General features: G+C 45.5%; 48 protein-coding genes, 1 tRNA gene, 1 rRNA gene and 1 riboswitch. Of the genes, 31 read left to right on the top strand and 19 right to left on the bottom strand.

All coding sequences use genetic code 11. The features are described 5' to 3' along the window. The first annotated feature begins 2 nt into the window (after positions 1 to 2). Together rrf and AACV12_RS02055 are read left to right on the top strand one after the other, a co-directional pair. Positions 3 to 118: ribosomal RNA gene (gene rrf / locus AACV12_RS02060) — 5S ribosomal RNA — on the top strand. Positions 119 to 210: 92 nt separating this feature from the next. Next, positions 211 to 301, top strand: a tRNA-Ser gene (locus tag AACV12_RS02055). Between the two features lie 650 nt (positions 302 to 951). On the opposite strand, the gene AACV12_RS02050 is transcribed toward AACV12_RS02055, so the two are convergent. From AACV12_RS02050 to hemC, 4 genes are read right to left on the bottom strand one after another with little or no spacing between them, the layout of a single operon-like run. Further along, complete coding sequence (locus AACV12_RS02050) at positions 952 to 2,133, bottom strand: heme biosynthesis protein HemY (protein ID WP_017044530.1); 1,182 nt, start codon at positions 2,131 to 2,133, stop codon at positions 952 to 954. After that, complete coding sequence (locus AACV12_RS02045; protein WP_170901387.1) at positions 2,133 to 3,314, bottom strand: uroporphyrinogen-III C-methyltransferase; 1,182 nt, start codon at positions 3,312 to 3,314, stop codon at positions 2,133 to 2,135. The genes AACV12_RS02050 and AACV12_RS02045 overlap by 1 nt, the downstream gene beginning before the upstream one ends. Then, a complete protein-coding gene (locus tag AACV12_RS02040; RefSeq protein ID WP_170901385.1) occupies positions 3,298 to 4,059 on the bottom strand; it encodes a uroporphyrinogen-III synthase in 762 nt (253 codons plus the stop codon). Before AACV12_RS02040 ends, AACV12_RS02045 begins: the two co-directional genes overlap by 17 nt. A gap of 3 nt (positions 4,060 to 4,062) precedes the next feature. Continuing rightward, the gene (hemC, locus tag AACV12_RS02035) at positions 4,063 to 5,001 is read right to left on the bottom strand and encodes a hydroxymethylbilane synthase (protein WP_026028588.1); all 939 of its coding nucleotides are present in this window, start codon (positions 4,999 to 5,001) and stop codon (positions 4,063 to 4,065) included. Between the two features lie 350 nt (positions 5,002 to 5,351). Between hemC and AACV12_RS02030 the strand changes: the two genes are divergently transcribed. Beyond that, entirely contained in the window at positions 5,352 to 7,880 is a 2,529-nt protein-coding gene (locus AACV12_RS02030) for a class I adenylate cyclase (RefSeq protein WP_170901383.1), read from the top strand. Between the two features lie 44 nt (positions 7,881 to 7,924). Here the strand turns inward: AACV12_RS02030 and cyaY are convergent, their stop codons facing one another. Next, positions 7,925 to 8,239, bottom strand: coding sequence for an iron donor protein CyaY (gene cyaY / locus AACV12_RS02025; protein ID WP_017044535.1), 315 nt, complete (start codon positions 8,237 to 8,239; stop codon positions 7,925 to 7,927). 75 nt (positions 8,240 to 8,314) lie between these two features. Here cyaY and lptM point away from each other — a divergent pair, with 75 nt between their 5' ends. From lptM to yigB, 6 genes are read left to right on the top strand one after another with little or no spacing between them, the layout of a single operon-like run. Next, a complete protein-coding gene (gene lptM / locus AACV12_RS18085) occupies positions 8,315 to 8,434 on the top strand; it encodes an LPS translocon maturation chaperone LptM (protein WP_033197445.1) in 120 nt (39 codons plus the stop codon). 35 nt (positions 8,435 to 8,469) lie between these two features. Next, a complete protein-coding gene (lysA, locus tag AACV12_RS02015; protein ID WP_013855516.1) occupies positions 8,470 to 9,723 on the top strand; it encodes a diaminopimelate decarboxylase in 1,254 nt (417 codons plus the stop codon). Positions 9,724 to 9,734: 11 nt separating this feature from the next. Continuing rightward, positions 9,735 to 10,565 (top strand): diaminopimelate epimerase, encoded by an 831-nt coding sequence (dapF, locus tag AACV12_RS02010; RefSeq protein WP_010319875.1) that lies wholly within the window; start codon positions 9,735 to 9,737, stop codon positions 10,563 to 10,565. A gap of 24 nt (positions 10,566 to 10,589) precedes the next feature. Further along, positions 10,590 to 11,294 carry a DUF484 family protein gene (locus AACV12_RS02005; protein ID WP_088728527.1) on the top strand — a complete coding sequence of 235 codons (705 nt, stop codon included), beginning with the start codon at positions 10,590 to 10,592 and terminating at the stop codon, positions 11,292 to 11,294. Further along, positions 11,266 to 12,198 carry a tyrosine recombinase XerC gene (gene xerC / locus AACV12_RS02000; protein ID WP_010319873.1) on the top strand — a complete coding sequence of 311 codons (933 nt, stop codon included), beginning with the start codon at positions 11,266 to 11,268 and terminating at the stop codon, positions 12,196 to 12,198. Before AACV12_RS02005 ends, xerC begins: the two co-directional genes overlap by 29 nt. Positions 12,199 to 12,201: 3 nt before the next feature. Beyond that, positions 12,202 to 12,915 (top strand): 5-amino-6-(5-phospho-D-ribitylamino)uracil phosphatase YigB, encoded by a 714-nt coding sequence (gene yigB / locus AACV12_RS01995; protein ID WP_094147230.1) that lies wholly within the window; start codon positions 12,202 to 12,204, stop codon positions 12,913 to 12,915. Here the strand turns inward: yigB and AACV12_RS01990 are convergent. From AACV12_RS01990 to AACV12_RS01975, 4 genes are all read right to left on the bottom strand, one after another. Further along, positions 12,901 to 13,506, bottom strand: coding sequence for a tRNA-uridine aminocarboxypropyltransferase (locus tag AACV12_RS01990; protein WP_017042049.1), 606 nt, complete (start codon positions 13,504 to 13,506; stop codon positions 12,901 to 12,903). The two genes, yigB and AACV12_RS01990, sit on opposite strands and share 15 nt — an antisense overlap. Beyond that, entirely contained in the window at positions 13,507 to 14,535 is a 1,029-nt protein-coding gene (locus AACV12_RS01985; RefSeq protein WP_170901381.1) for a COG3650 family protein, read from the bottom strand. 190 nt (positions 14,536 to 14,725) lie between these two features. Next, positions 14,726 to 15,553, bottom strand: a complete 828-nt coding sequence (locus tag AACV12_RS01980) for a Cof-type HAD-IIB family hydrolase (RefSeq protein ID WP_013855511.1) — start codon at positions 15,551 to 15,553, stop codon at positions 14,726 to 14,728. A gap of 150 nt (positions 15,554 to 15,703) precedes the next feature. Beyond that, on the bottom strand, positions 15,704 to 16,702 hold the full coding sequence (locus AACV12_RS01975) for an alpha/beta fold hydrolase (RefSeq protein WP_026028809.1): 999 nt from the start codon (positions 16,700 to 16,702) through the stop codon (positions 15,704 to 15,706). A gap of 74 nt (positions 16,703 to 16,776) precedes the next feature. Here AACV12_RS01975 and rhtB point away from each other — a divergent pair, with 74 nt between their 5' ends. Further along, on the top strand, positions 16,777 to 17,394 hold the full coding sequence (rhtB, locus tag AACV12_RS01970; protein WP_029388131.1) for a homoserine/homoserine lactone efflux protein: 618 nt from the start codon (positions 16,777 to 16,779) through the stop codon (positions 17,392 to 17,394). A 35-nt stretch (positions 17,395 to 17,429) separates the two neighbouring features. Then, the gene (locus AACV12_RS01965; RefSeq protein ID WP_013855508.1) at positions 17,430 to 18,656 is read left to right on the top strand and encodes an EAL and HDOD domain-containing protein; all 1,227 of its coding nucleotides are present in this window, start codon (positions 17,430 to 17,432) and stop codon (positions 18,654 to 18,656) included. Between the two features lie 63 nt (positions 18,657 to 18,719). Here AACV12_RS01965 and AACV12_RS01960 read toward each other — a convergent pair whose 3' ends face one another. After that, positions 18,720 to 19,190: a Dps family protein gene (locus AACV12_RS01960; protein ID WP_170901379.1), complete on the bottom strand. Its 471-nt coding sequence runs from the start codon at positions 19,188 to 19,190 to the stop codon at positions 18,720 to 18,722. Between the two features lie 220 nt (positions 19,191 to 19,410). Between AACV12_RS01960 and AACV12_RS01955 the strand changes: the two genes are divergently transcribed. Then, the gene (locus tag AACV12_RS01955) at positions 19,411 to 20,424 is read left to right on the top strand and encodes an acyltransferase (protein ID WP_017044542.1); all 1,014 of its coding nucleotides are present in this window, start codon (positions 19,411 to 19,413) and stop codon (positions 20,422 to 20,424) included. Here the strand turns inward: AACV12_RS01955 and AACV12_RS01950 are convergent. Further along, positions 20,421 to 20,750 (bottom strand): DUF2500 domain-containing protein, encoded by a 330-nt coding sequence (locus AACV12_RS01950; RefSeq protein WP_017044543.1) that lies wholly within the window; start codon positions 20,748 to 20,750, stop codon positions 20,421 to 20,423. The genes AACV12_RS01955 and AACV12_RS01950 overlap by 4 nt on opposite strands. A 220-nt stretch (positions 20,751 to 20,970) precedes the next feature. Between AACV12_RS01950 and AACV12_RS01945 the strand changes: the two genes are divergently transcribed. The 3 genes from AACV12_RS01945 to AACV12_RS01935 all read left to right on the top strand — a co-directional run bounded on the left by AACV12_RS01945 (position 20,971) and on the right by AACV12_RS01935 (position 23,573). Further along, positions 20,971 to 21,345, top strand: a complete 375-nt coding sequence (locus AACV12_RS01945) for a hypothetical protein (RefSeq protein ID WP_026028288.1) — start codon at positions 20,971 to 20,973, stop codon at positions 21,343 to 21,345. Positions 21,346 to 22,261: 916 nt separating this feature from the next. Continuing rightward, the gene (locus AACV12_RS01940) at positions 22,262 to 22,885 is read left to right on the top strand and encodes a lysoplasmalogenase (protein WP_013855503.1); all 624 of its coding nucleotides are present in this window, start codon (positions 22,262 to 22,264) and stop codon (positions 22,883 to 22,885) included. Between the two features lie 100 nt (positions 22,886 to 22,985). Next, positions 22,986 to 23,573, top strand: coding sequence for a YhgN family NAAT transporter (locus tag AACV12_RS01935; protein ID WP_017048588.1), 588 nt, complete (start codon positions 22,986 to 22,988; stop codon positions 23,571 to 23,573). A gap of 75 nt (positions 23,574 to 23,648) precedes the next feature. On the opposite strand, the gene AACV12_RS01930 is transcribed toward AACV12_RS01935, so the two are convergent. Both AACV12_RS01930 and rsmD read right to left on the bottom strand, forming a co-directional pair. After that, positions 23,649 to 23,915: a DUF1145 domain-containing protein gene (locus AACV12_RS01930; RefSeq protein ID WP_013855495.1), complete on the bottom strand. Its 267-nt coding sequence runs from the start codon at positions 23,913 to 23,915 to the stop codon at positions 23,649 to 23,651. Continuing rightward, positions 23,912 to 24,511: a 16S rRNA (guanine(966)-N(2))-methyltransferase RsmD gene (gene rsmD, locus AACV12_RS01925; protein WP_026028810.1), complete on the bottom strand. Its 600-nt coding sequence runs from the start codon at positions 24,509 to 24,511 to the stop codon at positions 23,912 to 23,914. The genes AACV12_RS01930 and rsmD overlap by 4 nt, the downstream gene beginning before the upstream one ends. A gap of 206 nt (positions 24,512 to 24,717) precedes the next feature. Here rsmD and ftsY point away from each other — a divergent pair, with 206 nt between their 5' ends. The 6 genes from ftsY to glpG all read left to right on the top strand — a co-directional run bounded on the left by ftsY (position 24,718) and on the right by glpG (position 30,206). Continuing rightward, positions 24,718 to 25,920, top strand: coding sequence for a signal recognition particle-docking protein FtsY (ftsY, locus tag AACV12_RS01920; RefSeq protein WP_170901376.1), 1,203 nt, complete (start codon positions 24,718 to 24,720; stop codon positions 25,918 to 25,920). A 62-nt stretch (positions 25,921 to 25,982) separates the two neighbouring features. After that, a complete protein-coding gene (gene ftsE, locus AACV12_RS01915) occupies positions 25,983 to 26,657 on the top strand; it encodes a cell division ATP-binding protein FtsE (protein ID WP_010316903.1) in 675 nt (224 codons plus the stop codon). Beyond that, entirely contained in the window at positions 26,647 to 27,615 is a 969-nt protein-coding gene (gene ftsX / locus AACV12_RS01910; protein ID WP_170901374.1) for a permease-like cell division protein FtsX, read from the top strand. Before ftsE ends, ftsX begins: the two co-directional genes overlap by 11 nt. A 175-nt stretch (positions 27,616 to 27,790) precedes the next feature. Next, entirely contained in the window at positions 27,791 to 28,648 is an 858-nt protein-coding gene (gene rpoH / locus AACV12_RS01905) for an RNA polymerase sigma factor RpoH (RefSeq protein WP_013855491.1), read from the top strand. A gap of 395 nt (positions 28,649 to 29,043) precedes the next feature. Further along, complete coding sequence (gene glpE, locus AACV12_RS01900; RefSeq protein ID WP_010316900.1) at positions 29,044 to 29,364, top strand: thiosulfate sulfurtransferase GlpE; 321 nt, start codon at positions 29,044 to 29,046, stop codon at positions 29,362 to 29,364. An 8-nt stretch (positions 29,365 to 29,372) separates the two neighbouring features. Beyond that, the gene (glpG, locus tag AACV12_RS01895; RefSeq protein ID WP_047690446.1) at positions 29,373 to 30,206 is read left to right on the top strand and encodes a rhomboid family intramembrane serine protease GlpG; all 834 of its coding nucleotides are present in this window, start codon (positions 29,373 to 29,375) and stop codon (positions 30,204 to 30,206) included. Positions 30,207 to 30,238: 32 nt separating this feature from the next. Here the strand turns inward: glpG and AACV12_RS01890 are convergent, their stop codons facing one another. Then, complete coding sequence (locus tag AACV12_RS01890) at positions 30,239 to 30,646, bottom strand: flagellar basal body-associated protein FliL (RefSeq protein WP_013855488.1); 408 nt, start codon at positions 30,644 to 30,646, stop codon at positions 30,239 to 30,241. A gap of 236 nt (positions 30,647 to 30,882) precedes the next feature. On the opposite strand from AACV12_RS01890, the gene AACV12_RS01885 reads away from it, so the two are divergent. Then, on the top strand, positions 30,883 to 31,437 hold the full coding sequence (locus tag AACV12_RS01885) for a chorismate lyase (RefSeq protein WP_013855487.1): 555 nt from the start codon (positions 30,883 to 30,885) through the stop codon (positions 31,435 to 31,437). Then, the gene (ubiA, locus tag AACV12_RS01880; protein WP_088720706.1) at positions 31,434 to 32,288 is read left to right on the top strand and encodes a 4-hydroxybenzoate octaprenyltransferase; all 855 of its coding nucleotides are present in this window, start codon (positions 31,434 to 31,436) and stop codon (positions 32,286 to 32,288) included. Before AACV12_RS01885 ends, ubiA begins: the two co-directional genes overlap by 4 nt. 81 nt (positions 32,289 to 32,369) lie before the next feature. Here ubiA and plsB read toward each other — a convergent pair whose 3' ends face one another. Continuing rightward, a complete protein-coding gene (gene plsB / locus AACV12_RS01875) occupies positions 32,370 to 34,793 on the bottom strand; it encodes a glycerol-3-phosphate 1-O-acyltransferase PlsB (RefSeq protein ID WP_013855485.1) in 2,424 nt (807 codons plus the stop codon). A 319-nt stretch (positions 34,794 to 35,112) separates the two neighbouring features. On the opposite strand from plsB, the gene lexA reads away from it, so the two are divergent. The 3 genes from lexA (at position 35,113) to dinF (ending at position 38,055) form a co-directional block, all read left to right on the top strand. Continuing rightward, positions 35,113 to 35,736, top strand: coding sequence for a transcriptional repressor LexA (gene lexA, locus AACV12_RS01870; RefSeq protein WP_026028591.1), 624 nt, complete (start codon positions 35,113 to 35,115; stop codon positions 35,734 to 35,736). Between the two features lie 94 nt (positions 35,737 to 35,830). After that, positions 35,831 to 36,649: a class I SAM-dependent methyltransferase gene (locus tag AACV12_RS01865; protein ID WP_017044869.1), complete on the top strand. Its 819-nt coding sequence runs from the start codon at positions 35,831 to 35,833 to the stop codon at positions 36,647 to 36,649. A 62-nt stretch (positions 36,650 to 36,711) separates the two neighbouring features. After that, positions 36,712 to 38,055 carry an MATE family efflux transporter DinF gene (gene dinF, locus AACV12_RS01860; RefSeq protein WP_013855482.1) on the top strand — a complete coding sequence of 448 codons (1,344 nt, stop codon included), beginning with the start codon at positions 36,712 to 36,714 and terminating at the stop codon, positions 38,053 to 38,055. A gap of 103 nt (positions 38,056 to 38,158) precedes the next feature. Here the strand turns inward: dinF and sthA are convergent, their stop codons facing one another. Continuing rightward, positions 38,159 to 39,559 (bottom strand): Si-specific NAD(P)(+) transhydrogenase, encoded by a 1,401-nt coding sequence (sthA, locus tag AACV12_RS01855; RefSeq protein ID WP_017048582.1) that lies wholly within the window; start codon positions 39,557 to 39,559, stop codon positions 38,159 to 38,161. Positions 39,560 to 39,845: 286 nt separating this feature from the next. Between sthA and fabR the strand changes: the two genes are divergently transcribed. Together fabR and AACV12_RS01845 are read left to right on the top strand one after the other, a co-directional pair. Then, positions 39,846 to 40,487 carry an HTH-type transcriptional repressor FabR gene (gene fabR / locus AACV12_RS01850; RefSeq protein ID WP_017048583.1) on the top strand — a complete coding sequence of 214 codons (642 nt, stop codon included), beginning with the start codon at positions 39,846 to 39,848 and terminating at the stop codon, positions 40,485 to 40,487. Further along, positions 40,487 to 40,864 (top strand): YijD family membrane protein, encoded by a 378-nt coding sequence (locus tag AACV12_RS01845; RefSeq protein WP_017042075.1) that lies wholly within the window; start codon positions 40,487 to 40,489, stop codon positions 40,862 to 40,864. The genes fabR and AACV12_RS01845 overlap by 1 nt, the downstream gene beginning before the upstream one ends. A gap of 159 nt (positions 40,865 to 41,023) precedes the next feature. Here the strand turns inward: AACV12_RS01845 and AACV12_RS01835 are convergent, their stop codons facing one another. Further along, positions 41,024 to 44,125 carry a beta-galactosidase gene (locus tag AACV12_RS01835; protein ID WP_170901372.1) on the bottom strand — a complete coding sequence of 1,034 codons (3,102 nt, stop codon included), beginning with the start codon at positions 44,123 to 44,125 and terminating at the stop codon, positions 41,024 to 41,026. A 453-nt stretch (positions 44,126 to 44,578) separates the two neighbouring features. Between AACV12_RS01835 and AACV12_RS01830 the strand changes: the two genes are divergently transcribed. Then, complete coding sequence (locus AACV12_RS01830) at positions 44,579 to 44,770, top strand: hypothetical protein (protein ID WP_017042077.1); 192 nt, start codon at positions 44,579 to 44,581, stop codon at positions 44,768 to 44,770. A gap of 39 nt (positions 44,771 to 44,809) precedes the next feature. On the opposite strand, the gene trmA is transcribed toward AACV12_RS01830, so the two are convergent. Further along, the gene (trmA, locus tag AACV12_RS01825) at positions 44,810 to 45,919 is read right to left on the bottom strand and encodes a tRNA (uridine(54)-C5)-methyltransferase TrmA (RefSeq protein ID WP_026028859.1); all 1,110 of its coding nucleotides are present in this window, start codon (positions 45,917 to 45,919) and stop codon (positions 44,810 to 44,812) included. A gap of 160 nt (positions 45,920 to 46,079) precedes the next feature. Beyond that, a riboswitch (cobalamin riboswitch) is annotated at positions 46,080 to 46,275 on the top strand. 47 nt (positions 46,276 to 46,322) lie between these two features. Between trmA and AACV12_RS01820 the strand changes: the two genes are divergently transcribed. After that, complete coding sequence (locus tag AACV12_RS01820) at positions 46,323 to 48,263, top strand: TonB-dependent receptor (RefSeq protein ID WP_170901370.1); 1,941 nt, start codon at positions 46,323 to 46,325, stop codon at positions 48,261 to 48,263. Positions 48,264 to 48,451: 188 nt separating this feature from the next. Continuing rightward, positions 48,452 to 49,255: a glutamate racemase gene (murI, locus tag AACV12_RS01815; RefSeq protein WP_026028593.1), complete on the top strand. Its 804-nt coding sequence runs from the start codon at positions 48,452 to 48,454 to the stop codon at positions 49,253 to 49,255. Here murI and AACV12_RS01810 read toward each other — a convergent pair. Then, entirely contained in the window at positions 49,218 to 49,673 is a 456-nt protein-coding gene (locus tag AACV12_RS01810) for an RNA recognition motif domain-containing protein (RefSeq protein ID WP_017044858.1), read from the bottom strand. The two genes, murI and AACV12_RS01810, sit on opposite strands and share 38 nt — an antisense overlap. Positions 49,674 to 50,169: the final 496 nt, after the last annotated feature.

Genomic DNA, 50,169 nt, shown 5'->3' with positions numbered 1-50,169 from the left:
TGCTTGGCGACCATAGCGTTGTGGACCCACCTGATTCCATGCCGAACTCAGAAGTGAAACACAACAGCGCCGATGGTAGTGTGGGGTCTCCCCATGTGAGAGTAGGACATCGCCAGGCTTTGAATATCGCTTACATATCATTAAAAATATGAAAGCAAAACTAAAAATATAGCATTATCAAAGTAAGACTAATTTTTAGTGACAATTTGTGGAGAGATGGCTGAGTGGTTTAAAGCACCGGTCTTGAAAACCGGCGATGGTTAATAGCTATCCTAGGGTTCAAATCCCTATCTCTCCGCCACTTTTAAAGAAAAAACCGCTGTTTTTACAGCGGTTTTTTTTCGTTTTATATCAACATGCCAATCTGGAAAATTAATAGCTTAATTCAATCTCTCGAACATATCTTGATCACCCTATCTGTACTTTCCAAAAATCGATTTACACATTGAACACCTCAGACATAATGTCGTCGTGATCCGCAAAACTTTGTTGGTTAGCATGAGCTAACTGCACACTTGCTCTATTGGATTTAGCACGGTGAGTAGGAGGAAACGTGATGACACTAACATGACTAAACTGCACTTATATACCTACCAGCACCATTCATTATAACGACGGCCTCACCTATTCATTTTTAGGGGCATGCTGACCCAAGCCGACCCAAATAAATACGCATATTCAAATAGCTGTGGCTTCACAGTTCGAGGTTTTGTGCCGTGCTCGGCCTTAAGTCAAATGGCATTTTGATCAAGAAATTATCCAGGAAATCCCAGGTGTTCAAGCGGGTAATAGTAGAATTAGGATGGTTTTTGTTGGCTCGCCAGCGTTTTAAAATCGGTGCTATTAAGGCTATCCATCGTGATATTTAACAATAGCTAGATAGCCTTAATGAGATCGTACTTTTCTTTAATTGGTATAAGGTTATTTTTAGGTGCTTAGTTAGATTGCCATTTAAACATGCTCTATCATGGTCAGTGCCTTACGTGAGACTTCTGCGGCGGCTTTAGGGTAGTTTTGTTTTTCAAGGCTATCGGCAAGATAAGCGTAATCAGATACATTGGCACGGAGCGATAACGCTTTTTCCAAATGGCTTTGCGCCTCCGCCCATTTCTGCTCTCTCATATACAATTGAGCCAGTGCGCTGTGTGCTTCGGCGTTACCACTATCCTTACTAATGGCTTCTTGTAACAACAAAATTGCTGGGTATCTATCTGGTAAATTGAGCTCTGCCAATAATGAATACAGAGCTGGCATTGGGTGTTTTTTTAATGTTTCTTTAATGACGGTAAATGCTTCCGAGTCTGCTTTTCGTTGGATCAACTGTTCGATGAAGCATTGAGTTAAAATGACGTCGTTTTTGGTTTTCCTTGGGAGCTTGTCCCAATGATTGATTAAGCCTTCGCTACCTTGTTGCTGGGCCACGTTTTTTAGTAAACCGCATTGTGCTTTTTGGTTCAGTTGTTGGCTCTCGTCCGCATTAATCTGTTTTGCTTTTTGGAGCTTAGGTAAAAGCTCAAGCAGCGGTTGCCACTGTTCTAGGTGCACGTATGTTGTCTTGAGTAAGTTGAGCACGATGGTGTTATTCGGATGAGTGGCTTGTAATGCTGATAAAGTGCTTAGCGCCTGATCAAACTCTCCTTCTCGTACTTGCTGCTTGGCGCGAGTTAATTCAACGGCTAGGCCTGCATTACTTTGTTGACTGGCGAGATCTAAATAGTGATCTCGTTTTGCTCTATCGCCCATTCCCTGCGCGGCTTCCGATGCAACAAGATAGCAGAGCAGCGGCATATCATGGTGGTTCGCCCAGCGAGTGACTTTCTTTTCTGCCTGCTTCCAGTCTCCCTCTAGAAGTTTAATGATACCTTCATTGGTATAACGGCGAGAGCGCTTTAACTTACGTACGCTGAACCAGTTTAATGTGTTTGAACTGGCGTAGAATGCTTTTTTGAGGAGATATTCTAAGCTAAATAATCCAGAGAGGAGTGCAATCACAAAGATCACTAAGGTGGTCACGCTCATCTCTATTGTTCTATTAGCTATAGAGATAAGAACATAACCTTGCTGGCCAGCATATTGGGTTCCGACAAATAAACCGGTCCCTAATACTACAAAAAGAAAGATGACTCTAAACATTACTTATCCTCCGTAACGCTCATTGGAGAGACTTCACGGCGTAGGCGTTCAGTGATGACATCAGCAAGTTCGTGCTGAGTTTCAAATTTAACTGGATATTGCACTTGTATATTTTGTTTACTGAGCTGCAATAGCGCGTGATTAAACTGCTGCACACTCTGATCATCGGAATTAAAGAAGCTGACTGACCATTTATCTGCTGTGTTCAGTGCCGTTGTATAAATTTCTTGTTGTTCTGCGTATACGGCTTTAATGGCGGTTTCTAATTTTGCTTTGAGATTTTCTTTTAGATAGAAGTGCTGTTCAGGTGACAGTAGCGGAATGGCATTACCGTCTCGAGTGCGGAAGGTAATGAAGTTCTCCGAGAAGTCTTTCAATGAGCTAACGAGATTATTTTGCCAGTCGTTAATATTTTCGGAAACTTGTGGTGCTGATTGCTGCTGAGTTTCAGGCAACATGGCATTGGCCAGCGGTAGAGTGTCAACTTGTTGCTGTAAGATTGTTAAGCGTAACACTAGCCCTTCACGATCAATCAATGGGATGATTTTGAGCTGAGTAATGTCACGCGCCATGGCTTTGCGTAGCGGCACTAAGCTTGGGTCATTCAATTCAGCAATACGCTGATCAGCGCTTTCCATTAGCTTGGTCGCGCTGACGATGTCATGTTCTAGAAAAAGTTTACGGCCTGCTAGTTTCACTAAGTAGTCAGCTTCTGCTAGTAGCCAGTCGTTGGGACGGCGGCCTTTGATATCAGCTATCGCCAGTTGCAAGCTGTCGATACTTTTTTGCTGTTGATTCAAGGCTACGTCAGTTTTGTGAGTGAGTTGGTCCGCTTTGGCTTGTGTTTCTTGCTTTATTTGATTGATTTCAGCCGCGAGCTGACTTTGGGTTTGTGTTAATTGAGTCTGCAATGCGTTGATTTTGGCTTGGTAAAAGGCGTCTTTTTTCTGCATTTGATAGGCTATACCACCACTGAAAATGATGGATAAGCTAATTGCAATAACAGAAAGTTTGATACTGCGCTTTGCTCGTTTATCACTCTTTTCTTCAGGCTGAGACGTGGGATCCTGCACGTAACTTTTTGGTGAATCAAGGTTATCCGTTGCGTCTTTTTCTGTAACCAGAGGAGGTGTGGCTGCTTTTTCAGGTTCAATATGCGGGTTATTATTTTTGCTTGTCATGCTTAGAGTCCTGTCTAGATTGGCTAATACTAGCCGCGAGTTCTGTATTGGAGGCGCTTCCCACGTTCGTGACGCACCCAAATCCCATGTGCAGCGCCTCTTGTCGAATTCGCTCGCTTGGGACAAAAAGAGCTAAATTTAGCAGCCAGAGTCGTTGTGAATCAGAGAATTGATCCATCATAAAATTGAGTTGACCTGAGCTGGTGACAACTAACTGAGTGACTTGCTGTTGCTGCCACAGAGATATCGATTCGGCGGCAAAGAGGGTGATCGTATCGCGTCGATACACTTCCTTATACACCACATCAGCACCACGCTCGATTAAGCTGTCGTGGATGAGCTCACGTCCGCCATTACCACGTAAAATCATCACCTTAAGGCCCGATATTGATTGCAACTGCGGTAGGGCAAGCAGGTGTTCACTGTCACTTATCTGCGGATAGTGTACTTTTTGTTGGCTTAATTTGCTGAAAACATGTGCGGTTTTTTGACCAACGGCAAGGTATCTGGCGTCATTTGGCCAAAAATATCGATGATCTTGCAAAAATTGATGACTGAACGTCACCGCGTTTTGGCTAACCGCAATAATAATGTCGCATTGCTGAAGTTCTGGGAGTAAATACGGGAGATCGGCTCCTGCATTAATCTGAATCAGTGGATGGTGAACGGAGCGGATACCGAGATCCGCTAATTGTTGGCAAAGTTCAATCCCTTGATTTTTGGGACGAGTGACCAACACCGTCATGCTTTATTCGTGCTCGCAGTAGAGTTTGGACAGAATATCTCGCGCTCCATCATTGAGCAATTGATGGGCAAGCGTGACTCCTAGTTGCTTGGCATCGGAGCGGTGGCCGCGAATCTCACCTTGTACAATCTTAGAACCATCAGGCTCACCGACTAATGCTCTTAGCCAAATATGATCACCATCGAGCAATGCGTAGCTACCGATAGGTACTTGGCAACCGCCTTCTAATGTTAGGTTCATGGCTCGTTCACATTTCACGCGATCAGCCGTGTCAGAATGGTTGAGTGGCGCAAGCAATGCTCTTAAACGTTCGTCATCTAAACGGCATTCAATCCCGACTGCACCTTGCCCTACTGCAGGAAGCGATTGTTCTGGTTCAATAATGCTGCGAATGCGATCTTCAAGCTTCAAACGTTTTAAACCTGCTGCGGCGAGAATAATCGCATCGTATTCACCTGCGTCGAGTTTTCCAAGACGAGTACCGACATTGCCACGCAATTCTTTAATCACAAGGTCTGGTCGATATGCTTTGAGTTGGCATTGGCGACGTAGGCTACAGGTGCCGACGATGGCACCTTGAGGCAGTTGTTCAATGCTTTGATAGGTGTTTGAAACGAAAGCATCACGTGGATCTTCGCGTTCACAAATCGTCACTAGTCCAAGCCCTTGAGGGAAATCGACGGGAACATCTTTCATTGAATGCACAGCTAAATCGGCACGGCCTTCAAGCATAGCGACTTCCAACTCTTTGACAAAAAGCCCCTTACCACCCACTTTAGCTAAAGGCGTATCTAAAATGACGTCGCCTTTGGTTACCATGGTCACTAATTCCACTTCTAGGCCAGGATGAGCCGCTTGCAGCGCATCTTTAACATAATAAGCTTGCCAAAGGGCGAGCGGGCTTTTACGTGTGGCGATTCGAATGGGTGTTGCGTGAGTCATGATAATCCCGAGTGTAGGTAATGGATGGTTTAATCCTATCATTCCCGCTATGAAAGGTTTACTACTAGATCGTCGCTGTGAAGGATTGATGAAGAGATAGCATAAATTGGTCAAAATTGTGTGATTTATATCTCGTTTATATAATGAGCTATTACGACAAAGTGTAAATAGCTACGACACTATAGCCAAGGTCATTGGAGCGCATTGTAGGCATGCTCTGCTTGAGTGTGATATGCATCGAGAGGGCTTTACCAAATGGAAAGAAAATGTTAGATTGATCACGTTTTTTTGGTGCTTTAGAATAAAATATAATCAAAGCGCGTGTTAATGTTTCAACCAAGGAATCAACCTTGCAGGCTTACACCAAGACGTTAATTCAACGATTAGACAATCTCAACCAGCAACGTACCGAGCGTGCGCTGGCGCTTATGGATTTGCAAAGTCAACGTGTATTTCATTTCATTCCTGCATTACTGCACTTCAATCACCCGATTATTCCCGGCTACTACGATGCAAAAGTCCCTTATGGTGTCTATGGTTTTGAGCCTAACGGCATCCAACGTCAGCTGGTTGAAGATACAGAACTCACCTTAGGTCAACCCTTACCGACCGCTGATTCCCCCGCTATTCTTGCTCTGTATACCATGGGCAGTACCTCGTCGATTGGTCAAAGCACCTCGAGTGACTTAGATATTTGGGTATGTGTAGCATCGAGTATGAGCTGTGATGAGCGGGAAAGCTTAAGCAACAAATGTTTGTTGATCACTGATTGGGCAAAGAGCCAAGGGGTGGAAGCTAACTTTTTCTTGATGGATGAGCTACGTTTTCGCAGTAATCATTCTGAGCAGATGACAGGCGAAAACTGCGGTTCATCGCAACATCTCCTGCTATTAGACGAGTTCTATCGCTCTGCTGTTCGCTTGGCAGGCAAGCGTTTACTGTGGCAAATCGTGCCTCCTGAAATGGAAGAGTGCTACGACGAATACGTGCACGAATTGTGCAGCAATGATTACATTAATTGCAGTGAATGGATCGATTTTGGTAAGTTGAACCGCATTCCTGCTGAAGAGTATTTCGGCGCAAACCTTTGGCAGCTTTATAAAAGCATCGACTCGCCTTACAAGTCAGTGTTAAAAGCGATTCTGCTTGAGGCGTATTCGTGGGAGTACCCACACACGCAATTATTAAGCATTGATACCAAACGACGGTTTTTTACTCATGAACCTGATTTGTACAGTATGGATGCTTACTATTTGATGCTTGAAAAAGTGACGCGTTACCTTGAACGTATTGGTGATTCTGCCCGTCTTGATCTGGTGCGTCGTTGTTTTTATCTCAAAACGCATGAAAAGTTATCCCGTGAGCCGAGCTTAGGCTCAGTGGCATGGCGTCGAGAAGCATTAAGCCACATGATTCAGCAGTGGAATTGGTCGGAATCTGTTGTTCAAGAATTAGACAATCGCCGTAATTGGAAAGTTGAACAAGTTAAAGTCGTCCATCATGCGTTGTTAGATGCGTTGATGCTGAGCTATCGAAACTTGATCCAGTTTGCACGCCGTAATGACATCACCTCGGCCATTAGCCCACAAGATATTTCAATCCTCGCACGTAAGTTGTATGCGGTGTTTGAGGTGTTGCCGGGTAAAGTCACTCTGCTGAATCCACAAATTTCGCCAGATCTGCACGAGCCGGATCTCTCGTTCATTCAAGTTCGGGAAGGGCGAACCAATAAAGCGGGCTGGTATCTGTATAAGCAGCCTCTAGTTGCCCATCGTATGATTGGCCAACCTTTCCTTGAGCATAATGAATACCTCAGTAAGCTGGTCTCTTGGGCGTTCTTCAATGGTTTGATCACGGAATCAACTCATTTGCATTCAGTAGTACGTGACGCACAGTTGGATATTGATAAGTTCTATCAAATGGTTAGCGATTTGCGTAATACCTTCTCGTTGCGTAAGCGGCGGCCGACCATGCAGGCCTTAGCGAGCCCTTGTGAAATCAGCCAACTGGCGATGTTCATTAACTTTGAAAATGATCCTACCGCGGAATTAAGCGGTAAATCGCTCAAAATTGATTTGAAAAATATAGATATTTTCAGTTTCGGATCTGAGCAAAAAAGCTTAGTCGGTAGTGTCGATTTAGTGTATCGCAACTCGTGGCATGAAGTACGGACTCTCCATTTTACTGGCGAAACGGCGATGCTCGACGCGTTGAAAACCGTGCTTGGCAAAATGCACCAAGATGCGCTACCGCCAGAGTCTGTCGATGTATTTTGTTACAGCAAAAGTCTGCGTGGCGTGATGCGCAACATGGTGTACCAGTTGCTGGCGGAATGTATCGATTTGCGTTTGAAACCGGTAGAGCAAGAGAAACGTCGCCGTTTTAAAGCGTTACGCATTGGCGATCAAATGTATGGCCTGTTTTTTGAGCGGCGAGGGGTTTCGGTACAGAAGTTGGAAAATTCGGTAGATTTTTACCGCAGTATTTCAACCAACAAATTGAAAGGTTCACCGCTGTTAATGCTCGATCGCGATCAAGATTATCAACTGCCGGAAATCGTCGATGGTTTTGCTAGTGAAGGCTTAGTGCAGTTTTTCTTTGAAGATACCGATAAAGGCTTCAACATTTATGTGTTGGATGAGTCGAACCAAATTGAAGTCTATCACCAGTTCAGCGGCGAAAAAGATGAGATGATCACTAACGTCAACAGCTTTTATACCTCAGTGCGCGACGGTAACCCACTCTCCGCTAAACTTATTAACTTCAATCTGCCGCAGTATTATCAAATCGTCCACCCAGAAGAAGGGGAAAGCTATATTGTCCCTTATCGTAACGATTCCGCGCTCTATTCTCGTCCTTCAAAAGCGGTCAACGCTTAGTTCGGTAGCGCCAAGTCACACATCTGTCACTTGGCGTTGTTGCTTTACACCCAGTCGATCGTTTCGCCAGCGTGTTTTTCACATTCTTGTTTCACCATCGCAATCAATTCCAGCCCTGTTTTTGAACAAATCCAGTTTTGGTCGATCAGTTTGAAATGGAAACCGCCTGACTTTGATGCCAGCCAAATTTCATGCATTGGCTCTTGGCGGTTAATAATAATTTGGCTGCGGTCATCAAATTCTAACGTCATCACATTGCCTGAGGTTTCGTAATCAATGTCGGCACCTGCGTTGTCTATCGCTTGTTCAATGATTTCTAGCTGCTCATCGACAAGTTGGTGAAATTCAGTATCGTTCATCCTGTCTATCCTATTGCTTTTCCTGATTGTGGTGCGATTATAGGGGGCATTGACTCAATAATCACGACATGCAAAATGAAAAAATCAATCGCTGCACTTTTTATGTTGTCACTCCTTGCTCTCGCAGGGTGTGGTCAAACCGGGCCGTTATACATGCCAGCAGAGCCTGAGCAGAGTGAACAACCTCAGCCATAGTCATAGTCATTGATTTAGCTTAAAGGAAACGAATTTTGGATTACTTCAATTATCAGGACGATGGTCAGCTTTGGGCTGAAAATGTCGCATTAACAGAGTTGGCTGAGCAATACGGCACGCCTTTGTATGTCTATTCTCGCGCTACTTTAGAGCGTCACTGGCATGCTTTTGATAAGTCGGTAGGCGAACATCCTCATCTGGTGTGTTATGCGGTGAAGGCTAACTCAAACTTAGGTGTATTAAACACGTTGGCGCGTTTAGGGTCAGGTTTTGATATTGTTTCGGCAGGAGAGCTTGAGCGTGTTGTGGTGGCGGGTGGTGACCCGGCGAAAGTGGTATTTTCTGGCGTCGGTAAAACGGAAGCGGAAATGAAACGCGCGTTGGAGCTCAAGATTAAATGCTTTAACGTTGAATCCGAGCCTGAATTAGCACGTTTAAATAAAGTGGCTGGCGAGCTGGGTGTCAAAGCACCGATTTCACTGCGCATCAACCCTGATGTGGATGCACAAACCCACCCTTATATTTCAACCGGTTTGCGTGACAATAAGTTTGGTATTGCTTTTGACCGTGCACTGGATGTTTATCGCTTGGCACAAAGCCTAGAGAATCTCAGCATTCACGGTATTGATTGCCACATTGGCTCTCAACTGACCGCTATTGCCCCTTTTATTGATGCAACCGATCGCTTACTTGCGTTAATTGATCAGCTTAAAGAGGAAGGGATCACCATTAAACATTTGGATGTTGGTGGTGGTTTAGGTGTGGTGTATCGCGATGAGTTACCCCCGCAGCCTTCCGATTATGCCAAAGCCTTGTTGGCGCGTTTGAGTAACCATCAAGATCTCGAACTGATTTTTGAACCGGGACGTGCTATTGCGGCTAACGCGGGCGTGTTGTTGACGAAAGTAGAGTTTCTCAAACATACCGAACACAAAAACTTTGCCATTATTGATGCGGCGATGAACGATTTGATGCGTCCAGCGCTTTATCAAGCTTGGCAAGATATTGTTCCTGTTGTGCCGCGCCAAGGTGAAGCGCTAACCTATGACTTGGTTGGGCCTATTTGTGAAACCGGTGACTTCTTGGGTAAAGATCGTTCATTGGTCTTGGATGAGGGAGATCTACTGGCGGTTCGCTCAGCAGGAGCTTACGGTTTTGTGATGTCTTCGAACTATAATACACGTACTCGCGTGGCGGAAGTGATGGTGGATGGTGCACAAACCCACCTTGTTCGTCAGCGTGAAGCACTATCGAGCCTATGGGCATTAGAGCGTATTCTGCCGGAGTAAATTGAAGCATTATGCATTTCCATTTTTCTAAAATGCACGGTTTGGGTAATGACTTCATGGTCGTTGATTGCATTACACAAAACGTCTTCTTCTCCCCTGATTTGATTCGCCGCTTGGCGGATCGTCATACTGGTGTGGGGTTTGATCAGCTATTAGTGGTTGAAGCGCCGTATGATCCGGAAAGTGATTTTCACTACCGTATTTTTAATGCCGATGGCAGCGAAGTTGAACAATGTGGCAACGGCGCACGTTGCTTTGCTCGCTTTGTGCGGATGAAAGGGCTGACCAATAAGTACAGCATCGGAGTCACGACTAAAAAAGGCAAAATGGTTTTAAATGTTGAAGAGGATGATCAAATCACCGTCAACATGGGCATACCAGAATTTGAGCCTAATAAGATTCCATTTCGAGCCAAACAGGCAGAGAAAACTTACATCATGCGCGTTGAAGAGAAAACCTTGTTCTGCGGGGCGGTGAGCATGGGCAATCCGCATGTGGTGACAGTGGTGGAGGATGTGACGACCGCTGAGGTTGAAATTTTGGGTCCACTGCTTGAATCCCATGAGCGTTTTCCAGAGCGTGTTAACGCAGGCTTCATGCAAGTGCTGAATCGCAATGAAGTGAAGCTACGTGTTTATGAACGTGGCGCGGGTGAAACTCAAGCGTGTGGCAGTGGTGCGTGTGGCGCGGTTGCCGTTGGTATTCTTCAAGGGTTATTGGCGGAAGAGGTGACAGTACACTTACCTGGTGGCTCGTTAGAGATCCACTGGCAAGGGCCGGGTAAGCCACTCTATATGACAGGCCCTGCGACTCATGTGTTTGATGGTCAAGTCTCTTGTTAGGGTTAAGTAAGATAAGGAATCGTTTTGTCACACGTTGAAGCGGATGCACTCACAGCCGAAGTTGTGGCTGAATATTTACGAGATCACCCAGATTTTTTCCTCCAGCGTTCAGAGCTGGTTGACAGGCTCTCCTTGCCGCACCATCAACAAGGTGCGGTCTCTTTGGTGCATGTACAACTGAATCGTCAGCGTCAGAGAATTGAGGAGTTAGAGGAAGAGATCACAGCCTTTATGTCATTAGCGGCCAATAATGACCGCACTTTCCACGAATTTATGGATCTGCAAGAGCAGATCTTAAAATGTCATTCAATGCCGCAAGTATGTAAGGCAATAGAAAACAAAGCGCAAACCTTAGGTTTGGTAGCGTATATTCGTTTACTGGCCTCGCCTGAAACCGATTATCAATTGACCCAAGAGCAATGGCAGCGTTTTGCAACTAACCATTTTAATGGCAAAAATGCTTATTTAGGGCGTATGAAAAAGTTGGATCGCCAAGCGTTATTTGGTGAACAAACCGCTGCGCCAGAAATGGGTTCGTATGTGGTGCTACCATTAGGTAAGCGCTCATCACAAGGCGTGTTAGCGTTTGCAAGTGAAGATGGCGGCCATTTTCAACCGAGTATGGATACCCTCTTTTTACGTCATTTGGCGTTAGTTCTCTCTCATTTAATTGAGACTCTATCTTGGCAACCGATTGAGCATGACCGAATCAGCCACACCTCTGCCTAACGGCTTACAGCAGCCCTTAACTCGCTTCTATGAATATCTGCGGAGCGAGAAAGGGTTGAGCTTGCACACCCAACGCAATTACAAACAACAGCTGGAAACCATGGCGCAGCATTTGGTGCAGATGGGGCTGAATCAATGGCAACAAGTCGATGCCGCTTGGGTGCGACAGCTGGCGAGCAAAGGGATGCGTGAAGGGATGAAAGCCAGCAGTTTAGCGACGCGTCTCTCTTCATTGCGCAGTTTTTTTGATTTCTTGATCTTGCGTGGTGAATTGACAGCTAACCCGGCCAAAGGCGTTGCAGCACCGCGTAAAAAACGCCCGTTACCGAAAAACTTAGATGTGGATGAAGTCGCACAACTACTCGAAGTCAAGGATGATGATCCGCTATCAGTGCGCGATCGCGCCATGATGGAACTGATGTATGGTGCTGGGTTGCGTTTAGCGGAGCTCGTCAGCATTAACGTAAAAGACCTGAGCTTTAGCCGCGGCGAGATTCGAGTGGTGGGTAAAGGGGATAAAGAACGTAAGGTGCCTTTTGCAGGCCAAGCCAAAGAATGGGTGGCGCATTGGTTGAAAATACGAACGCAGTTTGCGAACGCTGATGAGCAAAGCTTGTTTGTTTCAAAGCTGGGTGTTCGTATTTCGCATCGCAACGTACAAAAACGTATGGCCGAGTGGGGGCAAAAGCAGGCGGTGGCTAGCCATATTAGCCCACATAAACTGCGCCACTCTTTTGCGACTCACATGCTTGAATCGAGCAATAATTTACGTGCTGTCCAAGAGTTGCTGGGTCATGAGAACATTTCGACGACGCAAATCTATACTCATTTGGACTTTCAACATCTTGCGCAGGCCTATGACCAAGCGCACCCAAGAGCACGTAAAAAGAAACAGAGCGAGTAACGCATGCACTTTTATCGCAATATCGGCCCCATTAAAGCGATGAGCTTTGATTTGGACGACACGCTGTATGACAACCATCCAGTGATCCGTCATGTTGAGCAGCAAATGGTCGTGTGGCTGCACACTCATCATCCACTTTCCGCGACGCGTCCGATAAGTTGGTGGCAGCAACTTAAACAGCAACTGGCGCTGCAAGAGCCACTGCTCGGCCATGATGTCACTCAGTGGCGATTTAAGCAGATAGAACAAGGCTTAATTCAGTTAGGCTATTCGCCGCAACTTGCTTTACAGGCTGCGCAGAATGCCATTGAAGAAGTGTTGCGGTTACGTCACTTAATCACGGTGCCAGAGAAGACGCACCGCGTGATGACCGAACTGGCAAAGCGCATGCCGTTAGTGGCGATTACCAACGGCAATGTTGACCCGTACAAAATTGGCTTGGGGCATTATTTTCAACAAATTTTTAAAGCGGGTCCCGATGGCTTGGCCAAGCCGTATCCGGATCTTTTTGACAAAGCGCAGGCTGCATTACAGTTACCTGCAGCCTCGATTTTACACGTTGGTGATCATCTGATAACCGATGTGCAAGGCGCAAAATGCAATGGTTTCCAAGCCTGTTGGTATAACGATCAAGGCCAAACCTTGCTCGCCAGTCGTAAGGCCAAAGTGTTGCCTGATATTGAAATCCATCAACTGGATTCATTACTGCAGCTTTAGGGCGTGACCGCTTTTATCCGCTTGAAAAGCCTTGAGATAGTAAGTGAAAAACGCGCGTAACTCTCTCGCATTATTTGGTTCTCCGAGAGAGTTGAGCAGCTCAACGCCCACTTCTAACGTGCATAAATGACCAGCATCTTGATTTCGCCTTAATCCATACTGAGAGATTTGATTTGGGGTGAGGTGTAGCTGCGGTAAATCGGATAACCAAGGGCTCTTATTGAGCATCTTCTTGGCTTCTTGCCATGTCCCATCCAGGATAATAAACACGATTTCTTGAGTGTCAGACGTTGAGAGAGATTGGTATTCGGTGAGCGATTGACTGCGCGTCGAAGGAAAAATAACCACAGCGTTTAACTTCTCATCCAGAATTCTCTTTTGTAATGATTTCGCCGTAGAGACTCGGTCCCAGATGTACACAGAGGAATTGGGCAAGCTACGCAGCAGCAGCTTGCCAGTATTGGTCGCTCGATGCGGTTCATTTTCATGCATCAGTAGTGCAATGCGCAGTTGGCTATCCAGTGTTGGTTGCAGTGAACAGAGGCATTGATAGCTAAAATGGCAAACTGGGCAAGGGCACGGTCTGGTCACTTATGGTGTCTCGATATTTTCAGAAAATAACGTTAAACCGCCATTGGCGATAGGGTAGAGTACATCGCCCACCTTCTCTTTTTCTGCTTTCAGTTGGTAACCAGTGCGAGTAAAGATACGTTCAGAAAGCAGATATTGTTGCTGGTGGCGCGTCATGACAACTTGGATCTGATTTAGGTTTAATGGTTGCCAAAACCCCTTTTCAACGGTCGATGGCTGACCATCGTTGTAGTCATAATGAGTGCTAGCAGTATGATCCGCATTCAGTTGCAAACGAATCGTGAAATCCCTATTTTGGGTCGAAGTAGCATGATAAGCCCCAACCCATGGAAGCGTCGCATCACTATTACCTAAGGTGGCACATCCCTGATAGCTTTTCTCACCGACCTTCAAGGTGGAACTCCAGCCGTACAGCGAGTCACTCATCCCGTCACTGCACATTTTTTGTGTGAGGAGCAGCGAACCTTGATTTATTTGGTACTCACGCTTAGTTTCAGATAGCTGACTTTTTGTGATAGCGAATGTTTGAGTTTCACCGCTGATGGTTTGAAAGTTAAGGTTTTTCCCTTCAAAGTGGATGGACCATGATGGTTCGTTGCCAAAAGCGCGTGTCGGTTTGAGTGGTTGATTGCAGCGTTTAGGATTTTCAGCACTGAGCATATTGATGCTGGTCACGTTGAAACGTGCGCTGGAATCGGCATCGAAGCCTGTGCGGCTTGGCGCTGATAAAGTACCGATGAGCTCTCCATACAAAGGCTGATAAGGCGAGCGAGCCAAACTCAAGGCTTGCTGAGTCTGCTGTGGCGTCAGTGCTAGCCAATATTGTTGATTGCTACCACAAGGTGTAAAGGTTTGCGCCTCATGACCTACCACGACTTCTCCACGCATAATAAAGGGCTGTGCTTTGATTGAGCTGGGTTTATCCAAACTCGCCATCGGTACGGCTGGTGGCTGTGATGCGTTGTGTGTCGCACAGGCTTGCAGCATTAATGTGGTCAATAACAGCGCGGAACAGTGAAGCACTTTCATAGCAGACTCTTTTTGGGCAATGAAACGAGGCTAGATTATGGCACAAAGGCGCTGGCAAATTGAACTGATGGGTGTGAATTTAACAACCCGCGGACAAGTATCAGAGATAAATCGCGAAGCCGTTATGAACAAAAAAACAGCGCTCAAATGGCGCTGTTTTTTTGTGACCGCTCGTTACTGCAGGCTGCTGTTACAATAAATGTTCACGCAAATAGTGAGCCACGGCGTCTTCTGCATTGCTACCAATCACGGTGTTATTAGGCAGTGCATTGAATACTTTTTGATGCGATGTGCCCATCACCAAGCCTTTACCAGCCATCGACAGCATTTCCACATCGTTCATACCATCGCCAAACGCAATACAGTTATCTAGGGTCAGGTTTAATGATTCTGCAACGGCTTTGAGCGCATCCCCTTTCGACACTTCTGCTGCCATCACTTCCAAACACCAAGGTGTTGAGAAGGCGACGTTCAGTTTGTCGCCAAAAATATCGTTTAAGCGTTCTTCAAACTGAGCTAATAACTCATGATCTTGCGCTGGGTGGGTGAAGAATATTTTGGCGACGCCCTCGGTAGGTGCGTTATTGACATCAAATACTTGGTAGCTAAAGCCGGATTCTTCGTGGAAATCACGCAGCGTTTCATCTTCTTTATTCAATAACCACGATTCATCTTGATAGATGTGAACAAAAATATCAGGGTTTTGCTTAAACACATCAATGACGGGCTGTACCAATTCTTGCGGTACATTTTTACTGTACATCAGGTTGTCATGTTGATCGTGAACGCGCGCGCCATTGGAAGTAATCATGTAGGCTGGAATGCCCGCTAACTGGCGAATACCCGCCACATCAACGTGATGGCGACCGGTAGCGAAGATGAAAGTAAAGCCTTTTTGGTGAAGCGCTTGTAGCGTTTGCTTGGTGAATTCGCTCAATTGGTGGTTTGGCGCAAGTAGTGTACCGTCGAGATCGGACGCCACGATATGAATCGCGTGCTCTTTACATTCGGTGGTCATAAAACCCTCATTATCATGGTCGATTTGGTTTGCAGATCGCAGATGGTGGAGAAACTTTGGTGTGGCCTAGTTTACGCCATCTTAAAGAGGAAAAAGAGGGTAAAACTCTCAATTGAAATTTCCTCTATTTGCTCAGTTCTAACACCGTGATTAAACCGTGTTCTCAAGAGATTGGAATTGCTTAAATAGCTCATCAAGTGCTTGGTTTCGATAGCAATCCTTTTCAAAAAAGAGCTCATGCTTTGCTCCTTCAATGATAACCAGCTTGCTAGATGGATTGGTTTTCGCCAGCTTAGTGACAAAGCGAATTTGATCCGCATTACTGACAATCTCATCCTGCCCTGCTTGCAAGATGAGTGTTGGTAACTTCACTTGACGAGTCATCAGTTGGCACAGCTTCGCTGCCATTAGCCCTTGCCATACCCAGCGCGTGCTAGGGCCGCCAACTTGCAATTCGGGTTTGCGTTGGTACAGGTCTCGAAACCATTGGTAACGCACCTGACTTTGACTTAATGGGTTAATCTCAAAAGGCTTTGCCGAATAGGCTTGATAGCCTGGCGCATAGGTTGGTTTGCTATACATCGCCGTCAGCACTTGGCTCAGTGTCATGGCGATAGGACGTAATTGCCATGGCATGTTGACACCAAACATTGGCGCGCTGAGCACCATAGCCGCAAATGGGTGTTGAGGGTATGTTTGTACATACCGGGTCGCAATGGCACCGCCCATCGAATGAGCGACGAGAAAACGTTGTGCATAATGGCTTAAGTCAAAGTGCTCAATGACACGCTGCATGTCTAAAATGTAGTCATCAAATTCACCGACATGGCCGATTTGTGGATCGTCGATTAATCGATCAGAAAGCCCTTGGCCACGGTGATCAAAAGAATAAATATCATAACCTTGTTGGAAAAAATCATAAAATAGCTCCTGATATTTCCAGCAAGATTCAATTCGTCCGTTGACGACGAAGATCGCCTTTGAGTGTTGAGGCGAGGTAAGTTTGCACCAATAAAGTTTTGTTTTATCAGCAGATTTGATAAAACCTTCTTCTCTGGAGTGCCAGAAATCGGCAATCGTGGTATTGATCACTTGCTCAAAGAAAGACTCTTGAGTATAAGGTGGGGAGTTTGGACTCGTCTGATTCATAGATTATTCTTATTGGACAGATTCGAGGAATAGTTCATTTTTAGGCTAGATTAGTCTAGTTGAGAGGAATTGCAATGGATACTCATGTTTGGCTTGCCTATGTGGTGACCGCGATACTGTTTAGTTTGGCGCCGGGTTCAGGTACGGTCAATTCCATCAGCAATGGCCTTAGCTACGGTACACGTAAATCACTAGCCGCGATTGTGGGTTTACAATTGGGTTTGGCTTTTCACATCATGTTGGTGGGAGCCGGAATTGGTGCCTTAGTGGCACAATCAGCCATGGCATTTAGTGTGATTAAGTGGGTTGGTGCTGCGTATCTGGTGTGGTTAGGTGTTCAAAAATGGCGCGATCGTTCAAGTATGATGGCCAATGCAACGGCTCAAATGCAAACGAGTTGGTCTTTATTGCGTCGAGCGGTGTTGATCAACCTGACAAATCCTAAATCCATCGTCTTTCTGGTGGCGCTTTTTCCACAATTTATTGACCCAACCCAAGATCAGTTCATTCAATTGTTGGTGTTAGGCGTGACCACGGTAACCATTGATTCGATTGTGATGCTTGGTTACACCTCCTTAGCCGCACGAATGGGGCGCTTTATTCGTTCAGAGAGTGTCATGAGTAAGATTAACCGAGTATTTGGCTCGATGTTTATTGGTTGTGGAGCGCTACTGGCAGTGGCGAAGTCCTAGATGGCTATGTCTCAATTATTAGTTGTTAATCACTAATGCATTATTCTTATGTCGCACGACAACCGATCTTAAATGCCAAGCAGCATACGCTTGGCTATGAATTGCTCTTTCGTGATGGGGAAAAAAACGCGTTTCCAGCGCACATTGAGTCGAATCGAGCCACGTATCGCTTGATCGTCGAAAACTTTCTTGCGGTGGGGATCAATCCCAATATTCCCAAATCACGTTGTTTTATTAATTTTCCCTACAAGAGTTTAATTCGCCGTCTGCCTTTAACGTTGCCGCGAGAACAAATTGTGGTGGAAGTGCTCGAAACCTGTGAGCCGACGGATGAACTGCTTGAGGCGATTAAAGAGTTGTATCGGCGTGGCTATCTGGTGGCGCTGGATGACTTTGTGTATGCGCCAGAATGGGAACGCTTTCTGAGTTATGTGCACATCGTCAAGCTCGATATTATGGCGCTGGGCTTAGATCACGCTTGCGAGTTTGTACGTCAGCGTTTAGCGGAAGGCAGTAAGCGCCGTTATTTAGCGGAACGAGTTGAAACGGATCACCAGTTCACCGTGACACGTAATGCCGGTTTTAGCTTTTTCCAAGGTTATTTCTTTAGCAAACCAGAAATGATCAAGCAGCGTTATGTTGGACCAGAGCAGATTATCGCCTTGGAGCTGTTTCGAGAAGTTTGTAAGCCAAATGCTGATTTTGAACGGATTGAATACATTGTCGCGCAAGATGTAGCGCTCTCATACAAGTTGCTCAGATTCGTCAACACTATGTCTGATCGCTTATCCGTGCCGATTTCCTCTTTTCGTCAAGCCTTGGTCTATCTTGGTCAAGACAAGCTCAAAACCTTTGTATCATTAGCCGTTGCTTCATTTGTTTCAGCTAAAAAGCCGAAAGAGTTGTATAACCTCTCTTTGCAACGTGCTCAATTTTGCCAATTAATGTCTGGGCATCCTTCATTTCGTCAACATCGCGAGCAAGCTTTTTTAATTGGTCTTTTTTCTGTGTTAGATGCCTTACTGGATATTTCAATTGAAGAGCTGGTTGCGCAGTTACCCTTGTGTGACGTGGTCAAACTAGCATTGCAAAAGCGTGAAGGACCCATTGGCGAGCTGTTGGCACTTGAGGAGTGTTTTGAGCAAGCGGACTGGCAAGGAGTGGAAAGCCATTGTGATCTGCTAGGGCTTGAATTAAATCAAGTCAGTGATGAGCTTTCGGCGGCGCAGCGCTGGAGTCAAGATATTCATCGTTTGCTGTAATAAATTTCGTGCGAATATAAAAACCGCCGTCATGAGCGACGGCGGTTTGCCCAAACTTAGGGTTTATTGCAGCCAAGCATTCAGCATCCATACCAGTTTCTCTTGTTCGCGGATGTAGTCACTCATCAGTGCTGAAGTGCCTTCATCTCCCGCCTGCGTTGCAATTTCAAGAATTTCTCGTTGCTGGTAGATCAATACACTGAATCCCTTAACCAATCCTTGCATGGTTTCTTGACCATTAGTTGCGTTAGTGTGTTCTGACACTTGCGCTGTTGCTAAATAGGCGCTGAAGCTATGCAACGGTTGATAACCTAAAGTCAAAACTCGTTCCGCTAACTCATCAATTTTGACCTGTATGTCAGTGTAAATCTCTTCAAATTTTGCGTGCAGTTCAAAGAACTCTTTTCCTTTGATATTCCAATGGTAACCACGAGTATTCATATAAAACACTTGGTAGTTAGCCAATAATTGGTTTAACGCTTGTGCAAGTTGTTGGCTTTGGTTGGTATCTAAACCGATCAAATTTGTTGTCATGTGTTCACCTCGTTGTCATGGATAAGTGATTTCTCTTGTTAAGCATTAGGTTGCACCTTGAAGTGAACAAAATAAATTCGTTTTGATTGATTTATTCGATAGGTATTAGCTATTAATTATAATGGCGTTAGTGATCCTTTACCGATAACTGACTTGCGGATTACATAGCCAACTATTTCAACTTTATAGTAGAAACCTTAAAACACTGTGGATAGGCACTATGACCAAACGAGTTATTTTTTTTGATTTATTGCGCTGTTTGGCGGCTGTAGCGGTGATCGGTATTCATGTGTTGGCCCCCTATCGGCAGCAACTCGGCGATATTCCTTTTGAGCAGTGGGTGGTTGCGGTTGGCATCAATAGTGTAAGCCGTTGGGCTGTGCCAGTCTTTATATTGATCACTGGAGCCTTAATGCTCAGTGATCGTCGCCCTTTTGATGCGCGTTATTATGTTCAGCGACGTCTTGGCAAAGTTTTGCTGCCATTTATCGTTTGGTCGCTCTTCTATGCTTATTTGTCCGGCTGGAGTGCGAGTGGATTTGATGGGCAAGTTGCAAAGGCGGTGCTGAGTAACAGTACGCACCACGCAACGTATTACCATTTAGGTTTTTTTTATTACTTTATCCCACTTTATTTTGTGATCCCTTTTCTACAACTGCTAGTCCGAAGAGTTGATGATAAAGCGCTGTACGCATTAGTTGCCGTGTGGCTGCTGACGACCACCTTATTTTTATGCGGTATTGATGGCCCTTGGAGCAATGAGCTATGGCTGTTTGCTGGTTATTTACCGTTGGGTTACTTGCTCTATCAGAAGGTGCCACTCAACCGGGTAACGCTATGTATGGCGATTCTGCTTGGCTGTCTGGCACTATTGACGACGGTATGGATGGTGGTTAGCCACAGTGTCGCAGCAGGTGAGTATACGATTGGTCGCTGGCTCTCTTATAAAACACTGAACGTTGTGTTAGCCGCCAGCATGATATTTATAGTGTGTCGATATTTTGCTGAGAGATTGCCCGCTCGTGCTAAGCAAGTCGTAAGTGTGATAAGCCAGCACAGCTTAGGCATCTATTTATTACATCCCATCTTTCTATGGCCTGTAAAAGAGTATGGGTGGGATCAAGGGAATCCCGCATGGGTGATCCCGTTATGGATTCTCGTAAGCGGCGCAGGATCACTGGTGGTGAGTATATGGGTTGCTCGCTCTGCAAAAACACGTTGGTTATTACCTTAACGTTTGAGTGCAAAGTGTAGAAACTTGTGTCCGCAATAAGTCAGCATTCCTTGGTCGCCTGGGTTAAGTGCATGGTAATAATGCACGCCGACTTGAAATTCCCGCTTTGGGCCAAGTTTGCCTTTTTGGACGTAAATCCAGAACTCCTGATCCTCTTCCCCAGGACGAGCATGAGGGATGACGATGGCTTGCTTGTCGATAATCGTGACATTAGCAGTGCGTTCGGGGGCGTTTTCGCCTTGTACATGGCGACGATAGAAATAGCTAAATACCCAAATAGCAGAGATAACTAACAAAGCGACAACGATAAGTAATGAAAGCGGCATGGTGAACTCCTTAGCGATGAAGGCGACATTTTAGCGTGCAACATATGGCAAAGGAGTGTTGCTTGCTACTAAAGCGTGAGTTTGATTGGTTTGACGGTTTTTTTTCCGGCGGATATCACATTTCCTCGGCAGGTTAGCGAGCAAAAATGCTCAACTATCTCGTGGGGAAGTATGATAAAAATAGATGGAGCGCCACCAGAGTTGGCACAGGAGGGCGATAATGTCAGATATTGAGAAAGTGGTTTTGCGAACGCGTCGATTGGAAAGCTTGTTGAGAGAGCAATATCACGCTGAGGGGAAGGGGTTACATCAATTGGTGACTAGCTGTGAAGAGCGTTTACCACATGATGTGGTGGGCAAGCTGAGGTTCATTGCCACTATTCGTAACAAAGTTGTGCATGAAGATAACTATCAGTTAGAAGATCGCAAAGCATTTCTTCGTGTGTGTGATGAATGTGAGAAGGAGCTGACTCCGCGCAGCGGTCGTTTTATTTGGCGCGTAGCCATTTCATTAATGACCTTAATCACGTTAGCGGCGCTTCTTTTTTACTATCTTCATTGGGAAGCCCTATCGAAACACGTCACAATGCCATAAATGGTATTAGGTTGTTTTACTCAATCGTTAGATAAAAAAAGAGGACACGAAAGTGTCCTCTTTTTTATTGGGAATTAGATACTTAGTACATCATTGGCAGTGTCATTAGGCCTACGATAACCGCGATCATTACAAGTCCCTGTTTTTGAGATGAAGAAATCATAACACTGCTCCTTTATTCTGTGGTTTCATTCTATGAATATGAGAATAGCACTACTTTGTTTAGTTGATCAACCTCAATTTGATGAAGTATCCAAAATAACACCTTAACATCATCATATTCAGGGAATATTGGCAATGTTTAGTGCTTGTTTTGGTGTGTTTATATAATGTTCTTCTTGGTGCTGTTTTAATCTGTATTTATTTAATTCGTTGAATTTGTTTAATTTTATTAGGTTAATGTGATGTTGCTTGTATGGTTTTTTTTGGTTTTACTATCTTAGGTGGCTTATCATTGTCAGAGTTTGGTGAATTCTCATTTTTCGAGAAAAATTAATTTAATAATGAGATGTTCTCGCAAATAAAATTGGTTAAACCAGTTTTTTTGCTAGTTAGTAAGTTAGTTGTTGCTGTTTTTTTATTAGAGGCTTTAAGTTCTAGTTTTTCTTTTGGTTTTTTGCCTAAATCATTGTTTTTATTTTTATTTTTATTTTTATAATTTCTGTTTTAGTGTCGTTTTTTGTTGGTTTTTCTTTGTTTGTGTATTGTAAATGAGTGGAATGTCTCTGGGTGTCATTGTGGTGATTGAAAGTGAGGGTTAGTGAGTAAAGAGTGAGCTTTGATTGTTTTCGCACTCTTTGTTGTTGAATAAAGCCAACGTTCCGATTCGCTAGCAAGATCCAATTTTTGCGTTCATCTGCTGGACTTCAATGATGACATGCCTACACTGACCGCAGATTTTTAAAGGGGAAATGAGATGTGGAGTTGGCTCTCCGTTGCTTTGTCTGGATTCATTAGTATTTCGGCTGTTGAAAGTAACAAAATCAAGCAAGCGGTAATGTTTAAAACACTCAGTATGCTGTTATTGGTGGCGATAGTTCTAAACCATACCACGCAGCTCACTTCTCCTATCTTATGGGTCACGCTCGGTCTGCTTATTTCCGCAATCGCGGACACATTGCATCTGTTGCAACGCTACTCAAAACTCTGTTTTGCTAGCTTTCTTGTCGCACAGTTGATGTACAGTAAAGCCTTCTGGGCGCAACTTTCTGACACTATGGTGTGGTGGCTACCTGCCCTTTTGATTGCGACCAGTATTGTGGCTTTTTTCCTATTGCTGCCGCAAATTGACACCTTGATCTTTCCCGTAACCATTATGGGTATGATGTTAGTTCAGTTGGCGTGGGCGGCGGGAGAGTTGTGGCTGCAGACGCAAACAGTGCCTGCCTTTGCCGGGTTTGTTGGCTGTCTGGTGTTGATGCTCTCGGCCAGTTTGTTAGCCATTCACGATTACCGCAGGCCATTGCCTTGTGGGCGCTATCTTATTTCTGGCAGCTATTTATTAGCGCAAGCGTTAATCTCCGCCTCGGTGGCCTTATAAACATTATCGCTTCATAAACATCGTTATTTTCAGGAGCATCGAAATCTCATGATTGGGCTGATATACTGCGGCCACTTTAAATCGATGTGAGTAGTGAGAGATGGATATTTTATCGGCGGCGACCATGCTTTTTTTGATCATGGACCCGCTTGGCAACCTGCCGGTCATGCTCTCCATCTTAAAACACCTTGATCCCAAACGTCGCCGTGTTGTGCTTGTGCGCGAACTTTGTTTTGCGTTGATCATTTTGATGCTGTTCTTGTTTGCTGGCAAAAACATCATGGGTTTTTTGCACGTGCAACCGGAAACTCTCAGCATTTCTGGCGGTATCATTCTCTTCATCATCTCGATTAAAATGATTTTCCCTAGTGCAGGTAGCATTACTGGATTAGCGGCGGGGGAAGAGCCCTTTATCGTACCGATGGCAATTCCGATGATCGCGGGTCCTTCAGTGATTGCGGCCTTACTGCTTCTTTCGACTCAGCACCCTGACAAACTCCTTGAGCTGTCAGCCTCTGTACTGCTCGCGTGGGGCGCTACTTTCATCATTTTGATGTTCTACGGTTTCTTCCACAAAGTGCTGGGTGAACGTGGTTTAAAAGCGGTCGAGCGTTTGATGGGATTATTGCTAGTTATGATCTCAACGCAAATGTTCTTAAATGGCGTAAAAAGCTATATGGGGCTGTGATTCGGGGATAAAAAAGCCGCCTATCGTGTGAACTTGAAGCGGCTTTTCCTATGTTGCTTTCTTTATGCCGTTAACTTACGTCATGTGTTTGCGGCGGATATCGAGCAGCGCGAAGACTCCAAATACCAGAATCGACCATTTTTCCCAACGGCTCATGCTGATCTTGTCACCAAACGCACCGATAAAAATCAGCATTTGTAGTCCGTGCATAATGAACAAAAATGCCGTCATAATATAAAGTGCAATCGCCGCTTTACCGGGGAACGGCATGAAGATATTCAGTAATAGAATCAACCAAACAAAAGCAATCGCCGCTTTTGCAAGTACCAGTAACACTCTCATTCTGAGCTCCTCTCAAATAGTCGATAACTGACTTGGCCTGCGTTTTTCTCACGGTGCAGATGCCAATTAGCAGGGATGCCTTCTAGCGCCAATTCTTTTTCCGTCTCAATATAAATCAGCGCTTCATCAGCAAGCCAGCCATTTTGTTCTAAAAGCGAGACGGCTTCGCTTAATAAGCCTTGGCGAAAAGGCGGGTCGATGAACACTACGTGATGAGGCGTCCCTTGCTGCTTGAGAAAGGCCAGCGCATCACTATTTATCGCTCGTAAGTTGGTCGCGTTGAGCGCACCAATATTGTGTTCAAGCTGTTTGAATGCCGTCGGGTTGAGTTCAATCAGCGTCACGGATTGTGCTTGCCTTGAGGCGGCTTCAAACCCAAGGCTGCCAGAGCCTGCAAATAAATCTAAGCAGTGTGCACCAGGGATCTCCTGTGCTAACCAGTTAAAAAGAGTTTCTTTGACGCGATCCGTCGTGGGACGCAGACCTTGGGCATCATGAACCGGCAGTTTACGACCTCTCCATAAGCCACTAATAATGCGAACAAAGCCCGTTGAAGGCTTATTTTGTGATGAGTTTTGTTGGCGACGTCTTACCATAGATTTTTTGACCGCTAATAAAGTGATACTATACCCAATCTGCCAACCCGAAACGGGTTTGGTATAGCCATTGAATTTCAATAATGACAAAGTTTACCAATCTAATTGGAAAGTTTTCACTGCTTTGTCATTTTTCTTTTTCTTACGAGGGATAATCCTTCAAGAAAAGGGTCGTAGTTAGTTAGGTAGATCTAGGATATCCCCAGATGACGGAAAAAAAGAAACGTGGATTACTCTCTTGGCTCGGTTTTGGTGACGAAGAATCAAGTAAATCAACCAGCGAAACAGAACAAGTGCTTGAGCCATCTACGCTTGTCGAACCAGTTGATGCTGAGCAAGAACAAGAAACGACGGCAGTTGCTCAACCCATCGAAGAGCCACACACTGCGTTAGCAGAAGCAGAAGCAGAAGCAGAAGCAGAAGCAGAAGCAGAAGCAGAAGCAGAAGCAGAAGCAGAAGCACGAATTCAAGAGCAAGAAAAACCCAGCGAGAGTTTTTTCGCACGCTTAAAACGCAGCCTTAGCCGAACCAAAGCCAATATTGGTGCGGGTTTCTTTGGTCTGTTTAAAGGCAAGAAAATTGATGATGAGCTGTTTGAAGAGCTGGAAGAGCAACTGCTGATTGCCGATGTTGGGATGGAAACCACACTCAAAATCATCAGTAATCTGACAGAAAAAGCCTCTCGCCACGCGTTGAAAGATGGAGAGGCACTCTACGGTTTACTGAAAGACGAAATGGCTGACATTTTGGCTAAAGTAGAGCAACCGTTAGTGATCGATAGCCAAAAAACGCCCTACGTTATTTTAATGGTCGGCGTCAACGGTGTAGGCAAAACGACCACGATAGGTAAGTTGGCCAAACAGTTTCAAGCTCAAGGTAAAAAAGTGATCTTAGCGGCGGGCGATACTTTTCGTGCTGCGGCTGTTGAGCAGTTGCAAGTGTGGGGCGAGCGTAACAACGTACCAGTAATTGCACAGCACACTGGCGCAGACAGCGCATCAGTGATTTATGATGCGATTGAGGCCGCCAAAGCACGTGGCGTGGATGTGGTGATCGCCGATACCGCTGGTCGCTTGCAAAACAAGAGCAACCTCATGGAAGAGTTGCGTAAAATTGTGCGCGTCATGAAAAAAATTGATCCATCAGCGCCGCATGAAGTGATGCTGACGTTAGATGCCGCTACTGGGCAAAACGCCATCAGCCAAGCCAAACTCTTTAGTGAAGTGGCCCCGGTGACTGGGATCACCTTAACCAAGCTGGATGGCACGGCGAAAGGCGGCGTTATTTTTGCGCTGGCCGATCAGTTTGAAATTCCGATCCGCTTTATTGGGGTTGGTGAAGGGATTGACGATTTACGTCCGTTTGAAACGCAGCAATTTATTGAAGCTCTGTTTAGCCGCGAAGAGTAAGTGTGCGTGGGTGCTCAATGAGCACCTCATCATCCAATGGAGACTGGTGAGAGGAATAGCGAGTGATTAAGTTTCAACAAGTCAGCAAAGCGTATCGCGGAGGCCGTCAGGCGCTGCAAAAGGTCGACTTTCACCTACGCCGAGGAGAAATGGCGTTTTTGGGTGGGCACTCCGGAGCCGGTAAAAGTACCTTGTTGAAGTTAATCTGTGCGATTGAGCGTCCAACCGATGGGCGCATCAGCTTTAACGGTCACGATATTACGCGTATTCCCAATCAAGATATTCCCTTTTTACGCCGCAACATCGGCATTGTGTTTCAAGATCATCGCTTGCTGATGGACAGAACGGTTTACGACAATGTGGCATTGCCAATGCGCATTGAATCGATTTCAGAAAATGAAATTAAGCGTCGCGTCTCAGCCGCGCTGGATAAAACTGATCTATTAGACAAAGCACGCTGTTTACCGAGCCAACTTTCTGGGGGTGAGCAGCAACGAGTGGGTATCGCAAGAGCAGTCGTGAACCGACCTACCTTACTGCTGGCCGATGAGCCTACGGGTAACTTAGACCCAGAGCTTTCTAACCGTGTGCTTAAACTGTTTGAAGAGTTTAACCGTGCCGGAGTCTCTATTTTGCTTGCGACGCACGACATCAGCTTAGTCAACACGCGTCCTCAATATCGTCATTTAGAACTTAACCAAGGTTTTTTAAGCGAGGTAGAAGACTATGGCCGTTAAGTCGTCGAATAAAAGGAACGCGAAAGCACGTGAACCGAAACGGGCCAAAACCGATAGTTTCTTAGCCATCCACTTTAAGCAGGCCAAGGCCTCATTTTCAAGTTTATGGTCACGCCCACTCGGCAATATTTTAACGCTCGCCGTTATTTCGATGGCGCTTGCGATGCCAGCCTGTATGTACCTGCTGAGCAAAAATATCGCGTCTGTAGCCAATAATGTCACCAGCCCTGCTCAGATCAGTGTCTATCTACATGAGCGCACACCTGAAGCACGAATTATGGTGTTGAAAGATGAGCTAGAAAGTTTGGCCGATGTCGCTAGCGTGGAGTACATCTCACCGCAGCAAGGATTGGATGACCTGAGTCAATACGCCGGGTTTGAACAAGCCATTAGTTTATTGGATGATTACGCTTTACCTAGCGTGCTTATTGTTACCCCGCAGGTTGAGCAGCAAGAGCAAATCAAAGCGTTGGCGAAAAAAATACAAGCAGAACAAGACGTCACGGATGTACGCTTGGATGAAGATTGGCTTGCTAGGTTAAACGCCATTCGAACTTTAGCGGCGATCATTGTCGCGAGTTTATCGGTATTGATGTTGGGCGCTGTATTTCTGATTGTGGGCAACACCTTGCGCTTTAACGTACAAGCCAATAAAGAAGAGATCCAAACCATGAAATTGATCGGTGCCACCGATCGCTACATTTTGCGCCCTTATCTCTATGCTGGCATGTGGTTTGGCTTGTTGGGTGCATTCGCCGCTTGGCTGTTAACCGCTTTTGTGACTATTTTATTGAACGGTGCCGTTGAAGATCTTGCCTTACTGTATGACAGCCGTTTTCGTCTTATTGGCCTAAGTTGGGATGAATCCTTACTGCTGTTGATGCTCGGTACTTTCTTAGGATGCGTAGCGGCAAAAGTATCTGCGCAGCGTCATTTAAAAGAAATTGAACCAGTTTAGTTGAATATTGTCATATGTAGGCAATAACTGTTGGCTAGCTTTAGCCACAGCACTTGTATAGGCGACTTGTTTATGCATAATAGTTTCCCCTTGCTTGAATCTTGTTCATTTTAGGTTCAAGATTGTCGGGTTAAAAACATCCATTACTCCAGATCAGAAATTGATGAGGAATTGAATGACAAACCAAACGTATCAAATGGCTCTCGTTTCACAAGACAGCTTAGACAGCTACATTCGTTCAGTGAACAGCTACCCAATGCTGAGCGCGGAAGAAGAGCGGTCACTCGCAGAGCGATTACATTACAAAGGTGAAATTGAAGCGGCGAAAGGGTTGATCTTATCGCACCTTCGATTCGTTGTTCACGTTGCTCGTGGCTATTCTGGTTATGGCCTGCCCATGGCGGATTTAGTTCAGGAAGGCAATATTGGCTTAATGAAAGCGGTGAAGCGTTTCAACCCAGAAGTTGGGGTGAGACTGGTTTCCTTTGCTGTGCACTGGATCAAAGCTGAAATTCACGAATACGTGTTACGCAACTGGCGCATTGTAAAAATAGCGACCACGAAAGCGCAACGTAAGCTATTCTTCAACCTACGCAAATCGAAAAAGCGTTTAGGCTGGTTTAATAGCGGTGAAGTGGAAGCGGTTGCCCGTGAGTTGGGCGTTGACCCGGCTGAAGTGCGAGAAATGGAATCACGCTTAGCCGCGCAAGATGCCACCTTTGAAATGTCGGCGGAAGACGATGATTCGAGCTCTTCTTACACGGCACCTGTGCTTTATCTCGAAGATAAGCATTCGGATCTTGCGGATAACATTGAAGCGGCGAATTGGGAACATCACACCAACAATCGTTTAAGCTTGGCGTTGGCTAGCTTAGATGAACGCAGTAAACATATTGTGCGCTCTCGTTGGTTGGATGATCAAAAAGCTACGCTACAAGAGTTAGCGGAAGAGTATGGTGTCTCAGCTGAGCGTATTCGTCAGCTAGAAAAAAATGCAATGAAGAAGCTAAAGGATGCTGTCGGCGAGTTCTAATCACTGACTCATTGTGAAGCGCATTAAAAACCGAGATCTTACGATCTCGGTTTTTTTATTTTTGATCACTTTAAGTGATCAAATTTTCAGCGCGCTGATTGTGGATAACTCTGTGACAAAATTATTCGTGAGCTGTCATCAAGTCGGTTAAATCAAGGCTTGAACACCGTTTTATATTTGGGGATATGTATTGTGTTACACACAGAAAAGTAAGGATCATCACTACATGTTGTGGATCTATTTCTCATTTACTACTTTATCAACGCAATCCACAAGATTATCCACAAACGGCGAAAAAGTGATCAGTGGTGGATAACCTTATAAAGGCCGTGTACTTGATTGCCTTGGGATAGGTTACAATCAAATGCTAAAAATAAAACCAATCAGAGGAAGCGATGGATCAGTTTCAACATATCAATGCTCAAGCAGCACAAGCTTTAATGGAACAACATGATGCGCAATTAGTGGATATTCGTGATGCGCAATCTTTTGCGGTTGCACATGCAAATGGCGCATTCCACTTAACCAACGACAGCATGGTTTCATTTATGGAAAAAAGCGAATTTGACCAACCCATTTTAGTGATGTGTTATCACGGTATTAGCAGCCAAGGTGCGGCACAGTATCTGATTAACCAAGGTTTTGAACAGGTGTATAGTGTGGATGGTGGATTCGAAGCTTGGCATCGTGCAGGCTTGCCCGTAACCAGCAATTAGGATGACTTATGTTAAGACTGATCACGCTCAATAACCCAAGAATGGCGCAAGCCTTTATTGATTACATGGCCTCTCGTGAAATTGAGATTCAAATGATGCCGGAAGGGAGTGGTCAATTTGCGTTATGGTTACTTGATGAGCAACATCAGATTGAAGCCGAAGCGGAACTCAACCATTTTCTGCACAATCCAAATGATAGAAAGTATCAAGCCGCTTCATGGGATGTGGCTGAAAGCCGCAAAAGTCACTTTCAATATCGTTCACCGAGCATGTTGGCGATGCTCAAAGCCAAAGCTGGGCCTTTAACACTGGGCGTGATGATGGTATGCGCCATTATCTTTGCATTGCAGCAGTTTGGGCTAGCCAATCAAGTATTTTCCGCATTACATTTTCCCGCCTTAGCTGGGCAGCAATGGCAGATTTGGCGCTGGTTTAGTCATGCTTTACTTCATTTCTCTGTGCTGCACATCGTCTTTAACTTGTTATGGTGGTGGCAGTTGGGGGGCGATGTTGAAAAACGGCTTGGCTCATTCAAACTTGGACAGCTATTTTTAGTGTCAGCACTGTTGTCCGGTGCGGCTCAGTACTGGGTTGAAGGTGCCAATTTTGGTGGTTTATCGGGTGTGGTCTATGCGTTGGTCGGTTATCTATGGATGCTAGGTTGGAAAGCCCCTCATCTTGGCTTGCAAATGCCCAAACCCGTGATCGGTTTCATGCTGGTGTGGTTGGTGCTCGGCTTTGTGCAACCCTTTATGGCGATTGCCAACAGCGCGCATTTAGCGGGTCTATTTGCAGGAATCGCCTTTGGATTAAATGACGCCAGCCGTCATCGAACTCGTTAAGCAAAAACATCAATAGAGCGACAATTGCTGCTCTATTGATAGATGTATTTAGTAAACAGTAGGTCAGCAATAATGGTTCGGCCTATTTCAGGCAGTAACACCGCGTTGAGCTCTGTGACCAACGTTTTTCTTAAATCTTCCCGACCTGCGAGTGATTTTATCGTCTCTTCGGTCTGTTTACCGAGTAGCTCGACGATGGCATCACGAATCAGTGGTTGGTGCCGTTCAACGGCGGGTAAATCGGCGTCGCTGGATACCATCACGTCGATACGAACTTGGATGTAACCTAACTTATTTCCTTTAGTGAAAAAGTTGGTGGTGAGATCCGGCTCTAAGGTAAAGTACGCCAGCCTAGGCGCTTTTTCATCTTGTGCATAACTTGGTAACGCACAAAACAAGCTTAGAGCGATAATTATTTGGGCTACATAACGTTTAAGCATATTTCTATCTTTTCTTTAGTTGGTTCACGATACTCGAATCGCTTGAGTCTTGTTACAATAGAGCATCGGATTGTAATCAAAATGCTTATCTCGTTGTTTGGAATATACCGCAGTTGTCGCTTCCCGTTTTTACAAGCGGGTTTTTAACCTCCAACCGAGGGATTCTGTGAGTGAGCGCTTTTTATGGTTGTGTTAACCAAAAATGGACCTTTATTGTATGTTGATAAAGCCACTAATTGAATACTAGTATGAATCAATCAATTTCGCTCTATCTGTCTGCTTTGCGAGAAGTAATTTGGCAACAACCTGACGTTTTTTCTTTTCCTGATCAGGTTTCTCAGTCTTGGCTTTTAGAGCAAGGATCATTATCTCGCGTGTTAGAGGCGCAGTGTCAGCAACTGAGCGTTGAACTACTGCACAATAAGCTCGTTGAGGCAGAAAAATTACAGGGCGATGAGATGGCTCTGTTATCTGATGAAGCCTGTTTGTTACGTCAGGTTGTGCTGCGTGGTGATCAACAGCCATGGGTTTTAGGCCGTACTTTAATTCCTCAATCTTCGATGCTGGGTCAGCAATATGACTTAGCGCGCCAAGGTGATATCCCGCTTGGGTTAACGGTTTTTCGTGCTGAGCACGTTAAGCGTGACGCACTACAAGTGGGCTGGGCAATGATGGAAGAGGGGCCGTTGCTTGCACGCCGTTCACGATTATGGATGAATAATAAACCGATGTTAGTTGCGGAGCTGTTTTTACCCTTTTCACCGATTTACTCTAAGGAGAGAGTGTCATGACTTTGGTTAAGGCGCGTGCTTATTGGCAACTGATGCGCATGGACCGGCCAATTGGTTCTTTGCTATTGTTGTGGCCAACCTTATGGGCATTGATTTTAGCCGCGCAAGGTTTCCCCGATCCTAAAGTATTATTGGTATTCGTGTTGGGGGTGTTGTTGATGCGCTCAGCGGGTTGCGTGATCAACGATTTTGCCGATCGCAGAGTCGATGGACATGTTAAACGAACCAAACAGCGGCCTTTGCCTGCCGGGAGTGTGACAACCAAAGAGGCGATTGCACTGTTTTTAACGCTAGGTATCACTTCTTTCCTGCTGGTTTTGACCATGAATCCACTCACGGTTCAGCTCTCCTTTGTTGGTATCGCATTAGCGTTTGTTTATCCGTTCATGAAACGTTATACACACCTTCCGCAGTTGGTATTAGGGCTGGCCTTTAGTTGGTCTATTCCGATGGCATGGGCGGCGCAAGCCAACGAATTGCCAGCGGTGATGTGGGGGCTATTTTTGATCAATGCGTTGTGGACTGTGGCGTATGATACGCAGTATGCGATGGTTGATCGTGATGACGATATCAATATCGGAGTCAAATCGACCGCTATTTTATTTGGTCGTTTTGATAAAATCATCATCGGCATTTTACAGTTATTGGTACTGGCGTTGATGATCGCACTTGGTGGCTATTATCAGTTAGGGGCGAGTTTTTATTGGTCAGTATTGGCTGCAGCGGCTCTGTTTGTTTATCAGCAGCGTTTAATTCGTCATCGTGATCGTGATTTATGCTTCCACGCTTTTCTCAATAACAATCACGTTGGCATGGTGTTAACGTTGGGCCTGCTTTTTGCGTTTTGGTAAGTAGTTCACTAGTTTTTGTAAGTACTTCACGAATAAAGTAAAGGCATCCATTGGGATGCCTTTACTGTTTCTTACGACCGATTAGTTCGCTTGGCAGAGACTTTCTTGAATGGTTAAGCGAATTTCAGGATAGAGCATCGAGTAAAGTAGGCGTGCTAGCTGAACGGTTGGTTCTAAATGGCAATTGCCATCAACATCCAAATAGCCCTGCTCTTTGAGCGTGACAAACATGGCGGAGAATACCCCTTTATCAAAAAACTCAGGGGCATTGATGCCATGCAAACGGCCAAGACGTTGTGCAATTTCTTGGCTTTTTTGCTCTAAATCAGATTTGCCCACTTCAGGGTTGGCAACCAATAGATTGAGAGCAATCGCGTAGCGTTGTAGGGTTTCTGAAATGGTACGACCGAGCAGCATCAACACTTGTGTTTTGGCTTGATTAATAGCCACGACACCCTCTTCTAGCGTTACTAATTGTTGACGTTGCAGTTCGTTAACGTAAGCGTTGACTACATCTGCGAGTTCATCTTGCGCAAAGCTTAAAAACAGCTCCTGCTTTAAGAAGGGATAAATCAGTGCCACATTGGCGGTTATCTGCTCTAGTGATAGCGTTTGCTGGCGGATCAACATCTGCGCAATCAGTGAGGGAATGGCAAACAGATGAATGATGTTATTGCGATAGTAGGTCATCAAAATCGACTGATTGCGGTCAAGAGAAATAATCTCACCCATGGTATCGGATTCAATTACAAACTTGTCGAGCGACTGTGCATGGTTAACCAGTTCTTCCGCACTGGCTTTAGGCACAGTGCAGGTTGCTGAGTAGCGCACGTTATTTAGTAGCGATAAATAGCAGTCGATTTGCTTAACCAAATTGTCACGAGCCAGTGCGCTTTGGCGTGAAGCAAGTAATGCGGTGGCACACAAAGTTAAGGCATTGGCCGCCGCCGCATCGTTAATGTGCGTCATCATCTTGGTGGCCAGTTGGTTAACAATAGGGTTGATCCACTGCGGCTTGGTGCTGCCCATAGGGTCAATATCTTGCGTCCATTCTGGCACTTGCTCGTTAAGGTATTGGTTCAACGGGATCGGTTCGCCGAAATTGACATAGCCTTGGCCAAAATTACGCAGCTTGCGAATCGTGCGCAGCACTAAACCCGCATTTTCTTTCTCTTTACTTTTGCCGCGTAGCTCTTTGGCGTAAGTGCTTACTTCCATCACGTGTTCATAACCGATATAAACCGGCACGAGGGTCACCGGGCGGTTAAGGCCGCGCAACATGGCTTGGATGGTCATCGCCAGCATGCCTGTTTTCGCTGGCAGTAAACGGCCAGTGCGTGAACGGCCACCTTCGCTGAAATATTCAACTGAATAGCCTTTGGCAAATAGCTCGGCCAGATATTCGCGGAAAATGGTCGAATAGAGCTTATTGCCTTTAAAGCTGCGACGAATGAAGAATGCGCCGCCACGGCGGAAAATCGGACCTGCTGGGAAAAAATTCAAGTTGATTCCGGCGGCAATATGCGGTGGCACCATACCTTCGCGATACAGCACATAAGAAAGTAAGAGATAATCCATATGGCTGCGGTGGCAAGGGACATAGACAATCTCGTGTCCATCTTGCGCAAGGCGACGTACGGTGGCGGCATTATTTATATTAAGCCCTTGGTAAATGCGGTTCCATAACCAGCCCAGTATGCGTTCTCCTTTCTTGATTAAGGAGTAAGAGAAATCAGCGGCAATCTCATCCATGATGTCATGCGCTTCTTTGCGCGCTTTTTCGAGGGAGATATTGTTGGCTTTCGCTTGATCTTCAATCGCTTTTTCAATCGCTTGTGATTTAATTAGGCGGTTAAACAGCGCTTGGCGATTGGGCAAATTTGGCCCAGAAGCTGCCAGCTTTTGGCGAGAGAAATGAATACGAGCCACTCGTGCCAATTTATGCGCGATAGATTCGTCGGTGCCGTGTGAATCAGCCATATAGCGCAGTGAAACGACGGGGCTAAAGCGCACCATGCAATCGCGTCCAGCAAAAATTACCGCGAGTGCTTTTTGTGGGCCATTTAAGGCTTGGAGATAGGGTTTCTCTTGCCCCTCTTTACCTGGTTTACGTCCCCAAAGCACCGTCGCTGGGATCATTTGAACGTCCAATTCCGTATCAAACTTATGTAGCTCAAGCAGTTCAGAAAAAAGAGCGATAGAGTCACTAGGAACGTGCTGATCATTGCGCATCAAGGTTGGGCGCGCCGAGATGAAAACATAACGGGCAAAACTTTTGCCGTTTAGCTCAAGTGGTTGCAGCGGATCAGGTAAACCCAGTTCTTTGGCGTGAGTTTGCAAGGTGAGCAAATCAACACTTGAGCGAAAAGGTAAGGCGTAAACAATCGGCTTGTGAATATCAATGCCGTGGTCTTCTATTGGATTAGAAGGGATCGCCGTGCCTTTGACCAACGCAGACAAAGGTAATTTTAGTAGTGAACGAGATAATGAGTGTCCAGAAGACATAAAGGTCGTCGCCTCAAGAATATTTCAATATGCTTAAGCGCATGTCCATTTCCCTGTGAGTTGATACTCAGAGAAATCGATATGCGCCGAAGCGGCTAGCTATTTTTGAGCCGCAAGGATACCAGAAACTGGTCAAACCTTTTAATCATTATTGTTTAGTAAAACAGCATCACTTGCGAGCGCGGTGAGTGAATCGGTGAGGTATTTATCGGTCGATTGCGGCATTTTTTGTAAATAGCCAAAAAATAAGCGTCCGCTCTTCCATTTATTCGATTACTGGATATACTCACAGTTAACTGTATAAACAGACAGGTGAGATATGAAGCCGTTAACGCCCCGCCAGCAACAAGTATTTGATCTTATCCGCAGTAAGATCGACGAAACCGGAATGCCACCGACTCGCGCTGAAATCGCACGCGAGCTGGGTTTTCGTTCCGCCAATGCCGCAGAAGAGCATTTAAAAGCACTGGCTCGTAAACAAGCGATTGAAATTATTCCGGGTGCCTCTCGTGGGTTGCGTATCTTACTTGAAGCTGCCAATGAGCCAGAAGATCTTGGCCTGCCTTTAATTGGTCGAGTCGCGGCGGGAGAGCCTATTTTGGCGCAAGAGCATGTCGAAGCGCATTACCAAGTGGATCCCAATATGTTTCGCCCTCAAGCGGATTTCTTACTGCGTGTGCAAGGCGAAAGTATGAAAGATATTGGCATTATGGACGGTGACTTACTCGCAGTGCATAAAACACAAGATGTGCGTAATGGGCAAGTGGTGGTGGCGCGTGTTGAAGATGATGTGACGGTAAAACGTCTAGAACGCAAAGGCTCTACCGTGTTATTGCACGCAGAGAATGAAGCGTTCTCACCGATTGAAGTGGATCTTAAATCTCAGCAGCTCACCATTGAAGGTGTGGCCGTCGGCATTATTCGCAATACCGATTGGATGTAATTTATTATTGAGATCCATTCTCAATAACTTGTTATTCTAACTGATATTCATTATCATCTTCTTTGTTGTTACATCGAGTTGCGACATAAGGAAGATGGTAATGCCTACCGATAAACATTCACTAACCCCACGTCATCATATTCCAACCAATTTAGTTCAACCGTTGTGGTTTCGTAGCCGCGAAAGTTTGGTTGATAACGGGTTAGTGTATGATCCGATCGCTGCAAAGGCCTGCCAGAGCTGTCACTTAGCCCCCGAATGTTTAAGCGGTGATATCGATCAAAAACAATTACTGCATGCCACCTTAACGCAATTGTGCGATCAACAAGTGCGCGCGTTTATTGAGCGTAACCCTGATGGATGGATCATTAATGTCGGTGCAGGGTTAGATACCCGTTTTTATCGGGTAGACAACGGGCGTTGCCATTGGATAGAACTCGATATCACCGAAAACCTGCTGTGGCGGCAGAAATTGTTTCATCGCAGTGAGCGTTATCAACATGTGTGTGGCAGTGTCGATGATCTTCAGTGGTTGGATGGATTGCCTATTGCGGAATCCTCAGCCGTTTTAATCGTTTGTGAGCATGCGTTATTAGATTGTACGGCGCAGCAACTCACCTATTTTATCCGCGCATTGGGTTTGCATTTTTCTAATGCGGCGGCTTGTTTAATGCTGGCTGGAGACAAAACTGCTTCCGCTTTAGGTCAGAAAATGGGCTCAGGCCATTACGGACATGGTTTTGCTAATCCAACCGAAGCGGTACTCAATGTCTTGCCTTGGGCTTCGTCGGCAAAAACGTTTTCACCGCTCGATCAACATTGTGGCCGCTGGAAATTATGGCAACGTTGGTTAAGTAAGGTGATGGTTTACAAGCTGCGCTTAACACCCGTTTTAGTTTATGTCCGTTGGTGAGTAACCGCTAGCCGTCCTCCTATCACTCCGCTACACTTTGCTCTCACCCATGAGAGGTCAACGTGTTGCAATCTATTTTACAAACGTTATCGAACCGTTCCGTACATCGACAAGTGTTGCTACTGGCGATACCTATGGTGCTGTCCAATATTACCGTACCGCTGTTAGGTTTAGTTGATGCGGCGGTGATCGGTCATCTGGAACACGCTTGGTATTTAGGTGGTGTGGCACTTGGCGGTACGGTAGTCAGTGTCACTTTCTGGTTACTCGGCTTTTTAAGAATGTCGACCACAGGCCTTGCGGCGCAAGCATACGGTGAACAATCGTCACAAAAACTGGCGTTAGTCTTGTTGCAAGGGCTCTTGATGGCACTGGCATTTGCGTTGTTGTTTTTGATTCTGCATCGATGGATTGGCGATGCGATTTTTTCAGCCAGCAGTGCCAGTGAGCAAGTAAAGCAATATGGGTTGCAGTATTTTGTGATTCGAGCGTGGAGTGCGCCCGCCGCATTGGCCAACTTTGTACTGCTCGGCTGGCTGTTAGCCACGCAAAATGCCAAAGCGCCAATGTGGATGGTAATCATCACTAACTTAACCAACATCGCGTTGGACATTCTGTTTGTGTTGGGTTTCGGCTGGAAAGTGGAAGGTGCTGCGCTGGCGTCGGTTATCGCTGATTATGCGGGCATGAGCTTTGGTTTACTGTGTGTTTGGCGCTATTGGTTGCGGCATCAACTCCCTTCGCCACTGCAGCTAGGTGTTTTAGTGACACAAGGTCTTAGCCGCTTTGTGAAATTGAATCGCGATATTTTCCTGCGTTCACTCTGTTTGCAGGCGGCGTTTAGCTTTATGACCTTTCAAGGGGCGGCCTTTGGTGATCAAACCGTGGCGGCTAACGCTGTCTTAATGAGTTTTTTGATGATGATCTCCTATGGCATGGATGGTTTTGCTTATGCGATGGAGGCCATGGTTGGCAAAGCGATTGGTGCAAAAAGTGAGACGCAGCTCAAAAGTGCTCTGATCGGCAGTTTTTTCTGGAGTGCGCTAATCTGTTTAGCGTTAACGGTGATGTTTGCGGTGTGGGGATCGGCGTTGATCACGCTGATCACTGACATTAACGCAGTTCAGCAAGCGGCTAACCGTTATCTACCGTGGCTGGTGGCGATGCCGTTAACCGCGATGTGGTGTTTTTTATTGGATGGTATTTTTATCGGCGCGACCAAAGGTAAAGAGATGCGCAACAGCATGTTTGTCGCGATGTGCAGTTTTTTCAGCGTTTTCTATCTGGCTCAGTCTTTGGGTAATCACGCCCTGTGGATGGCGATGCTCAGCTTTATGGCAATGCGCGGCATCAGTTTAGGTGTGCTATTTATCTCACAATGGCGACGCGGTGTTTTTCTCACTTGATCACCGAACCTATCCCTAAGCACTTCACTCACTAGGTTACCAAAAAGAAAGCCGCACTCGTTAGCGGCTTTCATTCCATTAGCAGGCAGAATTAGGTCGATGATTAGAACAATCGATTCAGGCCATTTAACGCCGCCACGCGGTAGGCTTCGGCCATGGTTGGATAATTGAAGGTGGTATTGACGAAATATTCGAGGGTATTGGCTTCGCCTTTTTGCTCCATAATTGCCTGTCCGATATGGATGATTTCAGCCGCGCGTTCTCCAAACACATGAATACCTAAAATTTCTTTTGTCTCTCGGTGAAACAAAATTTTCAAGCTGCCGATATCTTTGCCAGAAATTTGTGCTCGTGCGAGGTGTTTAAACGAAGAGCGGCCAACCTCATACGGAATTTTGGCCGCGGTGAGTTCTTGCTCTGTTTTGCCCACTGAACTGATTTCAGGAATGGTGTAAATCCCAGTTGGAATGTCATCAATTAAGTGCCCTTGCGCTTGACCATGAGCAATCGCTTGAGCGACAAATCGACCTTGATCATAGGCTGCGCTCGCAAGGCTTGGGTAGCCAATTACATCACCGACCGCGTAGATGTGTTCCACCGAGGTTTGATAGTTACGATTGACGGCCAGTTGGCCACGTGAGTCGGCATTCAGGCCCACCGCTTTGAGGTTCAATTTGTCAGTGTTGCCCGTGCGTCCATTGGCGTACAAGATACAGTCGGCTTTCATTTTTTTGCCCGATTGCAAATGAACGATCACGCCATCGTCAGTGCCTTCAATCTTTTCATGGGTTTCATCATTACGAATCACAATGCCGCTGTTCCAAAAATGGTACGAGAGTGCATCAGACGTTTCGTTATCCAGAAACGACAGCAAGCGGTCACGGGTATTGATGAGGTCGGTTTTGACCCCTAAGCCGCGGAAAATCGAAGCGTATTCGCAACCAATGACGCCTGCGCCATAAATGATGATGTGGCGAGGATCGTGTTTAAGCGAGAGAATCGAATCGCTGTCATAAACTCGTTCATGAGTAAAATCAACATCATCAGGTTGATAAGGGCGTGAGCCAGTCGCAATCACAAATTTGTCGGCGCTGTATTTTTCGATGCTGCCGTCAGCGTGCGTAACCGCCACGGTATTTTTGTGAGTAAACTTAGCGTTACCAAAAATCAGCGTACACTGATTGCGATCGTAAAAGCCTTGGCGCAAGCGAGTCTGTTTATCAATCACAGATTTAGCATGGCCTAAAATATCAGAAAAAGTGAGATGAATACTGGTGTTGTTTTTACAAAATAGAGGGTTACTGTTGAATTCGATGATGCGGCTGACCGCATGGCGTAACGCCTTGGAGGGAATGGTGCCCCAATGGGTACAACCTCCGCCAACACTACTCTCTTTTTCGATAATGGCGACATTAAACCCCGCTTTAGTCAAACCCATTGCGGCGCCTTCTCCGCCCGGGCCGCTACCAATTACGATGACATCGAAGTGGTTTTGGTTCGCCATACTCTATTCCTTGTTGTATTTGTTTAACATTGCTGTAGCGAGATTTTAACTGATCCATCAGTGCGGTAAACGATGTTGCCATCAGAGAGTGGAGAGGATCACGCTCGAGAGGTGAAAATGCCACTTTATGCTATTGCTTTGTCCATCTTACTGTGGCGAGTGATTGAAATTAGGTTAGGTGACTGTTTAATTGGTCACTTTGTCCAAAGAGGCGATGTTGTGGCTTAGACAACGTGCTCAATCACGTTATAGTATGGCTCAGATAGTAAAAGAGAAGCGACTTAATATGAAATCGATGGGAATTCGCGCATTACAAAAAGAAAAAACACGTCGTTCATTGATTGATGCAGCATTTAGCCAATTAAGTGCCGATCGGAGTTTTTCTAACTTAAGTTTACGAGAAGTGGCCCGCGAGGCGGGGATTGCGCCCACCTCATTCTATCGACATTTTAAAGATATGGATGAGTTGGGTTTAACCATGGTTGATGAAGGCGGTTTACTGCTGCGTCAATTGATGCGCCAAGCACGGCAGCGCATTGTCAAAGAAGGCAGTGTGATTCGCACGTCGGTTGAAACCTTCATGGAATTTATTGAAAGTAGTCCCAATGTGTTTCGCCTATTACTGCGAGAACGCTCAGGTACTTCTTGCGAGTTTCGTGCCGCGGTAGTGCGAGAAATACAGCACTTTTCCGCAGAGCTCACCGAGTATTTGATGACGACAGGCATGGGTCGTGACGAGGCATTAACTCAGGCCGAAGCTTCCGTTATTTTGGTGTTCAGCTCCGGCGCTGAAGCTTTAGATTTAGATCGACGTGAGCGAGATGAGCTTGCTGAACGTTTGATCATGCAGTTGCGAATGCTAGCCAAAGGGGCATTTTGGTATCGCAAAGAACGTGAACGTAATCGGCTCAAAGGGGGGATAGAGTAATGTCGAATGAAAACAACACAACCCATCGTGGTTCGGAAAGAAAAACACTTGTGCTAGCGCTCATCGCAGGTATGTGCGGCGATGCTTTGTTGTCTTGGGTAACCATTAGCCAAGTTCCGTTCTCCATTTTCCCATTGATTGCATTAGTGCTTTCTGTGCAGGCGTTGTATCAAGAATATTTGCGCCATCCGGTGGCGGAAGATCTTCCATTGGTAGCGCTTGCCTGTTTCTTTGTCGGTGCTTTTGGTCATTCGGCATTTATCAAAGCACAATATCCAGATTCTGGTTCTAACTTTTTCGCCATTCTCGTATTGCTGTTGTTGCTACTCTGGGTTGGAAGAAAATTGGGTTTTCTTGGTCGCCATCACGCCGACTAAGTCATCAATGACTAGGTAGATATAGCGTGCGATGTGACCGTCATCCAAGCCTATCAAAGACATATCACAGGGATGTGGACGCCGTTTTCTTGTCGTAGCGTCATGCATCCCGCTGTCACGTAATCGTTGTAAGTGGCGATAGCCGTTATCGGTGCGTTTTTAAATACGATGCGAAATTGCTTTGAACGATATTCGGTAAACGTAATTATTGCCAGTTAGCTGGAATTCTTTGTGCACACTAGGGCTCCAAGAATCATCACCACCCACGCCCATGTGCTGATGGTCTAGGCGCACATAAATGGTTTTTTCTGCCATTAAATCACAGGTGTGTTTTGCTTTTGCCAGCGTCTGTTGAGCATATTGACTGACACTAAATTGGAAATCGCCAGATATCGCCAGTTCGTTCACTTGCAGCCATTGAGTTCCACAACGCAAGCCACTGTCGGTTGGGAAAATGTACGGAGTATGCATCTCTTCTAGCGTTTGCGTGTGCAAGCCAAAACGTGCTGCAGATAGGCGGTCTGGGTAGTTCTCAAACGGACCTAAACCTTGCCAAGTGATTGGTGTACTCTGCTCATGCAATGGCAATTGCAACTCCAAGCCGATACGTGGCATGGGTGGTAGATCATCGGCAAGTGTCACATCAACGGTCAGCTGCATTTCGCCACTGTTTTTCAGCGTATGCGTCCAAGTGGTGATGGCTTGCACGGCACCGTTGAATTGGTAAGCGAAAGTTGATGTTACTTGCACGGCATGCGCCAACATGTCGCTATGGCAACTGACACATTCGCGTTTCCATTGGCCAATACCAGCCATATCCCAACGGCATACCCAAGCGTTCGGATCTACGTTATCCACTTCACTCACACCAATATCGTTATCCAGTGGCGCACGGAAGAAGTTATCTTGCGGTGCCGCCAGCATTTGCGCTTTGCCATCGACTTGCCAATCAATCATCAAGCCTGTTTGACTATCCCAGCACCATTGATGCTTCTCATTTAGGCTGGTGACTACGATCATGCCTTTTTGCTGGCTTATCGCTGGGGCTGGTTGCGTTTCCAATTTAGGCATGGCGAGACCTGAGGTATTGCGTAGCGCAAATTGCTCAGAAGCGCTCACATGTCCCGCGGGTGCCCAAAGTGTTTCTGCCATTAAGGTGATGTCAGTATTCAAGTGGTATCGCGCTTCTGCTTTAGGTGTAAATTCAAAAGCAATATCTACGGTTGCTTGGCTATCGGCTTTGATGTTCAGCACAACAGAGCCAGATTGAATCAATTTGCCATCTTCCAAAAGTGACCAGTTCAATTGCTCGTTGTCCGTTGCACGAAATAGGTTTTCGTTAGTTACTAATAGATGACAGAATCCTTTCGCTTGTTCTTGCAGCGACACGCGAATCATACGCTGGCAGTATTTGGCTTCTTCCAATGTTGGATGCACAGTGCGATCTGGGAAGATCAACCCGTTGATGCAGAACTGGCGGTCATTGATTTTATCGCCAAAATCGCCACCGTAAGCCCAGAAGTGTTGGCCGTTCTCGTCCCATTGGCTCAAGCCTTGATCTACCCAATCCCAGATAAAGCCGCCTTGAAGGCGAGGAAACTCGCGGAATGCATGCCAATATTCATTAAAACTCCCCAAACTGTTACCCATTGCGTGGGCGTATTCACATAAGATCAGTGGGCGAGTTTCGTTGGGTAGAGAAATCCATTTTTTGATTGGCCATTTTGGTACTGCTTCATCTGCAATCGTTGTATTCACACGGGCGTACATAGGCGCAATGATGTCGGTTGCTGCGGTATTGGCACCGCCACCTTCATATTGAACAGGGCGCGACGGATCGTAGTTTTTCGACCAAGCGTACATCGCATTGTGGTTGCTGCCGTGGCCAGACTCGTTACCCAAAGACCAGATGATGATAGAAGGGTGGTTTTTATCGCGCATCACCATTTGGGTGTAGCGGCTCATGTATGCGTGCGCCCATTGTGGATTGCTCGAAAGGCGATTCATCGGCTGCATGCCATGGGTTTCGATGTTCGCTTCATCGCACACGTACAAGCCGTATTGGTCACACAGTTCGTACCAACGAGGGTGATTTGGGTAGTGCGCTGTACGTACCGCGTTGAAATTGTATTGCTTCATCAAACAGATGTCGCGGATCATGTCTTCTTCTGTCATCACATGCCCAAGCTCTGGATGATGCTCATGACGGTTAACGCCACGGATCAGCAAAGGCCTGCCGTTGAGTTTCAACTGACCATCAGTGATTTCCACTTTGCGAAAGCCCACATGATAGGCTTCACTCTCTAGATGCATGCCGTTTTCATCTAATAGGGAAATGACTAGGCGGTATAGATTGGGGGTTTCTGCGCTCCATTTGTTTGGCTCACGCACATGCAATGTTTGAAATACTACGTCATCGTATGTGCCCCGCTCGTCAATACGGCGGTTGTGCGGTCGATCAATTCGCGGCTCAGTCACTGCGCATTCACCATCAAAGAGCTGCACTTGCACTTGGTAACAATCTGGCGCTGAAATGTGCGTCACGATTGATAGTGAACCATCGCGATAACACGCATCCAAATCTGGCGTGACGAATACATCTTCAATGCAGTATTGCGGTTTAGAAAGCAAAGTTACGTCGCGGAAAATACCACTTAGCCACCACATGTCTTGGTCTTCTAGGTAGCAGCCATCACACCAACGCATCACCATCACGGCAAGTGTATTCTCGCCAGCCACTAGGTAGGGTGATAAGTCGAATTCGGAAGGCAAGCGGCTATCTTGGCTGTATCCCACCCAAGTGCCGTTGCACCATAGGTGGAATGCTGAGTTCACACCATCGAAGATGATGCGCTGGGTATTGGCAAGATCGGCTTCTGAGCGGGAAATCGTAGTGCGGTAACAACCTGTCGGGTTTTCGGCGGGCACGAATGGAGGGTTTACTTCAAACGGGTATTTTACGTTGGTGTAAATTGGTTTGTCGTAGCCTTGTAGCTGCCAGTTGGAAGGAACCGTTATTTCATCCCAGTTCGTATCATTGAATTTGGTTTGAATAAACTCGCCTTCGACTTGTTCGGGCGAGTCGAACACTTTGAATTTCCATTGGCCATTCAGCGATTGACGTTGGGCGTAAACGTCGTCACGGGCATGGTCAATATCTCGGTAACTGGAAAGTGGGCTGTGTGCTTTTAAGCAGTGAATATTCACTGATTGTGGGGTTTCCCAGTCACGTCGTTGGAGAATATCTGAAAATGCCTTCATGGTTTTCCTACTTGATTTTTTGTTTCTAACCGTGTTGCACTACGGTAGTGAATACCGTAATGGATGACTTTTTTGCTCTGGTAGTCGACGCTAACGCGGCCAAAAACAGTGCCATACATAGAGTAGCTAATCGTTTTATTTTTTGAGTCCTAGCTTGCTACTTAGTGTAAATAAGATATGGAAACGTTTCCATGATGGGGTTTACATTTTCATAGTAATAACGGATTTATTCTTCTTTCGTGTGATTATCCTCTCTGGAATGTACTTTTAAGCAATTTTAACGGCGAGTGATGAACTTTCCTTGATGAGATTGGCTTTGGATCTGACGTTTATATCAAAATCAATCTGTAAACGTTCCCATGAATTTGGTTTGGCTCACCGATTATTTTGTTCTATTCATTGTGATGCGATGTAATTTCCTGCTTCAAAGTCAGACAAAATGACAGATAACCATTGATTGAATTAACCGGTGGGCAGGCTCTACTGATTGTAGAATTGGGTGAGTATGCAGAGATTCTGCATTGGGGACAGAAGGTAAGCGGCGATCTCAACGGTTATCGTATGGGCTCTGCATCGCCCGCTCTGATTAAACCGTTAGTCAGAGCGAGCAGCATGATAGGTAATGTTGTCAGTACGAATGCGTGAAAGCCGATTAAATCGAAATTTAAATATTGATTAAAAGTCTTATTTAATCTTCTCCAGCATTACACCTGCTTCCATGTGGTGGGTGTAAGGGAATTGGTCGAATAGAGCGAAACGAGTCACTTTGTGTGTTTCACATAGAGTGTCTAAATTCTCTTTTAAGGTTTCTGGGTTGCAGGAGATATACACAATCCGCTCGTAGCCTTGCACCATTTTACAGGTATCGATATCCATACCCGAGCGCGGTGGGTCAACAAAAATGGTGTTGCAACGATAGCTTTTGAGATCAACTCCCGCTTGTTGTAAACGACGAAACTCACGTTGACCTTCCATCGCTTGAGTAAACTCTTCGGCAGACATGCGGATGATTTGCACATTGTCTATTTTATTCGCCGCAATGTTGTATTGCGCGGAATCAACAGAAGGTTTGGCTAATTCGGTTGCGAGCACTCGCTCGAAATTTTTCGCCAATGCCAGTGAAAAGTTACCATTCCCACAGTAGAGCTCCAATAAATCGCCTTGGCTCTCTTGTGTGCAGTCAACGGCCCATTCCAACATTTTTTGCGCAACAGTACCGTTTGGTTGAGTAAAACTGTTTTCCACTTGTTGATAAATGTAACTTTGACCATGTACGTTCAGTTTCTCAATCACAAAATCTCGATCTAGCACGACTTTCATTTTACGTGCACGGCCAATCAAATTGAGGTTGAATCCCTCATCATTGAGACGCTGTTTTAATGCTTTTGCTTGGGTTATCCATTCTTCATCGAGTTGGCGATGATAAAGCAGAGAAACCAGTACTTCACCACTAAGAGTGGAGAGAAAATCGACTTGGAAAAGTTTACGACGCAGTGAGTCGCTGCCTTTAAGTGCATCGACCAAAAGTGGCATCAAATCATTAATTAAACGACTGGCTGCAGGAAACTGGTCAACGCGGTATTTTTCACGCGTTTCTTGGTTGAACATGATGTAATAAAGCTCATCACCTTCGTGCCAAACTCGAAATTCTGCACGCATACGGTAATGCTGCTCTGGTGATTCAAACACTTCCAACTGAGGCATGTTGTATTGTGCGAACATTTGGGTCAGACGCTCGGTCTTTTCCGCCAACTGTTGCTGGTAGTGTTGTGGGTTTACATCAAGAGTCGCCATGGTATTACCTTTGCTTGGGTATGGTGCATTCAAATAATAAAGAGCGCAGATTTTATTCAATCCCTCGCGCTTGTCCAGTTTTGTCCTGAATTAGTCATTAATTGCGAGCTAACAAAAATAGCTGACACCAATCAGTACTAGACAAATTATCAATAGAGCCATAGTATCGCCCTCAGCTGGTGCTATCTAGCGGTATAGATGGCCGAAAAGGGAATCTGGTGTGAATCCAGAACTGACGCGCAGCGGTAAGAGAGAACGAACACCCAATATGACACTGCAGGAAAATGCTGTGGGAAGTCGGGTTAGTAGGTCAAGAGCTCTCAAGTCCGAATACCTGCCAGCAGCCAAATCTATACCACCGTTTGGTTGATTTGGTAGGACTTACGCGAATTAGGATCACAATATGAATAAATCTATTTTAGCGATGACGATAGCATCGCTGCTTCCGTATGCCTCTTCTTATGCTCAAGACGTTACCACTGATGAAACGATGGTCGTTCTAGCTAAAAGTGACTTCAACAACTCTATCGAAGACATTCCAGCTAACGTAACTGTGATCAATTCGGACGATATTGCTGCAAGCGGAGCTAGGAGCTTAGACACGTTACTGCGAGCACGTGCAGGCATTCAGATTTCTGATAGTAACAGTGGCCCCGTCTTTGCCATCCGAGGTTTTACTGGTGGACAAGCAGCGAACAACACATTTATTCTCGTTGATGGACGTCGTTTGAATAAACAAGATCTGTCTGCGCCTCAAGTGAGTTCTATTTTGATTTCGCAGATTGAACGTGTCGAAGTTCTATCTGGTAGTGCCGCCGTGCTATACGGAGATCAAGCGGTGGGTGGTGTCATCAACATCATTACTAAAGGTGGCCATCAAGATGGTGGCAATGTTTCAGTAAGTGTTGGTAGTTTTGATTCTATCGCGGGTAGTGTTGACGTTTCTGAGCAGCTCAATGAACGTTGGAACCTATTCTTGAGTGCAAGCCAAGACAACAGTGATAACTATCGTGAGCATAATAAGCGTGAGACTGGTGCATTGCTTGGCCGACTAAACTATGAGCAAGACAAAACTGAGTTTTTCGTTGAAGCGAGCTATTACGATAACAACCGTGAATATGTTGGCTCATTAACCGAAGAACAATATAAGCAAGACCCAACTCAGGCTGGTTCGACAAATCCAACGGATTACTCTCATGAAATTACTAAAGCACTTCGTACAGGTTATAAACGTCACATAAGTGGTTCGTGGATTGTTGGCACAGACGTAATTTACGATAACACGTCAGGCTCTGGCTCAGCTTGGGGTAGTTCAACTACCAGCAAAAGCAAACAGTTATTTGGTTCAGTGAGCCTAGAAAACCAGTTCTCAACTCAATCTGGTGAAGGTAATATTCTCTTTGGCTTAGAAGGTACCGACAGTGATCATTCGTACAAATCCTCATCAACTGACAGAGCCAATGAGCAAAATGATTATAGTGTTTTTGGTCAGTTAAATTATCCACTTATCACAAACCTAACATTGACTACTGGTGCGAGATACAGCTCCGTCGCTGATGAGTTGTACGATGGTGCTATCTACCCAGAGGCTGAAAAGCTATCTGAATCTCAGGATGCTTACGAACTCGGACTTAACTACAAAATTAATCAGTTTCAGCGAGTTTATGTGCGCGGAGAAACGAACTTTAGGTTTGCTAAGATTGACGAGCAAGCTTATACCTCACCCGGTGTTTTAGGTTTGAAACCTCAAACAGGTAAATCTTTAGAAGCTGGCTGGGGGCTTTTGGGGGACGATTACAGTATTAAAATAGACGTATTTAACCTACAGCTAGAAGATGAGATTGTTTTTGATAACAGCGCACCAACACCTATTGGTGGCTTTTTTCCTGGCGCTAACGTCAATGCTGATGAATCTGAACGGAATGGTATTAGTGTTAGCGGCGATCTATACGCAAATGAAAATCTTCAGTTAGGGCTAGAGTACAACCTTATTGATGCTGAATTTTCAAGTGGTGGTGATAAAGGTAAGACATTGCCTTGGGTCGCTCGCAATACTGGGCGAGCATTTGTAACATATGATATTAGCTATGAATGGCAGTTGTTTGTTGAAGGTGTTTACACGGGCTCTCGTTATAAAGATGGTGATACATCAAACAGCTTAGATAAGTTGCCCGCATATTGGCTAAGTAACCTAGCGGTAAGTTATATCAAAAAAGAGTGGTCAGCGACTCTACGTGTCGATAATGCATTTGATAAAAAATATGCAGAAAATGCCAACAACTGGGGAGCTTACTACCCAGGAGATGGGCGTAAAATTATGCTCACAAGCTCTTACCAATTCTAATCACCTCAAACCGCCTTTGGGCGGTTTTTACTTTGCAACTGTGATGATGAAAAAGGACGTTATTGTCAGTTGATCCAGTAGCTATCGATCAGGAAGAGCGTTTTTGTCACCAAAGATACCGAGCAAGAGCATTGCCAATTGATAAAGAGCGAGTATGATCGGAACGTTTTCATTATAAGGTGCTCAGAGTGTCGCAACCGTCTCAGCTTAATGTGCTTATCTTTGACTCTGGTGTTGGTGGGTTATCGGTTTATCAAGAGGTCCAAGCCAAACTACCACAATTAAACTACATCTACCTGTTTGACAATGAAGCTTATCCTTATGGAGAGCTCAATCAAGAGGTGTTAATTAAGCGTGTGGTTAGGTTGGTAAGCGATGTCGTTGTGAAAGAGCGCATTGATTTGGTCGTTATTGCTTGTAATACCGCAAGCACCATCGTCTTACCCAAGCTGCGTTCTTGTCTTGCTGTACCAGTTGTGGGGGTTGTCCCTGCGATTAAACCGGCCTCGTCACTGGCAAATAAAGCCGTGGGACTCATTGCTACCCCAGCGACTATCACTCGTCAATACACTCACGATTTGATTCGAGATTTCTCATCTGACAAGAATGTTGAATTGCTAGGGTCAACGCGCTTAGTGGATATGGCAGAAGAAAAATTGAGGGGCAAAGCTGTCGATCTTGCAGAATTAAAAGAGATTCTTAGCCCTTTGGTGAACCGTATTGATGTGGCGGTCCTTGGCTGTACACACTTCCCATTAATAAAAGAAGAGATCCAAGCCGTATTAGGGAAGAGTGTCGTGCTAGTTGATTCCGGAGAAGCTATTGCTCGTCGTGTGCAAGAGCTATTGGGTGTGAAAAGCGAGCCACAATGCAAAATCAAACAACACAAGATATTATCAAGCGCACCTCCTTGGGAAGAAAGCGCGCTCAATAGCCGATTAGCTCACTTAGGTTTTACTCCTGTTCAAACATATCGTCATCAGGATGTTTAGGATCATTCGCCACACGTACCTTCAATGTGCGCTGCATATAGTCTTTCTCATTCAAAGCTGAAATAGCACCATCTACATTTGCAGAAGCCATCACAACAAAGCCAAATCCACGCCTTTTGCCCGTTCGCTTATCTTTCATCAAACGTACGGCAAAGACCTCTCCATATTTGGCAAAAAGTTCACGAACATGAGCTTCATTCGCTTTGTATGGCAAGTTACCGACATACAGTGTTTTCGTTGAGAGTTTTGACTCCTCATCATCGGTTAGCGTTTTGCTGCCAAAAAATTTAAAAACAAGAGCGGAAGAGACAACACCAAGAACAAAAGTAATTGCGGGAGAAAGCGCGACCAGAGAAAAAAGGATTGCGCCTATTATTGCAAGAGATGCAACCAGTAAAATCGATTTATTAGAGTTCATATTGGAATACTACATATCAAGTAAAAGAAGAAGGATGTCTAGGATTAACAAAATAGACACATCAATCTTACGTTTATGCTTGGTGTTTTTCCAACCAATTGCTGTGATAACCTTCAAATGTTGAAGTTTTATTCAATAAAACGCGACATTGGTGGCTTTTTAAGCGAATGAAAGGTGATTTTAAAAAAGAACTTGTCACATTGTAAAACCTCCCTATAATGCCGCCTCACTGACACGGAGTGAGGCAAGCCTCACAAACGAGTTACTAGTTGAAAGAGAAAGATAGTTAAAAATAACTCTTGACTCTTAAAAGCTAAAGCGTATTATTCGCACCCCTAGCGACACGGACTTAACGGTCTTGTTCGACAGGAACGCTCTTTAACAATATAAACCTATCAATCTGTGTGGGCACTCGTTGATGATAATCAAAAAAGATTTATCAATGAACTGAGTGACCAATCAGAATCAAGTTTACTTGATTTTGGCACAGTCAATT

Source organism: Vibrio sp. 2-2(8) (assembly GCF_963888495.1).
GTDB classification, from domain to species: domain Bacteria; phylum Pseudomonadota; class Gammaproteobacteria; order Enterobacterales; family Vibrionaceae; genus Vibrio; species Vibrio anguillarum.
Note: the sequence above shows the minus strand (reverse complement) of the source record. Positions and strands in the feature narration are given on the sequence as shown.

What these genes read in the sequence shown, in the direction of transcription:
- AACV12_RS02050 (WP_017044530.1), bottom strand. Translation starts at nt 2,133, where the DNA reads ATGTTTAGAGTCATCTTTCTTTTTGTAGTATTAGGGACCGGTTTATTT.
- AACV12_RS02045 (WP_170901387.1), bottom strand. Translation starts at nt 3,314, where the DNA reads ATGACAAGCAAAAATAATAACCCGCATATTGAACCTGAAAAAGCAGCC.
- AACV12_RS02040 (WP_170901385.1), bottom strand. Translation starts at nt 4,059, where the DNA reads ATGACGGTGTTGGTCACTCGTCCCAAAAATCAAGGGATTGAACTTTGC.
- hemC (WP_026028588.1), bottom strand. Translation starts at nt 5,001, where the DNA reads ATGACTCACGCAACACCCATTCGAATCGCCACACGTAAAAGCCCGCTC.
- cyaY (WP_017044535.1), bottom strand. Translation starts at nt 8,239, where the DNA reads ATGAACGATACTGAATTTCACCAACTTGTCGATGAGCAGCTAGAAATC.
- lptM (WP_033197445.1), top strand. Translation starts at nt 8,315, where the DNA reads ATGAAAAAATCAATCGCTGCACTTTTTATGTTGTCACTCCTTGCTCTC.
- dapF (WP_010319875.1), top strand. Translation starts at nt 9,735, where the DNA reads ATGCATTTCCATTTTTCTAAAATGCACGGTTTGGGTAATGACTTCATG.
- xerC (WP_010319873.1), top strand. Translation starts at nt 11,266, where the DNA reads ATGACCGAATCAGCCACACCTCTGCCTAACGGCTTACAGCAGCCCTTA.
- yigB (WP_094147230.1), top strand. Translation starts at nt 12,202, where the DNA reads ATGCACTTTTATCGCAATATCGGCCCCATTAAAGCGATGAGCTTTGAT.
- AACV12_RS01985 (WP_170901381.1), bottom strand. Translation starts at nt 14,535, where the DNA reads ATGAAAGTGCTTCACTGTTCCGCGCTGTTATTGACCACATTAATGCTG.
- AACV12_RS01980 (WP_013855511.1), bottom strand. Translation starts at nt 15,553, where the DNA reads ATGACCACCGAATGTAAAGAGCACGCGATTCATATCGTGGCGTCCGAT.
- AACV12_RS01975 (WP_026028809.1), bottom strand. Translation starts at nt 16,702, where the DNA reads ATGAATCAGACGAGTCCAAACTCCCCACCTTATACTCAAGAGTCTTTC.
- rhtB (WP_029388131.1), top strand. Translation starts at nt 16,777, where the DNA reads ATGGATACTCATGTTTGGCTTGCCTATGTGGTGACCGCGATACTGTTT.
- AACV12_RS01965 (WP_013855508.1), top strand. Translation starts at nt 17,430, where the DNA reads ATGCATTATTCTTATGTCGCACGACAACCGATCTTAAATGCCAAGCAG.
- AACV12_RS01960 (WP_170901379.1), bottom strand. Translation starts at nt 19,190, where the DNA reads ATGACAACAAATTTGATCGGTTTAGATACCAACCAAAGCCAACAACTT.
- AACV12_RS01955 (WP_017044542.1), top strand. Translation starts at nt 19,411, where the DNA reads ATGACCAAACGAGTTATTTTTTTTGATTTATTGCGCTGTTTGGCGGCT.
- AACV12_RS01950 (WP_017044543.1), bottom strand. Translation starts at nt 20,750, where the DNA reads ATGCCGCTTTCATTACTTATCGTTGTCGCTTTGTTAGTTATCTCTGCT.
- AACV12_RS01945 (WP_026028288.1), top strand. Translation starts at nt 20,971, where the DNA reads ATGTCAGATATTGAGAAAGTGGTTTTGCGAACGCGTCGATTGGAAAGC.
- AACV12_RS01940 (WP_013855503.1), top strand. Translation starts at nt 22,262, where the DNA reads ATGTGGAGTTGGCTCTCCGTTGCTTTGTCTGGATTCATTAGTATTTCG.
- AACV12_RS01935 (WP_017048588.1), top strand. Translation starts at nt 22,986, where the DNA reads ATGGATATTTTATCGGCGGCGACCATGCTTTTTTTGATCATGGACCCG.
- AACV12_RS01930 (WP_013855495.1), bottom strand. Translation starts at nt 23,915, where the DNA reads ATGAGAGTGTTACTGGTACTTGCAAAAGCGGCGATTGCTTTTGTTTGG.
- rsmD (WP_026028810.1), bottom strand. Translation starts at nt 24,511, where the DNA reads ATGGTAAGACGTCGCCAACAAAACTCATCACAAAATAAGCCTTCAACG.
- ftsY (WP_170901376.1), top strand. Translation starts at nt 24,718, where the DNA reads ATGACGGAAAAAAAGAAACGTGGATTACTCTCTTGGCTCGGTTTTGGT.
- ftsX (WP_170901374.1), top strand. Translation starts at nt 26,647, where the DNA reads ATGGCCGTTAAGTCGTCGAATAAAAGGAACGCGAAAGCACGTGAACCG.
- rpoH (WP_013855491.1), top strand. Translation starts at nt 27,791, where the DNA reads ATGACAAACCAAACGTATCAAATGGCTCTCGTTTCACAAGACAGCTTA.
- glpE (WP_010316900.1), top strand. Translation starts at nt 29,044, where the DNA reads ATGGATCAGTTTCAACATATCAATGCTCAAGCAGCACAAGCTTTAATG.
- glpG (WP_047690446.1), top strand. Translation starts at nt 29,373, where the DNA reads ATGTTAAGACTGATCACGCTCAATAACCCAAGAATGGCGCAAGCCTTT.
- AACV12_RS01890 (WP_013855488.1), bottom strand. Translation starts at nt 30,646, where the DNA reads ATGCTTAAACGTTATGTAGCCCAAATAATTATCGCTCTAAGCTTGTTT.
- ubiA (WP_088720706.1), top strand. Translation starts at nt 31,434, where the DNA reads ATGACTTTGGTTAAGGCGCGTGCTTATTGGCAACTGATGCGCATGGAC.
- plsB (WP_013855485.1), bottom strand. Translation starts at nt 34,793, where the DNA reads ATGTCTTCTGGACACTCATTATCTCGTTCACTACTAAAATTACCTTTG.
- lexA (WP_026028591.1), top strand. Translation starts at nt 35,113, where the DNA reads ATGAAGCCGTTAACGCCCCGCCAGCAACAAGTATTTGATCTTATCCGC.
- AACV12_RS01865 (WP_017044869.1), top strand. Translation starts at nt 35,831, where the DNA reads ATGGTAATGCCTACCGATAAACATTCACTAACCCCACGTCATCATATT.
- sthA (WP_017048582.1), bottom strand. Translation starts at nt 39,559, where the DNA reads ATGGCGAACCAAAACCACTTCGATGTCATCGTAATTGGTAGCGGCCCG.
- fabR (WP_017048583.1), top strand. Translation starts at nt 39,846, where the DNA reads ATGAAATCGATGGGAATTCGCGCATTACAAAAAGAAAAAACACGTCGT.
- AACV12_RS01845 (WP_017042075.1), top strand. Translation starts at nt 40,487, where the DNA reads ATGTCGAATGAAAACAACACAACCCATCGTGGTTCGGAAAGAAAAACA.
- AACV12_RS01835 (WP_170901372.1), bottom strand. Translation starts at nt 44,125, where the DNA reads ATGAAGGCATTTTCAGATATTCTCCAACGACGTGACTGGGAAACCCCA.
- trmA (WP_026028859.1), bottom strand. Translation starts at nt 45,919, where the DNA reads ATGGCGACTCTTGATGTAAACCCACAACACTACCAGCAACAGTTGGCG.
- AACV12_RS01820 (WP_170901370.1), top strand. Translation starts at nt 46,323, where the DNA reads ATGAATAAATCTATTTTAGCGATGACGATAGCATCGCTGCTTCCGTAT.
- AACV12_RS01810 (WP_017044858.1), bottom strand. Translation starts at nt 49,673, where the DNA reads ATGAACTCTAATAAATCGATTTTACTGGTTGCATCTCTTGCAATAATA.